Annotated in this window: 62 protein-coding genes, 1 pseudogene and 1 riboswitch (2 of these 64 running past the window's edge); of the genes and pseudogenes, 16 read left to right on the plus strand and 47 right to left on the minus strand. The window is 49.4% G+C overall.

Annotation, left to right across the window (positions count from 1 at the left end; all coding sequences use genetic code 11):
• Together ACAN56_RS01385 and ACAN56_RS01390 are read right to left on the minus strand one after the other, a co-directional pair.
• Positions 1-616, minus strand: the 5' portion of a protein-coding gene (locus ACAN56_RS01385) for a M99 family carboxypeptidase catalytic domain-containing protein (RefSeq protein WP_379139943.1). The gene continues 71 nt to the left of window position 1, outside the view; only the first 616 of its 687 coding nucleotides appear in the window; its start codon is at positions 614-616; its stop codon lies off the left edge, out of view.
• 173 nt (positions 617-789) lie between these two features.
• Positions 790-2,088 (minus strand): alpha-glucosidase/alpha-galactosidase, encoded by a 1,299-nt coding sequence (locus ACAN56_RS01390; RefSeq protein WP_379139945.1) that lies wholly within the window; start codon positions 2,086-2,088, stop codon positions 790-792.
• 273 nt (positions 2,089-2,361) lie between these two features.
• Here ACAN56_RS01390 and ACAN56_RS01395 point away from each other — a divergent pair, with 273 nt between their 5' ends.
• Positions 2,362-3,222: an AraC family transcriptional regulator gene (locus tag ACAN56_RS01395; RefSeq protein ID WP_081965845.1), complete on the plus strand. Its 861-nt coding sequence runs from the start codon at positions 2,362-2,364 to the stop codon at positions 3,220-3,222.
• Between the two features lie 115 nt (positions 3,223-3,337).
• Here ACAN56_RS01395 and ACAN56_RS01400 read toward each other — a convergent pair whose 3' ends face one another.
• On the minus strand, positions 3,338-3,598 hold the full coding sequence (locus ACAN56_RS01400; protein ID WP_038592588.1) for a hypothetical protein: 261 nt from the start codon (positions 3,596-3,598) through the stop codon (positions 3,338-3,340).
• Between the two features lie 368 nt (positions 3,599-3,966).
• Between ACAN56_RS01400 and ACAN56_RS01405 the strand changes: the two genes are divergently transcribed.
• On the plus strand, positions 3,967-4,188 hold the full coding sequence (locus ACAN56_RS01405; protein ID WP_038592591.1) for a hypothetical protein: 222 nt from the start codon (positions 3,967-3,969) through the stop codon (positions 4,186-4,188).
• Between the two features lie 78 nt (positions 4,189-4,266).
• Here ACAN56_RS01405 and ACAN56_RS01410 read toward each other — a convergent pair whose 3' ends face one another.
• Both ACAN56_RS01410 and ACAN56_RS01415 read right to left on the minus strand, forming a co-directional pair.
• Positions 4,267-4,590 (minus strand): YolD-like family protein, encoded by a 324-nt coding sequence (locus ACAN56_RS01410; RefSeq protein WP_076111115.1) that lies wholly within the window; start codon positions 4,588-4,590, stop codon positions 4,267-4,269.
• A 189-nt stretch (positions 4,591-4,779) separates the two neighbouring features.
• On the minus strand, positions 4,780-5,178 hold the full coding sequence (locus tag ACAN56_RS01415; RefSeq protein WP_341093551.1) for a hypothetical protein: 399 nt from the start codon (positions 5,176-5,178) through the stop codon (positions 4,780-4,782).
• Between the two features lie 235 nt (positions 5,179-5,413).
• On the opposite strand from ACAN56_RS01415, the gene ACAN56_RS01420 reads away from it, so the two are divergent.
• Positions 5,414-5,605: a hypothetical protein gene (locus ACAN56_RS01420; RefSeq protein WP_341093553.1), complete on the plus strand. Its 192-nt coding sequence runs from the start codon at positions 5,414-5,416 to the stop codon at positions 5,603-5,605.
• Between the two features lie 314 nt (positions 5,606-5,919).
• A complete protein-coding gene (locus ACAN56_RS01425) occupies positions 5,920-7,050 on the plus strand; it encodes a C45 family autoproteolytic acyltransferase/hydrolase (RefSeq protein ID WP_379139950.1) in 1,131 nt (376 codons plus the stop codon).
• Positions 7,051-7,137: 87 nt separating this feature from the next.
• On the opposite strand, the gene ACAN56_RS01430 is transcribed toward ACAN56_RS01425, so the two are convergent.
• Positions 7,138-7,665, minus strand: a complete 528-nt coding sequence (locus ACAN56_RS01430) for a GrpB family protein (RefSeq protein WP_379139952.1) — start codon at positions 7,663-7,665, stop codon at positions 7,138-7,140.
• Positions 7,666-7,832: 167 nt separating this feature from the next.
• Here ACAN56_RS01430 and ACAN56_RS01435 point away from each other — a divergent pair, with 167 nt between their 5' ends.
• The 5 genes from ACAN56_RS01435 to ACAN56_RS01455 all read left to right on the plus strand — a co-directional run bounded on the left by ACAN56_RS01435 (position 7,833) and on the right by ACAN56_RS01455 (position 11,657).
• Positions 7,833-8,003 (plus strand): hypothetical protein, encoded by a 171-nt coding sequence (locus ACAN56_RS01435; protein ID WP_179091754.1) that lies wholly within the window; start codon positions 7,833-7,835, stop codon positions 8,001-8,003.
• Between the two features lie 161 nt (positions 8,004-8,164).
• Positions 8,165-9,100: a LacI family DNA-binding transcriptional regulator gene (locus ACAN56_RS01440; RefSeq protein WP_379139954.1), complete on the plus strand. Its 936-nt coding sequence runs from the start codon at positions 8,165-8,167 to the stop codon at positions 9,098-9,100.
• A 55-nt stretch (positions 9,101-9,155) separates the two neighbouring features.
• On the plus strand, positions 9,156-10,418 hold the full coding sequence (locus ACAN56_RS01445) for an MFS transporter (protein WP_231578280.1): 1,263 nt from the start codon (positions 9,156-9,158) through the stop codon (positions 10,416-10,418).
• Positions 10,419-10,436: 18 nt separating this feature from the next.
• Positions 10,437-11,222 carry a GNAT family N-acetyltransferase gene (locus ACAN56_RS01450; protein WP_379139957.1) on the plus strand — a complete coding sequence of 262 codons (786 nt, stop codon included), beginning with the start codon at positions 10,437-10,439 and terminating at the stop codon, positions 11,220-11,222.
• A gap of 87 nt (positions 11,223-11,309) precedes the next feature.
• Entirely contained in the window at positions 11,310-11,657 is a 348-nt protein-coding gene (locus tag ACAN56_RS01455) for a DUF4190 domain-containing protein (RefSeq protein ID WP_379139959.1), read from the plus strand.
• Positions 11,658-11,743: 86 nt separating this feature from the next.
• On the opposite strand, the gene ACAN56_RS01460 is transcribed toward ACAN56_RS01455, so the two are convergent.
• The 10 genes from ACAN56_RS01460 to ACAN56_RS01505 all read right to left on the minus strand — a co-directional run bounded on the left by ACAN56_RS01460 (position 11,744) and on the right by ACAN56_RS01505 (position 25,647).
• The gene (locus tag ACAN56_RS01460) at positions 11,744-12,952 is read right to left on the minus strand and encodes a response regulator (protein WP_038592601.1); all 1,209 of its coding nucleotides are present in this window, start codon (positions 12,950-12,952) and stop codon (positions 11,744-11,746) included.
• Positions 12,949-14,715, minus strand: coding sequence for a cache domain-containing sensor histidine kinase (locus ACAN56_RS01465; RefSeq protein WP_379139961.1), 1,767 nt, complete (start codon positions 14,713-14,715; stop codon positions 12,949-12,951). Before ACAN56_RS01465 ends, ACAN56_RS01460 begins: the two co-directional genes overlap by 4 nt.
• Before the next feature lie 77 nt (positions 14,716-14,792).
• Positions 14,793-15,617: a carbohydrate ABC transporter permease gene (locus ACAN56_RS01470; RefSeq protein ID WP_038592607.1), complete on the minus strand. Its 825-nt coding sequence runs from the start codon at positions 15,615-15,617 to the stop codon at positions 14,793-14,795.
• 17 nt (positions 15,618-15,634) lie between these two features.
• Complete coding sequence (locus ACAN56_RS01475) at positions 15,635-16,525, minus strand: carbohydrate ABC transporter permease (protein ID WP_038592609.1); 891 nt, start codon at positions 16,523-16,525, stop codon at positions 15,635-15,637.
• A gap of 116 nt (positions 16,526-16,641) precedes the next feature.
• The gene (locus ACAN56_RS01480) at positions 16,642-18,012 is read right to left on the minus strand and encodes a sugar ABC transporter substrate-binding protein (protein ID WP_052092116.1); all 1,371 of its coding nucleotides are present in this window, start codon (positions 18,010-18,012) and stop codon (positions 16,642-16,644) included.
• 266 nt (positions 18,013-18,278) lie between these two features.
• On the minus strand, positions 18,279-20,477 hold the full coding sequence (locus ACAN56_RS01485) for a DEAD/DEAH box helicase (protein WP_379139965.1): 2,199 nt from the start codon (positions 20,475-20,477) through the stop codon (positions 18,279-18,281).
• A complete protein-coding gene (locus tag ACAN56_RS01490) occupies positions 20,474-21,793 on the minus strand; it encodes an ATP-binding protein (protein ID WP_342435610.1) in 1,320 nt (439 codons plus the stop codon). Before ACAN56_RS01490 ends, ACAN56_RS01485 begins: the two co-directional genes overlap by 4 nt.
• 8 nt (positions 21,794-21,801) lie before the next feature.
• A complete protein-coding gene (locus tag ACAN56_RS01495) occupies positions 21,802-23,391 on the minus strand; it encodes a TerB N-terminal domain-containing protein (protein ID WP_379139968.1) in 1,590 nt (529 codons plus the stop codon).
• A 195-nt stretch (positions 23,392-23,586) separates the two neighbouring features.
• Complete coding sequence (locus tag ACAN56_RS01500; protein ID WP_379140408.1) at positions 23,587-24,789, minus strand: MFS transporter; 1,203 nt, start codon at positions 24,787-24,789, stop codon at positions 23,587-23,589.
• A gap of 90 nt (positions 24,790-24,879) precedes the next feature.
• Positions 24,880-25,647, minus strand: coding sequence for a DUF1836 domain-containing protein (locus ACAN56_RS01505; RefSeq protein ID WP_379139970.1), 768 nt, complete (start codon positions 25,645-25,647; stop codon positions 24,880-24,882).
• 115 nt (positions 25,648-25,762) lie between these two features.
• Here ACAN56_RS01505 and ACAN56_RS01510 point away from each other — a divergent pair, with 115 nt between their 5' ends.
• Positions 25,763-27,085, plus strand: coding sequence for a hemolysin family protein (locus ACAN56_RS01510; protein ID WP_038592621.1), 1,323 nt, complete (start codon positions 25,763-25,765; stop codon positions 27,083-27,085).
• Positions 27,086-27,151: 66 nt separating this feature from the next.
• On the opposite strand, the gene ACAN56_RS01515 is transcribed toward ACAN56_RS01510, so the two are convergent.
• The 3 genes from ACAN56_RS01515 to ACAN56_RS01525 form a co-directional block, all read right to left on the minus strand.
• Positions 27,152-27,574: a GNAT family N-acetyltransferase gene (locus tag ACAN56_RS01515; protein WP_379139972.1), complete on the minus strand. Its 423-nt coding sequence runs from the start codon at positions 27,572-27,574 to the stop codon at positions 27,152-27,154.
• A gap of 121 nt (positions 27,575-27,695) precedes the next feature.
• Positions 27,696-28,130 (minus strand): GNAT family N-acetyltransferase, encoded by a 435-nt coding sequence (locus ACAN56_RS01520; RefSeq protein ID WP_379139974.1) that lies wholly within the window; start codon positions 28,128-28,130, stop codon positions 27,696-27,698.
• Between the two features lie 46 nt (positions 28,131-28,176).
• Entirely contained in the window at positions 28,177-28,530 is a 354-nt protein-coding gene (locus tag ACAN56_RS01525; RefSeq protein ID WP_076111130.1) for a VOC family protein, read from the minus strand.
• A 145-nt stretch (positions 28,531-28,675) separates the two neighbouring features.
• On the opposite strand from ACAN56_RS01525, the gene ACAN56_RS01530 reads away from it, so the two are divergent.
• Positions 28,676-30,028, plus strand: a complete 1,353-nt coding sequence (locus ACAN56_RS01530; protein ID WP_038592626.1) for a TrkH family potassium uptake protein — start codon at positions 28,676-28,678, stop codon at positions 30,026-30,028.
• A 78-nt stretch (positions 30,029-30,106) separates the two neighbouring features.
• Here the strand turns inward: ACAN56_RS01530 and ACAN56_RS01535 are convergent, their stop codons facing one another.
• On the minus strand, positions 30,107-30,385 hold the full coding sequence (locus tag ACAN56_RS01535) for a hypothetical protein (RefSeq protein ID WP_038592629.1): 279 nt from the start codon (positions 30,383-30,385) through the stop codon (positions 30,107-30,109).
• A gap of 163 nt (positions 30,386-30,548) precedes the next feature.
• On the opposite strand from ACAN56_RS01535, the gene ACAN56_RS01540 reads away from it, so the two are divergent.
• The 3 genes from ACAN56_RS01540 (at position 30,549) to ACAN56_RS01550 (ending at position 33,502) form a co-directional block, all read left to right on the plus strand.
• Positions 30,549-31,781, plus strand: a complete 1,233-nt coding sequence (locus tag ACAN56_RS01540; RefSeq protein WP_379139977.1) for an aminopeptidase — start codon at positions 30,549-30,551, stop codon at positions 31,779-31,781.
• 32 nt (positions 31,782-31,813) lie between these two features.
• On the plus strand, positions 31,814-33,043 hold the full coding sequence (locus ACAN56_RS01545; RefSeq protein ID WP_379139979.1) for an aminopeptidase: 1,230 nt from the start codon (positions 31,814-31,816) through the stop codon (positions 33,041-33,043).
• 285 nt (positions 33,044-33,328) lie between these two features.
• Entirely contained in the window at positions 33,329-33,502 is a 174-nt protein-coding gene (locus ACAN56_RS01550) for a hypothetical protein (protein WP_156130888.1), read from the plus strand.
• A gap of 224 nt (positions 33,503-33,726) precedes the next feature.
• On the opposite strand, the gene ACAN56_RS01555 is transcribed toward ACAN56_RS01550, so the two are convergent.
• The 10 genes from ACAN56_RS01555 to ACAN56_RS01600 form a co-directional block, all read right to left on the minus strand.
• Positions 33,727-34,416, minus strand: coding sequence for an AlkZ-related protein (locus tag ACAN56_RS01555; RefSeq protein ID WP_379139982.1), 690 nt, complete (start codon positions 34,414-34,416; stop codon positions 33,727-33,729).
• 58 nt (positions 34,417-34,474) lie between these two features.
• Positions 34,475-35,047 (minus strand): TetR/AcrR family transcriptional regulator, encoded by a 573-nt coding sequence (locus ACAN56_RS01560; protein WP_038592640.1) that lies wholly within the window; start codon positions 35,045-35,047, stop codon positions 34,475-34,477.
• Between the two features lies 1 nt (position 35,048).
• On the minus strand, positions 35,049-35,768 hold the full coding sequence (locus ACAN56_RS01565; RefSeq protein WP_379139984.1) for an MBL fold metallo-hydrolase: 720 nt from the start codon (positions 35,766-35,768) through the stop codon (positions 35,049-35,051).
• 92 nt (positions 35,769-35,860) lie between these two features.
• Entirely contained in the window at positions 35,861-36,325 is a 465-nt protein-coding gene (locus ACAN56_RS01570) for a DUF6773 family protein (RefSeq protein WP_379139986.1), read from the minus strand.
• 2 nt (positions 36,326-36,327) lie between these two features.
• The gene (locus ACAN56_RS01575; RefSeq protein WP_340898044.1) at positions 36,328-36,528 is read right to left on the minus strand and encodes a helix-turn-helix transcriptional regulator; all 201 of its coding nucleotides are present in this window, start codon (positions 36,526-36,528) and stop codon (positions 36,328-36,330) included.
• Positions 36,529-36,697: 169 nt separating this feature from the next.
• Positions 36,698-37,300, minus strand: a complete 603-nt coding sequence (locus ACAN56_RS01580; protein ID WP_379139989.1) for a nitroreductase family protein — start codon at positions 37,298-37,300, stop codon at positions 36,698-36,700.
• A 187-nt stretch (positions 37,301-37,487) separates the two neighbouring features.
• Positions 37,488-38,264 carry a phosphate ABC transporter ATP-binding protein PstB gene (pstB, locus tag ACAN56_RS01585; RefSeq protein WP_038592650.1) on the minus strand — a complete coding sequence of 259 codons (777 nt, stop codon included), beginning with the start codon at positions 38,262-38,264 and terminating at the stop codon, positions 37,488-37,490.
• A gap of 37 nt (positions 38,265-38,301) precedes the next feature.
• Complete coding sequence (gene pstA / locus ACAN56_RS01590) at positions 38,302-39,198, minus strand: phosphate ABC transporter permease PstA (protein WP_038592653.1); 897 nt, start codon at positions 39,196-39,198, stop codon at positions 38,302-38,304.
• A complete protein-coding gene (pstC, locus tag ACAN56_RS01595; protein ID WP_038592656.1) occupies positions 39,195-40,097 on the minus strand; it encodes a phosphate ABC transporter permease subunit PstC in 903 nt (300 codons plus the stop codon). Before pstC ends, pstA begins: the two co-directional genes overlap by 4 nt.
• Positions 40,098-40,198: 101 nt before the next feature.
• Positions 40,199-41,152, minus strand: a complete 954-nt coding sequence (locus tag ACAN56_RS01600) for a phosphate ABC transporter substrate-binding protein PstS family protein (RefSeq protein ID WP_379139992.1) — start codon at positions 41,150-41,152, stop codon at positions 40,199-40,201.
• 256 nt (positions 41,153-41,408) lie between these two features.
• On the opposite strand from ACAN56_RS01600, the gene ACAN56_RS01605 reads away from it, so the two are divergent.
• Entirely contained in the window at positions 41,409-42,305 is an 897-nt protein-coding gene (locus ACAN56_RS01605; protein ID WP_379139994.1) for a LysR family transcriptional regulator, read from the plus strand.
• Between the two features lie 225 nt (positions 42,306-42,530).
• Here ACAN56_RS01605 and ACAN56_RS01610 read toward each other — a convergent pair whose 3' ends face one another.
• The 12 genes and pseudogenes from ACAN56_RS01610 to ACAN56_RS01665 form a co-directional block, all read right to left on the minus strand.
• Positions 42,531-43,364, minus strand: a complete 834-nt coding sequence (locus ACAN56_RS01610; protein ID WP_038592660.1) for a class I SAM-dependent methyltransferase — start codon at positions 43,362-43,364, stop codon at positions 42,531-42,533.
• A 50-nt stretch (positions 43,365-43,414) separates the two neighbouring features.
• Positions 43,415-44,329 carry a DMT family transporter gene (locus ACAN56_RS01615; RefSeq protein WP_379139996.1) on the minus strand — a complete coding sequence of 305 codons (915 nt, stop codon included), beginning with the start codon at positions 44,327-44,329 and terminating at the stop codon, positions 43,415-43,417.
• 197 nt (positions 44,330-44,526) lie between these two features.
• Positions 44,527-45,663 (minus strand): annotated as a pseudogene (locus tag ACAN56_RS01620) (zinc-dependent alcohol dehydrogenase).
• Positions 45,664-45,784: 121 nt separating this feature from the next.
• Positions 45,785-45,970 carry a hypothetical protein gene (locus tag ACAN56_RS01625; RefSeq protein ID WP_038592661.1) on the minus strand — a complete coding sequence of 62 codons (186 nt, stop codon included), beginning with the start codon at positions 45,968-45,970 and terminating at the stop codon, positions 45,785-45,787.
• Between the two features lie 7 nt (positions 45,971-45,977).
• Entirely contained in the window at positions 45,978-46,817 is an 840-nt protein-coding gene (locus ACAN56_RS01630; RefSeq protein ID WP_379139999.1) for a VanW family protein, read from the minus strand.
• On the minus strand, positions 46,814-47,332 hold the full coding sequence (locus ACAN56_RS01635; RefSeq protein WP_379140001.1) for a cysteine hydrolase family protein: 519 nt from the start codon (positions 47,330-47,332) through the stop codon (positions 46,814-46,816). The genes ACAN56_RS01630 and ACAN56_RS01635 overlap by 4 nt, the downstream gene beginning before the upstream one ends.
• 114 nt (positions 47,333-47,446) lie before the next feature.
• Positions 47,447-48,169 (minus strand): 7-carboxy-7-deazaguanine synthase QueE, encoded by a 723-nt coding sequence (queE, locus tag ACAN56_RS01640; protein WP_379140003.1) that lies wholly within the window; start codon positions 48,167-48,169, stop codon positions 47,447-47,449.
• On the minus strand, positions 48,162-48,644 hold the full coding sequence (locus ACAN56_RS01645; RefSeq protein WP_379140005.1) for a 6-pyruvoyl trahydropterin synthase family protein: 483 nt from the start codon (positions 48,642-48,644) through the stop codon (positions 48,162-48,164). The genes queE and ACAN56_RS01645 overlap by 8 nt, the downstream gene beginning before the upstream one ends.
• A complete protein-coding gene (gene queC, locus ACAN56_RS01650; protein ID WP_379140007.1) occupies positions 48,644-49,306 on the minus strand; it encodes a 7-cyano-7-deazaguanine synthase QueC in 663 nt (220 codons plus the stop codon). The genes ACAN56_RS01645 and queC overlap by 1 nt, the downstream gene beginning before the upstream one ends.
• 30 nt (positions 49,307-49,336) lie before the next feature.
• On the minus strand, positions 49,337-49,837 hold the full coding sequence (gene queF / locus ACAN56_RS01655) for a preQ(1) synthase (RefSeq protein ID WP_038592676.1): 501 nt from the start codon (positions 49,835-49,837) through the stop codon (positions 49,337-49,339).
• A 172-nt stretch (positions 49,838-50,009) separates the two neighbouring features.
• A riboswitch (PreQ1 riboswitch) is annotated at positions 50,010-50,053 on the minus strand.
• 114 nt (positions 50,054-50,167) lie between these two features.
• Positions 50,168-50,842, minus strand: a complete 675-nt coding sequence (locus tag ACAN56_RS01660; RefSeq protein WP_379140410.1) for an ABC transporter permease — start codon at positions 50,840-50,842, stop codon at positions 50,168-50,170.
• Between the two features lie 5 nt (positions 50,843-50,847).
• Complete coding sequence (locus ACAN56_RS01665; RefSeq protein WP_379140010.1) at positions 50,848-51,696, minus strand: ABC transporter ATP-binding protein; 849 nt, start codon at positions 51,694-51,696, stop codon at positions 50,848-50,850.
• Positions 51,697-51,851: 155 nt separating this feature from the next.
• Here ACAN56_RS01665 and ymzB point away from each other — a divergent pair, with 155 nt between their 5' ends.
• Positions 51,852-52,187, plus strand: a complete 336-nt coding sequence (gene ymzB, locus ACAN56_RS01670) for a protein YmzB (RefSeq protein WP_379140012.1) — start codon at positions 51,852-51,854, stop codon at positions 52,185-52,187.
• An 81-nt stretch (positions 52,188-52,268) separates the two neighbouring features.
• On the opposite strand, the gene murB is transcribed toward ymzB, so the two are convergent.
• From murB to ACAN56_RS01695, 5 genes are all read right to left on the minus strand, one after another.
• Positions 52,269-53,180, minus strand: coding sequence for a UDP-N-acetylmuramate dehydrogenase (gene murB, locus ACAN56_RS01675; protein WP_340898026.1), 912 nt, complete (start codon positions 53,178-53,180; stop codon positions 52,269-52,271).
• 185 nt (positions 53,181-53,365) lie between these two features.
• Positions 53,366-54,175: a (2Fe-2S)-binding protein gene (locus ACAN56_RS01680; protein WP_379140015.1), complete on the minus strand. Its 810-nt coding sequence runs from the start codon at positions 54,173-54,175 to the stop codon at positions 53,366-53,368.
• A gap of 44 nt (positions 54,176-54,219) precedes the next feature.
• Positions 54,220-55,026, minus strand: a complete 807-nt coding sequence (locus tag ACAN56_RS01685) for an ABC transporter ATP-binding protein (RefSeq protein WP_038592689.1) — start codon at positions 55,024-55,026, stop codon at positions 54,220-54,222.
• A gap of 117 nt (positions 55,027-55,143) precedes the next feature.
• Positions 55,144-56,178, minus strand: a complete 1,035-nt coding sequence (locus ACAN56_RS01690) for a FecCD family ABC transporter permease (RefSeq protein ID WP_038592692.1) — start codon at positions 56,176-56,178, stop codon at positions 55,144-55,146.
• On the minus strand, positions 56,175-56,610 hold the 3' portion of the coding sequence (locus tag ACAN56_RS01695) for a FecCD family ABC transporter permease (RefSeq protein ID WP_052092121.1). 626 nt of this gene lie beyond the right edge of the window; 436 of the gene's 1,062 nt are visible here — the last part of the coding sequence; the start codon falls outside the window, past its right edge; it ends in the stop codon at positions 56,175-56,177. Before ACAN56_RS01695 ends, ACAN56_RS01690 begins: the two co-directional genes overlap by 4 nt.

Consider the following 56,610-nt stretch of genomic DNA (forward strand, 5'->3'; position numbering starts at 1 on the left):
AAGAGAAGTCCAGACTCCAGCAGGTCTCAACGGTGACCGCCTTCGTACCGAGAATTTCCTGAACCGCCTTCCGCGAGGTTCCGTTTCGCTCACGCCGCCGGATATTGAAATGATAGGAAGACTGAGTTATGGACCGGTTCATTCGTTTAACGATTTGTTTGGCCACTCTAGCTGTGCGGCTTCCTGGACTAATAATCAAAGTCTGGCCAACCCGTTTGGGATTTTTTTGTGATAGTCCATTCGCTTCATGCAGATCCAGATACCACGAAGGGCCATGGTGCTGCGCCAGCTGAAATAAGGCTCCTGCCAGCGAATGGCTGGCCTTCGATTTACCACGGTAAGGAAAGGTCCGGTTTAAATCCGGCTTGCCTCTGATCTTCTTACGGTAAGCCTTTTTATTCACCAGAGGGACTATAATAAGTCTGCCTTTTAGGAGGATCAGCTCTCTGCGGGTGAACATTCCCGCCAGATTTTGCGCTGCACGGATGCTGGCTGGTTCATTCCCGTGTATTCCAGACACCAACATAAAGACCGGGCCGGGACGTAGGCCGCTAACGATATAATAGGGAGTTGCATAAGACGTATCTGGCGCAAGCATACTTTTCTCGACGAACACCGAATCTCACCTCCGGAGCGGTTCCGTAAATGAATATCTATATATAAGATATTCGTACTGCTGCTTACGGTTTGGACACTCCGGGAAAAACATCGTCCATTAGCCTCAGCAGGCTCCCTGTTTAGACAGACAAAAAGCCCGGTTTCCCGGGCTCTGTTAGTCATACTTATATGCTATTGATACTGCGGCAGCCAGTCGCCGTGGGCAGCTATCAATTCATCACACATGTTCACAATATCATCCATCGACAGTTCTGCCGCCGTATGCGGATCTAGCAGGGCCGCATGATAGATATGCTCTTTTTTGCCGGTGATTGCCGCCTCTATGGTCAGCAGCTGTGTACCAATGTTCGTGCGGTTCAGAGCGGCACATTGCGGAGGCAGATCCCCCACAAAGGTAGGTGTAACCCCGCTGCTGTCCACAAGACACGGAACTTCGACACAGGCCTCCCGTGGCAAGTTGGTGATCAGCCCTGTATTCATCACGTTGCCGCCGATCTTGAACGGGACATTCGTCTCGATCGCTTCCAGAATATAAGAGGCATATTCATGCGAGCGTTCATGCTGAAGCTCGTGGTTACCGACGAGTTCCTCGCGCAGCTGCTGCCAGCGGCCAATCTGCTCCACACAGCGGCGCGGATATTCGTCGAGCGGAATCTGGAAGCGTTCGATCAGCTCCGGGTAGTTCCTTTTTATAAAATAAGGATGGTACTCCGCGTTATGCTCAGACGATTCTGTAATGTAGTAACCGAACTTCAGCATCATTTCATAACGTACCATATCTGTGTGAGGCTCCAGCTGTTTCTCTGCCGCACGGCGCTTAATCTCCGGATAAAGATCCTTCCCGTCCTTCGTGACCTCCAGCAGCCAAGCCATGTGGTTGATTCCGGCGATTTTCGCCTGCACTCCCGTCTGGTCGATTCCAAGGTGGTCAAATAATCCGGGGATACACTGCTGCACACTATGACACAGTCCTACTGTCTGCACACCGCCATAGGTGTTCATTACATTCGTCAGAACAGCCATTGGATTGGTATAGTTCAGGAACAGCGCATCCGGGCAGACCTCGCGTACATCCGCAGCAAAATCCAGCATCACCGGGATGGTGCGCAGATTGCGGAAAATGCCGCCGATGCCCACCGTATCCGCAATCGTCTGCCGCAAACCGTATTTCTTCGGAATTTCAAAATCGGTTATGGTGCAGGGATCGTAACCTCCGACTTGAATCGCGTTAATGACATACTTGGCGCCGCGCAGCGCTTCTTTGCGGTCGGAGTAAGCGTTAATCCTGCATGTGCTGCCGCTGCTATTCTTAATGGAGTTAAGCATGTTCTCTGAGTCCTTTAGCCGCTGATGATCAATGTCGAACAAGGCAAGCTCGAAACCCTGCAGCGCCGCTGTCGCCATGCAGTCACCCAGAACGTTTTTGGCAAAAACAGTGCTTCCTGCACCGATAAATGTAATTTTGGACATGAACAATACGCCTCCTGTTGGTTGCGGTAAGAATGCCTGCTTTAAGCAAATAAGGAGTTTATGCAAGGATGAATAGGGCAGATGATTGCAGTAATTACAGTCATTATCCGCTGTTTTTTTGCTATATTCACTATAAAATAGAACGCCGGAAATGAGTATGGAGAAATACAAGTGAGATATGGATCTTTGTTGCATTTGGAATCGTGATGTAGTAGCCTGAGATTAAATGCAATATCAATATGACTCAGTCATTCATGTATGGGAGGCCCTTCAATGAATCTCGAACATTCGTACTTCACTGCCAGCTTTAATCTCGTACCAGAAGAGCAGGACATGGCCGTACTATTCAGCGGTGAAGGCAGACCCGTACCCGGACACAAGATCGGCCCCTCTGTGCATGATTACTTTTTGATCCATACCGTGCTGGATGGTGAGGGCTTCTTTCAAAGCGGGAATGTCTCGCGGCACTGCCGGACCGGAGACACGTTTGTTATTTATCCGGGGTCCCTATTCAGTTACCAGGCTGACAAGGACAGCCCCTGGCACTACGTATGGGTAGCCTTACAGGGGGAAGCTGTTACGGCACTGCTCTCCGATGCCGGGATTACCAAGGAACGTCCGTTGCTGCATTCCGGGAACACCCGCGAGCTGCACAGCCTATACGAACATATTCGCTTGGCCTTCCAGCAATCCCCTTATCCCCGGCTGGAAAGCCTGGAGGCCTCCGGCTGGACCCGGCTGCTCCTCCACCAGTTCGGGCTGGCCAACCTCAGTGTCCTGCCAGCCCGACCCAAAGAAATGCCCGAGGTCATTGACCGCCAGATTGACCAGGCGATCCGTTGGATCTCGCTGCAGTTCCACCAGCAGATCAGCATCGACCACATGGCGGCGACGTTGGGCTATCACCGGGTGCATCTGTCCAAGGCATTCAAACAGAAGACCGGTTTGTCTCCCAAGCAGTATCTGCTGAAGATGCGAATGGACAAAGCCAGGGAACTGCTGGGGGGGACACTCACCATCGATCAGGTGGCCTCATCCGTCGGATTCAACGATGCCCTCTACTTCTCCAAGCAGTTCCGCAAATACACTGGCATGCCGCCGAGCGAGTATCGCGCCGTTCTCCGTGAGAGTTAAGGCGAAATGCTGAACAACCCTGACGGAGTTCACCGGCAGGGTTGTTTTAAAACCTATTAGTCACTATATATGTTCTTGCGTACCTTTAATCTAAAAGGCCCGTCTAAGCGCAGCTTTATTTTCTGTCCGCCTTGTCAACATATTGACCTGTCAATGGATCATAGTGCGGACGTTCCCCGGCGATCTTAAGCTCAATCCGTTGCACCGAATACAGCAGCTCCCCGAAACCGATAAAAAACACACCAATCAGGCAGGACCAGATGAACAGATAGATACCGGCAGATAATGTGCCCATGTTCATGGCTACAGGAATCGAAGCAATCAATCCAAGAACAATTACACCGCCGCCTAAATATTTTAAATGTTCGCCTTTCATTGACTTCCTCCTATCTGCAGAACAGACTCATTATAAATTGTTGAAATTCATCCCGATTACACCTGCAACAAGACTAACCAGCAAGTAGACAATGATCATCCCAAGCAAAACTTTAAACAGGTTAACCGACCTTTTCATTGTTTGCTTCACCTCCTGTTAGCCCGCCTAATGGGTTTCTTATTTATCCGATGGAAGAAATGAAATCCTAAATTATTCCAACGGCTACTCGTGCTAATTGTAGTGTTTCAATACCTTCCCGTCAATGTTGCTCCTTGCAGCGTATTAGTTAATTGATGCAATTGGGGTGATGCGGTATACTGCTGTGTAGACTTTATACTAGTACAGAAATGATTAAGGAGGTTGTCCAATTGAAGGAGATTCGAATGCAATCAAAAGACCGCGCCGTAAGCTTCAGACTCATTGAAGAGTCCGGAGAATTTATAGTGTTTGACATGTCATTGTCTGGCCCTGCGCGGGATAGAACAAGCTACAGCGGAACAAGTTTTGAAGCGGCCTGGAAAGCTGTCGAGGCTATAATAGGGGTAACAGCTATACCGGACGAATTCAAACCATATGCAACAGCATTGTAGTAACAAGCAGAATGCAAAATCTTTTATGACATGAACATATAAATTTTAAAGAAAGGGTCCCAGGATTGGGACCCTTGTTTATGTAGTCGCTTGAATAACATCGTCAATCTTAATCCAATCATATTCATACTCAATCTGTAATTTGACCTGTCGCAGTTGCAGGTCCACCGACATGACAACGCCCCTGATCTTATGGTCTTGTTCTGGATCGAACAGCGTGATCGTAATCTGTTCGTTGTAACGCTTGGAATAAGCAAGCACTTGATCAATCAGCTCCCATTCCTGAGCATCGAGCACGGGTTTGCTTCGCAGGCACTGTTTTTCTTCATCCTGGATGATTCGGCGTTTGTGCTCCGGAGTCATCATCCGGCTGCAGTCGAATATGCTGTCAAATTTCTTCATGTTGTCAGACCTCCTCAGCCCCTATAAATAGGAACACTTGTTTGTATTATAACCATCTTAAAGAAATTAAAGCAACGGAAAAATCCGCCAGTTGAACACTGGCGGACTGAGAGCTAAACGTTATTTGATTGAATATTACACCAAAAAAGCTATGCCCGATTCACCGCGACGACCAGGTTATGGGGACAATTATTTCATGTTCTCCACCGGCAGATTCATTACGAAGTACTGAATAGCCAATTCTTTTTCAATCGTCTTCAATACATCTTCTTTCGTACTCTCGTACACAAACGTTTCCTGCTTTAAATACGTTAATACAATATTGCAGCTATGGTCAAAACTGGCGAGAGCTTTGCTGTCTTTCTCTTCCAACTCCAAGCGCATTTGGGTAACTAGTATTAAGTATTCTTCAATCAAAGCCATCCGGTACGCATCTTTCAGTACGTCAGCTTGTCCCCAAGCATACATGCCCCCCTCTATTACTTCAGAAGAGTGCTCCACATACTCAAGACTTGAGTTCAATAGCAGCAATTCGATCCGTTCAAGGATTTCATGATAAATCCCCTTGATAACATTCCTTGTATCCACAGCCATTCACCTCTCCGACTCCATTTTTCTGAGAAAATCAACCTATCCGTCCTAACCTGGAGGGTGCTTGGGTCTAGATTCACTGTAAACAGTTACTTTAAGAATAACCCGGTTTCTAGCCAATGTATATAATAATAATACAATATTGTAACCATTAAGTCTGTTAAATTCTTCAAATCCTGTTTAATGATAAGTAGAGATCATAATGCCACAGTTTTAAAAGGAAGTGAAATGAATGAGAAAAATAGAAATACAGTCGGCCTTGGAGCAAAGTATGAAGCAGCGTGTTCATCTTGTGAGCGGTGAAACTTTTACCGGCCTTTGTGAAATTGATCATCCTTCGGATTCCTTAAGCATTTCAACAAATAAAGGTATCCTTACGGTACCTTTTTGGACCATAAAACGTTTTGTTCACAGCAGAACATAGTCAAACCAGCCTGGCTTTTTTCAAAAAAATCAACCCGCCAACATACGGACTGGCGGATTGATTAATGTACACATTTCATGCAATTATTAGCTGAATTTGAATCCCAAACTTATATCTATAATTTACCATCCAAATGCCATGAATACAAGAAATTTCAACTTTAGCCAAGCATTTTGCACATAAAGGCCGGGAAATAACTTCACCTTGGAACCACAGCGTTCGATTCAGCATTGTCACGGCTTTGCCGCCGTAGCGGTAACAGTTTTATAATGGAGCTACTCTGCGCAGAGAGTAAACGTAGAAGGAGCTTTACAATGGACCTCAAAACATCCATTTACCAGCATATTGTTACGGAAGGAACACATTATGAAGTCGGGCGCGCACTAGGGGCATTTTATAAACACGACACTGCTTTTATGTCCTTTATGTCCTCGCCGTTTATGGGCAGTCCGCCGCTCCATCCGGCTGCCGCTGATAAGGCAATGAATATGTTCGAGAAATATTGTCCCGGGGTCAATCAGGAAATCAAAGGTTTCGCCGATGAAACCGGCATCCGGGAAGAAGCGGTCGTCTTTTACTTCTCTTATTTCCAGTCAGCCGGCCATTGCAGCCAGGCAGCCTTGCGAACCGGTCCTATAGACAAAAGCCGTACATATCATATGCGGACGTATGATTTTGGCTGGGAGGATGCTCCCTATAATCAGCTTTTGCTGAGCACCACCCGTGTGACGGGCAAGCCCGCCCACATCGGATTTTCACTTCAGCTCTTCGGCCGGTATGACGGCATGAATGACGAAGGTCTCAGCGTGACCACGACTTCCGGCAGAATCCGGCCAGAAATGACAGGTGAGGGCTTTGTGTTCCCGGGAGTGGTTCGGGCCCTGCTCGATGGCTGTACTACAACCAGAGAAGCTGTTACCCTGCTGCGCAGCATGCCGATCTCCGATTACAGGAACTTTCTAGTGACCGACAGGCACGGTTCAATGGCATTGATCGAAGCAGCTGGGGCACATAAGGAAATTGAGGTTTATGATGCCAGGACAGCGAGCCTTTCCCAGCTTGTCGTTTCCACCAATCACTATACGCTGCCAGCCATGAAGCAACATAACCTTCAGCTGATGCATAACTCGCAAGCGAGGCAAGAGGCGATGTACTCGACTCTCTGGAACAGAGGAACGGACTATAATCCGCTGGAAGCAATGAAACAACTGGCAGGTCAGCACCTGCCAGAAGGCGTCTGCTGCCATCACTACGGCGAAGGCTTCGGGACGTTATGGTCGATCGTTTGTGACAATGCCTTACGGGAGGCGCATGTATGCTTCGGTTCACCCATGATTAACCCTTGGAGAAGCTTTGGGTTCAGTGATCCGCCCGGCATAAACGAATATACCGCCACTTTGCCTAACGAACAGTCCGACGCACAGTTTTGGAGCAATATACTTTAAGAACCTTTCATGTTAAAAAAAGAGCGGCAACCGGCTGACCTGTTATTCAGGGTCCGGTTGCCGCTCTATTCATACTTTTTTCTCCGCTCACTGTATGGCTTTGTTTAGAATTGAATGCACAAAAGCTGTCTTGCCCTCCGTATAGGCTTCTCTGTCATTGCGGTATTGTTCTGCCAGGGCCAGCTTTACTTCCTCATACGCCCGAACCGCAGCGGGATGACTCCGCAGATAGTCCCGGAATGCGATATGCTCCAGATAACCTTTACCGTCCTTAGGACATACATAAAGATGATAATGCATCAAACCGTCATCCTTCTCGCACTCGAATACCTCTCTGCCCTCGATCCCAAGATTTCCAAGATGCACATAACCAAATTCCCGGAACCTCTCGACAATATCAGGCAGTGCCTCATAGCTCTCCATCACAAGATCCAGGTCTATAATCGGTTTGGCCGCCAAACCTTCAATAGAAGTACTGCCCACATGCTCGACAGCAATGACAAGATCTCCGAGGATCTCAAGCATCCGCTCTTTGATTCTGCTGAATTCGGCCTTCCAAACGGGATTATAAGGAACAACTTCAATAGGAACAGGGCTTACAGTGATGACCGTCACCTTCTTTACTGGGTTTGTTAGTGTTCTGTCAGCTTACTGTAAACCTTCGCTCTTTGTAAATGATCCGGTGCACACTACAGAGTGGCTGCGCACCCCCGATTTCAGATGGCTGGGATAAAATGCAAACCAGTTTCTCATACTATTTGTTAGCAGATGGAGGTGAAATCATGCCCAAAAATAGTGCCGATCCCAAACACGACCGTGCAAATAATAAAGCAGATAAGAAAAACAACCAGCAAAACCATGCACATCTTACTGAAGAACCCCAGATGTTAAACGCCAATAAGGCTGAAGATTATGTTCCCAGTTTGAATGGTGTCACCAAAAATGAAACTTAAGCTGTAAAATTGTACAGCAAACAGGTTGCTCCCCGTCGCTGAATGACGGGGAGCAGCCTCTTCTTGTCTCCAAGTAAATATTTTTAGTTTTCCATTCAGTTGACTTGTCCCGTGGCTGAATGATAGGCTTTTCTTCTAAGCCTTGTTAAGGAGAATGCCCGATGAAAAAAGCGACAATGAAGGATATTGCCCGCCAGGCGAACGTTTCAGTAGCCACGGTCAGCTATGTGCTGAACAATGTGAAGAACCAGACGATCCCTGACCCGACCCGGCAGAGTATACTGCAAATTGCCCGGGAGCTGAACTATGTCCCGAATCTCGCAGCGCGTTCCCTGGTCAAACAACGGACCGGACTGGTCGGCATTCTGATTAACCGGACATCCGCATTGCCCTATTGGAAACGCCAAAATTACATGTCGCTGGTGGAAAGCCTGGAAGCGATGCTAACAGAAGCCGGTTATCATACACTGCTTGTCCGTTTGAATCCCCTTAATCCTGCGATGGACGTAATCCGTGAACGTAAGCTGGATGCTGTCTTTGTGCTAGATGTTATGGATGAGATGTTCTACCGGATATCCGCCAATTTTGTGGAAGGCGTTCCGCTGATTCTGATCGACAGCATCATTGATGACCGTCTATTTAACCAGGTTAATTATAACTATCCGCAAGCGCTGCAGGCCGCTGTATCCTCCTCCGCAGCTCCCTCCTGTCTGGTCATGGAGAGCTATTATAACAAGGCGTTATCGGAGTGGGTCATTGCTGAATCCGCCTTGCCGCAGGAGCATATTCATATCGTGAACAATTCGCAAGAGGCACAAAGTGAACTCGTGAGCTTTTTGGCCCTTAACCGGGATAAGCACGTCATCGTCATCAATGAATTTTTGGCAAAAGCTGTTGAAAAAACTGCCTTGGCCTCTTCTGTTACAGCGATTTGCACCTGCGGGGTACCGGAAATCCTGCTGGACAGCACGACAATCATTCAGTTTCAGAACGATAGAGCACTGACCGCCTATGAATTAATGACATCCGTTATCCGCGAACAGTACGATACCAGCCTGACAGGCAGCAATCAATTTTTGGTTGAAGTTCTCCAATAAATTCTCTATAATAACTTAAACGTTTAAGTTAAGTAATTATGAGGAGGTTTTATTGATGAATATTCCCAGCGCTGAGATGGTGAATGCCCCACCTGTGCCCCAAGTGAACTATCCGGTTTTACGCAAAAACAAAGTTTTCCTGCTGTTGTTCACAGCCAGTACGCTTACGATACTGGGAAATGCCTTTCACAGTCTCGCTCTTAGTCTATGGGTGCTGCAAGAGACTGGCAGTGCTAAAATGATGAGCATCATGACTGTCAGCAACCTTGTCATCTGTTCATTGCTAGGCAGCGTGGCCGGTACACTCGCCGATCGCGTCAACCGCAGAACGCTGATTGTATGTGCCTATCTGGTGCAGAGCATCACCGTACTGGGAATCGCTTACGCCCTTACCAGCCCTAATCTCTCCTTCGTCCTGATTGTTTGTCTTACCGGAATTGTAACCTCTGCCGGACAATTTCAGTCTCCTGCCTTTCAGGCTTCCCTGCTGACTGTCGTCGGCAAAGAGCATATCCAGCAGGCAGCAGGCTGGATGACCTTGTCAGAGAACATCTCCCGTACTGTTGGTTACGCTCTCGGCGGAATCTTTGTCGCTGCCTTCGGTGGTGCTTGGGCAATCTTTGTAGATGGGATGACCTTTCTATTGGCCTTCGTGCTGGTGCTAGCCTCAGGCTCATTCACTGGTGTTATAGCCGCACGTGGACCAAAAAAAACGTTCAAGCAAGATATTTTCAGCGGTTTCCGTTATATTTGGAGTAATCCATTTGCTAGAGCTGTTACCTTACTGCTTCCCGTACTCACACTATTTTTCCTCTCCTGCCTCATGCTGACACAAGTCATGGCCGTGCAGGTATGGAAGGCAAGTCCGTTTCAGTTCGGTCTGATGGAGAGCTGCATCCCGCTTGGGTACATGCTTGGATCGGGCTTGATATTGACTGCCGGGAACAGGATCAGGCACCGCGGTCTGCTGGTCGCTGCCAGTCTCCTGCTGCTGGGTCCGCTGTACGCCCTGCTGTCGGTTACTACCTCAATGATGCTGGCCATCCCGCTCATTCTGCTAATCGGCTTCACCTTCTCGTTCAGCACTTTACTGATTAATATCATCCTGAGACTCGAGGTACCTGAAGACTTGCAAGGGCGGATGTTCGGTGTACTGGGGTCCTTAATGAGTGTGGCTCCCCCTTTGGGACTTGCTGTCTTTTCTGCGGCAGCCGACCATTTTGGAGCCTCCGAAACCATGCTGGCTGCCGGTCTTATCCTTTTTCTGTTTGGCACCGGAGCTGCAGTCGGACTTAAAGTAATTCGTGAATATAAATAAGAACTGGAGTGAAGTTCATTGGGCCAGACTGAATTGATTATGAAGTATTTGCGTGAGAATCCGCTGAAAAATGTAACCCCGTTAAAGATGATGACCGCTTATCATCAAGTTATAGACAGCTATCTGGTCCACCAGCAGGAACACTGGGGCATTCTGTTGCTTCTGCCTGCGGACGCTTATTCCTTTGATCAGCGGATATACCCGAATGCCGAGAGAATAGTGCTCATGGATTACAGCAGCCCTGAGGTGCTGCCCGAGCTGCTAAAGCGATTGCCCGGAGAAACGAATCTGGTCTTCAAAATTCAGGAGCAGACACGAATTTCGATTGCCGATCAATTTCCGCTGCACAAAGTACGATGCTTTTATTCCTATAGTTCTACAGCAGAGCAACGTTTCGCTCCGGACGCCGAAGCTGTACTGAACGAACAGATGGATGAACGGCTGCTTCCATTATGGCGGGCGAATGATTACAGCAAGGAAGAAATTGAGCATTATTTTGCAGACGGCGCTTTTTCCATATCCATATTCCAGGGAGACACGCCACTCAGCACCTGCCTCGTCTTCCGCAACGAGGAGCGAATCTGGGAAATCGGGGCCGTGCGTACGGCCGAAGCCGCCAGAAGAAGCGGACTTGCACAGCGGGTCGTCCGCACTGCGGTATTCCATACGCTGCAGAGAGGTTATATTCCAAGATATCAGGTGGAGGATACAAATATCGCCTCTATTCGTTTGGCCGAATCCGTCGCCCTTACGCTAGCGGTGAAGCTGGAGCATTGGCTAAATTATTTAGAACAGCCGAAATGATCAAAAATTCATCACCGTAATATTCTAGAAATTGTTATATAATGCAAGGAGCAGCAATAACAATTTGTTAGATAAAGGAGTTCGTTCATGAGCTATCAACCGTTTGGGCATCAGGAGTATTATACGCCGCCACCCCCGCCGGCACAGACAAACGGCAAATCCATTGCCTCATTGGTGCTTGGGATTCTGTCCATTGTGTCACCATATATCGGTATTCTATTTGGGATTATTGCGATTATACTTTCCGCGATTTCCCTGAAAGAGATTCGTACCCGCTATGAAGAGGGAAGAGGTCTTGCCATCGCCGGTCTCATCTGCGGAATTGTCGGTACACTTATTTACACCTTACTTATTTTACTGTTTTTATTCGCCCTGTTTGCTTTTAATGAAATAGATTCCGGTAACATAATCCACTTCAGCACTAACAACATCTGATAGGCTGTAAGAAATGCAGGATTTTCGAGTAAATGGACAAAAAAGGAAGCTGAACCGGTTTCGATAATCGGCGTCAGCTTCCTTTTTTATTGCGGCGGGCAGCCTTTGGTCAGAAGAATATTGATGTTCTGCTGCTGGCGGTATTCAGTCGGAGTCAGTTGGAACTTTTTGCGGAACATCTGAGTGAAATGGCGCATGTCCTGATACCCCACACGTTCTGCGATTTCAGCCAGCTTCAGCTTGGGGTTCAGCAGCAGCAGCTTTGCTTGCTCCAGCCGCAGTGAGGTGACGTATTCTTTGTACCCCTGCCCTGTCTTTTGCTTGAACAACTGGCTGAAGTACGCCGGGTTCAGGAACACGACAGAGGCCATCTTCTCCAGCGATAGATCCTCGTAGTAATGCTCCCTGATAAAATGCAGCGCAACGTCAATGGCCTTCTCTCCGCTTCCCTTCAGCGGTTCCGCCTCAAACGCTTGTGAAGCGGATGCTTCCCTCATCCGTTTCACGACCTGCGGCACGGTATTGAAATCGTAACTCAAGCCGGAATGCAGGATTTGAAAAGGCATCTTCAGATAATGGTTGAGATGGTCACGGAGCTCCTCCTGGAACGGTTCAATCCGCTCGTTCTCCCTCAAGGTAACCAGGCCGAGTAAACTCTGCCGGTCGAAATTGACGACAAAACCGTTCCCATGCAGCTCGATCAGCTCGGAAAGTACATTCTCCACGATAAAATGCTCCAGGCGCGCGCTTTTTTCCCCCGGGTCCAGCTGTACCATCACCAAGTAAAAGTTGTGATAATCTTCGATGAACGGACCAATATCCAAATTGCCGATATCAAGGCCAGAGGCCAGCCGCTGGAATACACCTTCCCGCAGAAATCTGAGGCTTGCCTTCAGCCTTTCCCCCTGCCGTGAAATGTCGTTGTCCTTCTGGATCTCCAGCGTCAGATTATTGATGATCTCCTCCAGCTTGTTTTTGCCAATCGGCTTGAGCAGATAATCCCTCGCTCCAAGACGGATCGCCTCCTGTGCGTAGGAGAACTCACTATGAGCGGAGATCACGATCCATTTCACATAGGGATATCTGCGTTTGGAAATTTTCATAAACTCAAGGCCATTCATACCCGGCATTAGGATATCAGTCAACACGATGTGGATACGCTGTTCTTCCAGCACCTTGACAGCTTCCTCGGCCCTTGTAGCCACAAAAACCTGATACTCCGGGTACAGATGATTAATCGTGCGTTTGATGCCTTCGCGGATAACCCGTTCATCATCGGCTATGAGAATATTCACTTGTATGTGTCTCCCTCCACTCTAATCGGAAGCATGATGGCAACCTGTGTCCCTTCTCCGGGTAAACTTTGAATCTGCAGACCGTAACCATCTCCGAACATATACTGCAGCCTGCGGTGGAGATTCTGCAAGCCGATGCCGCCTTTGCCGCCTTCTTTCGGACTGTCTCCGTTTAGCGAATCCTGCAGCCGCTCCAGCTGTTCCGCATTCATGCCATTACCGTTATCTTCAACGAATAACTTCAGAACATTCCCTTCTTCACGGGTGTATACCTTCAGGATACCCTGACGGTTAAGCGATTCCAATCCATGCTTGACAGCATTCTCGATCACCGGCTGCACCGTCATCTTCGGAACGCGGATGTTCAGCCAGCGCTCATCGACTTCAGCGACAATATGCAGCCTGCCTTCAAGACGGATGGCAATGATCTTTAGATAATGGCCGATCTGCTCCATCTCTTCCTCAAGGGTAACTTCCGCGCCGTCTTCCCACTGGCTGCTGTAACGGAACATGGAGGACAATGAGAGTACAAGCTCGCCCAGCTGCTCATTTCCCTCCTCATCAAGCATCCAGTAAATCATATCCAGTGTGTTGTAGAGAAAATGCGGGTTCACCTGGGACTGCAGCGCATGCAGCTCAGCGTTCTTCTCACTGACGGAAGAGAGCTTGACCCGTTCGATCAATTCCTCAATCCGCCGGACCATCCGGTTGAAAGACGCGACGAGAATATTGATTTCCTGATAGGAAGACACATTAACCACGCCCCGGAAGTTTCCAATTTCCACCTGCTTCATCTCCCGGATCACTTTCTTGAGCGGTGAGGATATGGTCTGCGACACAATGGAAGCAATCAGGGTGGATACGAAAATCAGAATGGAAATTACAATCAGCAGGTATCGCTTCATTTCGTTCAATTCCACATTGAGATCTTCGTCCGGAGTGATGCTCATTACCCACCAGCCGGAGAAAGACAGCTTGGAGGCCACTATTAAGCGGTCGCTTTCCTGCTGCACAATGACATCCTTATCCCCCTGCAGGGACGGCAAATTCTCCACGACTGGTGACGGGTCCGTAGCCGAGGATACAAAACGCCCATCCTGAGACATCAGATAAACCTGGCTGTGCGCTCCCAGCTTCAGATTATCCAGCGCATCAAGAACAGGCTGCGGGTTTGTTTCGTACAGAACGATGCCTATCGGTTTGTGTTCATTGAGATCATAGATTTGCCGCCCGAAAGCGAATACAGGACTGTCCTCGACCTCATCAATGAGCGAATGTTCGTATACGCCGAGCCAGACCATTTTCCCCGTAGAGGCCTTAAGCTCATGGTACCAGTCCTCGGTGTGATACTCCGGGTCGACCACGTTCATGTAGTTGCCGTAATTATAAATTTTGCCTTTGTCCATGATGACATGGATGCCTACCAGATCGTCCCGCGAATAAAAAATCGACCCAATGATATTCGTGATGGTCTGTTCATTGATAAAAGCCACTGCCGGTTCATCGGTTGTTTCATTGAGCAGGCGAACCATCTCAAAGTTATTGCTGAGTGATTTGGACAGGGAATCATACCCCTTGTAGAGCAGGGTAAACAGCCCGGCCGTTTGAGCGACGTTCTTCTGCGACAGATCACTGATCTTTTCATGCAGCTGAACAGTAGTCCGGTTATAGTACAGCAGGCTGACAATCAGCAGAATACTGGACATGCAAAAAAGAAACAGCAGAAACAACCGATGGTGGATGGAATGAAAGCCATTTCGCATAGGACTCTCCTCCTTTCAACATCCTGTGTCTGCCGTTCCCTATTATAAATCCAATACAAATTTAAATGCAACGCCCATTAACCCTTAACGGCTCCTGCCACCATGCCTTTTGTAATCCGGTTGGACAGGAAGAAGTAGATCAGGATGACCGGCAGCGCGCCCATGACGAGGAATGCGCCGATATTTCCATAGTTGACTGAATACTGGCTGACAAAAGTGTAGACCCCGAATGGCAAAGTCTTCAGTTTCTCGGAAGAAATGAAGGTTGCCGCCAGAATATATTCGTTCCAGATGTTGATGAAGGTCAGGATGCACACCGTCATTACCGGCGGAATCGAAACCGGAAGAATAATGCTGCGGAAGATGCGGTATACACTGGCTCCATCGATAAATGCAGATTCCTCAATTTCATGCGGAATGTCTCTCATGAACCCGGAGAGGATAAACACGGCAATTGGCGTGGAGAATGCAATGTAAGGCAGAATCAGTGATAAATGTGTGTTCAGGATATGCACATTTTTGAAAATGATCATCAGCGGCAGCAGAGTTGCCTGCATAGGGATCATCATTCCCATCAGAAAGACCATCATTACAATGTTTCCATATTTCCAGCGGAACCGTGAAATCGCATAGGCAACCATAGAGGCCAGCACAATGACGAAAATCATCGTAACAGCCGTAACAAATACACTGTTAGATAAGTATTTCAGATAACTCCCTGACGTATACGCTTCGCTGTAGTTATGCCATTGAAACGATTTAGGGAAGGAAAAGAAGCTGCCATCCATAATTTCTTCATTGGTCTTCAGGGAATACAGCAACAGCCATAACAAGGGATACAGCTGGGTCACTACAGGAATGGCGAAAAGAAGATACACGATTCCTTTTTTGAATTTTCGCATGATCGCGCACTCCTTTTCTAATTGAATTTCCGCTCGATTTTATTGAATACGGTATTAATGAATCCGGTAAAGACCAGACAGACCACAACCAGGAAGGTGGCAATCGCACTGCCGTATCCATACTTGAAGGACATAAAGGAACTGTTATACATATGGGTAGAGATTACATCAGTAGCATGTGCCGGGCCCCCCGCCGTCATGACCATGACCAGATCGAAGGCCTGCAGTGAACCGATAAACGCCAGTACAATTGATATTTTAAAGATCGGAACGATCAGCGGCAGGGTGATGTAGCGGTCCGCCTTAAATCCATCTGCTCCGTCAATTTTAGCCGCTTCATAAAGCTCATCCGGAATATTGGACACCCCGGTATACTGAATCAGCAGATGGTAGCCGAAGAACTGCCAAAGCGATACGAAATAGAGTGCGAACATGGCAATCTTGGGTTCAGTGAGCCAGTTATGTGTCCAGCTGTCCAGTCCTAAAGAGATCAGAACCCCGTTCAGCATACCTCCTGCGGAAGCCGGATTGTAGACTGTTTTCCACAATTGGCCGATAATGACGACGGAGAGAATAACCGGTGTGAAATAGATCGAAACCAGTGTATTAGCTCTTTTCAAATAACGGTTAAGTAGAATAGCCATAAACAGGCACAGTGGAATTTCCAGCATGGAAGCCACCGCATACAGCAGTGTTCTTCTTACTGATGGCCAAAAGACAGGATCATTAAAAAACATATCTTTAAAATTGCCGAAACCGATAAACTCTGCAGAAGTGAGACCGTCCCACTTCAATAAGCCTGTATACAATGAAACCAGTATGGGAACAAACACAAGGCACACATACAAGAGCAGACCTGGCAATACGAAGACGGCTATTGTTCGTCCTGGCACCTTTAGTACTTTCATCTTTCCCGCCTCCTAAACAAGCAGATTCTTTTTCTATGTCCATCATAGATCGATGCGAAGAAGCTCTGGTCAGCTCGCTTCGCATCGATAGATAATGGGAATGTTTCTATTGCTTCTTATTTATTAGCTTCGAATGCGGTTTGATGTTCCTTGCCTACTGCGGCGGAATCCACTTTTTGTACAAACAGGTTTTGAATGCTGCTCAAGTGAACTTGCGCGGTTGCCGGGTTCATCGTATTGTCAAACGCCAGGTCGCCGCCTTTGACTTCATTGAACAGGCCTGCAATGTTGATCGCAAGATCGGAGTAACCGGCAGCTTTCAAATCGCCATCTACTTTTTGGCCCAGACCTACGGCATTTTTCAGTTCAAATTGCTTCTTAGGATAGTTGGATGCGAAGAAGTTGAGGAAATCCTTGGTTTCCTGCAAATGCTCGCTGTTTGCGGAAATGGCAAATGCACTGCCTGGTGCAAGCATAAATTCATTAGGGTCGCCTTTACCGTTAACTGTAGGGAATTGGAAAGCTCCTACTTTGCCGGCTACAGATGAAGCATCAATAGCTCCGGTTTCCCATGAACCGATTGACCACATTGCCGCTTTACCGGTTTTGAAGATATTGCCGCCTGCATTGGCATCAATGGATGTTGCACCATCAGGGAATGCGCCGGCTTGGACCAGCTGCTGGAAGGCGTCTACTGCTTCTACGAATGCTGGATCTTCGAACGTTTTCTTGCCGTCAAGCACCTCTTGCAGGAAACCCGGGCCGCCGTTGGTACGGAGCAGAATGTTCATGAACAGGAATGAGCCTGTCCAGGAGTCCTTTTCACCGATCGCAAGGGGTGTGATGCCTTTCTCTTTGAGGATCTTTACATCCTTAAGCATTTCTTCGAATGTGGTTGGCGGGTTCGCAATTCCGGCTTGCTCAAACAGCTCCTTGTTGTAATACACAACCTCGATATTGTTGCCGTCAGGCAGTGCGTATACATTATTATTGAAGCTGTAGTAATCGAGCAGTCCGGTTTGATACGTATCCTTCAGTCCGTTCTGCTCCAGCATATCGTTCAGTGGAGCGAACAGTCCGGCATCTACAAACGGTTTCATTTGTGCAGCAGGGTTAACAATGGTGATGTCTGGCACTTCTTTGGAGGCCGCTTGTGTTTTGAGCTTTACTTTTTGCTGGTCTGTGTTCAAAGTATCCAGTTCAATATGAATGTTCGGGTTTTCTTTTTCATATTCCCCCACCAATTCGCGGATCATTTTGTAGGCGGGTGTTGCAGGGTCAGGATAGATGTTCTGGAAAGTAATCGTTACTTTTTTGCCGCTGTCTTTGGTAGCTTCCGCAGCGCTGTTGGTGCTCTTCGGAGCTGCGTTGTTCCCCCCGCTGTTATTGTTATTGTTGTTGTTGGAGTTGCCGCATGCCGCCAAGGTTAATGCCATAGCAGCAGTTAGACCAATGGAGAATGTCTTTTGCATTTTTCTGTTGACCATTTGTTTGTTGCCCCCTGTCTTCGTGATATGTTCATTATCTTTCGATTAAGCGCTTCCAACAAGGTGGGAACTGCAGAATAAAGGTTTGTTTTTTCTATATATAAAATAAAGCATGCATATTGCGATATCTCTTTCCAATATTAGCTTGCCATTGCAGAAAAATAGCAGCAGCCCGGGATATGATCATCCGTGGCTGCTGCCGCATCATTAAGGCTATGAAGTTTAGATTTCATAGTACTTCCGTGTTACAGATTGTAGTAGACGCTCTAGTTCTCCACCCGCCACTGCTTAATCACATTCAGCAGCCCAGGCACATCCAGCCCATCCAGTGAAAAGGCTTTGCGCAGCAGCTCATGGGGGATGAATTCATCATACTTGCCGAGATATGGCGCTTCATCCTTGCTGAGCAAGGAAAGCGGGTCCGCCGCAGCGGTTGTTTCAGCCATGATCTCTTCCTCCAGCGTATCTGCATCCACACTGCCGGCGACTACCATATAATAAGGCTCCATCGGTGTGATGGAACGAAGCCCCAGCCGGCCCTTCAGGTTATTCTTCAGCAGCCGTTCCAAAGTCCGGAACTGCCTGCTTCCCGCCCACGGCAGGATGAACATGGAATCGCCGCCTGCCGGCAGGACGGAGCGCGTGAGCAGACTGCTCTCCTTGGCCAGGCGTCGGGCCCGTTCCAACCGGGCTGCCGCGCTTGGCGCCAGATACGGATACAGCGCCGTCGCTCCCAATACCTCACGGATTTTGGCCATGATCCGGGTATGCACATCACCGCCAGCACCAAGCCAGAGAGTATCAACCTTGCCGCGCGAGCCTTTGACATAGACGGCCTTATGGCGGTTGTCTACCTCCTCCACCTTCCACAGCTTGCCCGCCAGCGTGAAGCAGTAACCCGGTGGGGGCACGGTGGTAATGGAGCCGATTTCCTCGGTGCCATTATAGACGACATGCTCCTCATCGTCTTTGAATACAGCAAGAAAACGGAAATTGTTGACGATCTTCTCACCGGCCAGCCCGATTAGCAGCCCGCCTTCCTCCAGTGTCTCAATATGGCCCATGCCCACCATGTACTCCATGAAGGTATCGTAATCCGCCGGGTCAATTCCCCGGAAGGACGGCAGGCTCAGAACAGCTGCCTTCAAATCCTCCGGCTCGGCTTCCCCCATGCTCTTAAGAATGCTCATCGTCTGATGGTACAGGAGCCCAACCGGCAGCTGGCGCACATTTAGCGGCTCTACCCATTTCTCCCGCACATACAGCTCAATGACCGCAATCGCCCGCAGCAGCGTCCAAGGCATCCGCGCGGGCAGCTGCGCCTCCTCATCCTCCTCCTCCGGGGTGACGAAGATCATCTCCGAAGCGGAGTCACCGCGTCTGCCGGAGCGTCCCAGCCGCTGGACGAAGCTGGCGCAGCTGTAAGGTGCGCCGAGCTGCAGCACCCGCTCCAGCTCGCCAAGATCTATCCCCAGCTCCAGGGTAAGCGTAGCTGCGGCTACCGCCGGGCCGGGACCTTGCCGGAGCGCGGCTTCCGTCTCTTCGCGCAGCATCGCGGAGATGCTTCCATGATGCACATGGAACACATCCCGCTCGCCGCGTTTGGCTGCCATGCGCCGCATCTCCAGAATCGCCTCCTCGGCGTCCGTACGGCTGTTGGTGAAGATCAACGCCTTCTTCAGATGCGTGTGATCGTAAATGAACCCGTAATAGGCCTGGCGGGCCCGCTCCAGGTGTTCAGCCTGCACCTCATCCCGCGCATCCGGGAAGGAGAAATGCTCCACACTCAGCCGCAGCTTGCGCCCCCCTTGCGGAGCGGATACCTCCACGCTCTCCCGCGTACCGGCGGCCAGCCACTCGGTCACGGATGCATAATCGCTCAGCGTGGCCGAAAGGCCGATCCGCCGGGGATGGCAGCCGGCCATCCGCGAGATCCGGGCCAATTGGCTGAGCACCTGGATGCCGCGGTCCGCCCCCATAAAGGCATGCACTTCATCAACAATAATGAAGCGCAGATCATGGAACAAGGCGGGGATCGCATTCGGGCGGTTCATGAGCAGCCCCTCCAGCGATTCAGGGGTAATCTGCAGCACTCCTGAAGGATTCTGCATCAGCTTCGTCTTATCTGCTTGCGGCACATCGCCATGCCAATGCCAGACCGGGATATTGCCTTCCCGCAGCAAATCATTTAACCGTGTGAATTGATCATTGATCAGCGCTTTGAGCGGCGCAATATAGAGAATCCCCACTGAATCGGACGGGCGCTCATAGAGCTCAGTTAATGCGGGAAAGAATGCCGCCTCCGTCTTGCCTGAGGCCGTACCGGAGGCAATCAGCAGGTGATGCGGGGTATCAAACAACACGCGGCAAGCATCTACCTGAGCCTCGCGAAGCGTCTCCCACCGGTTCTTGTAAATAAACTCCTTGATGAAAGGAGCCAGCCTGTAGAACGGATTGTCGCTCATAGGTCAAACTCCGCAAGAAATCCGTCCAGTTCGTTTTGCTCAGTCTCCGCCGGTTTTGCGGTGCGCTCGCCCACCAGCTTCTCGAACGAAATCTCCGGATGCTGGTGAAGGGTGTGTAGCAGATCCATGAAATCACGCACGACCTCGCGCGGGGTCAGCAGTTCGTCAGCGCCCAGTCTGCCCACGGCTTCTTCCATGAAATGCACCAGCTGCTCTTGGGTAAGTCTCGCTTCATAGCCGTAATGCAGAGCGTGGATATCCCGCAGCTTCTGAAGCAGCACCAGAATTTCCTCATGGGACAGCATGTCCAGCGCAATAATCGGTCCGGTGAAATTATTCAGCTCGGCTGAGCCGTAACGGCCCGCCACCAGCCGTGAACGCAAAGCCTCGTAGCTGAACAATCCGCGCCGCCCGTCTTCAACGAACTGCGGGGTACCTCCAATAAAGATGCCCAGCCGTTCCGCTTTGCCCTGCATCGTATCGTTGAACATTGTCAGCAGCTTTTCGTAGTTGCTCTGGCGGGAGATGCTGTTGGTAATCTTGTAGAGGTTAACACCCTCATCTATAAAGAGCAGCAGACCTTTATAGCCGATGGCACCTGTGAATTCCGCCCATAGCTTCATATAATCGTACCAGTTGTCATCATCAATTATTACGCCTACGCCAAGTGCTTTGCGCGCCTCGGTGCGGGTGGCGAATTCACCGCGGAGCCAGCGCAGCGCATCTTGCTTCAGCTCATCATCGGCAAGCTTATGACCGTTCCAGTAAGCCGCCAGCACTTTGGCAAAGTCAAAGCCATGCACAAGACCGCGCATCTCAGAGGCTACTGTATAAATTCGCTGCTCCACCTCTTCGCCAAGCTGCAGAGAGTCAGGTCCATACCCCTTCTCCTGCATCACCGCCTGCTGAAGTGTCATAATCCACTTCTGCAGCATGATTTCGAGTGCTCCACCGTCTGGACGGGTCCGGGTCGACAGGTGGCTCATCAGCTCCCGGTAGGTTGCCAGGCCTTGTCCTTTCGTTCCTACCAGCCGCCGTTCCGGCGAAAGATCGGCATCCGCGACCACAAAGTCCCGGTCCATGGCGTAGTTACGGATAATTTGCAGCAGAAAGCTTTTGCCGCTGCCGAATTTACCGGTAATCAGCTTGAAAGCTGCTCCGCCCTCAGCAATATTGTCCATATCCCTGAGGATGGCTTCCACCTCCGGCCGCCGGCCGACAGCAATATGTTCCAGTCCGATTCGCGGCACTACACCCGCCGTGAGCGAGTTTACGAGTGCGGTTGTCATCCGTTTCGGTATTTTCAGTTCATTCATCTAGGGATTCACCTCTTCAAATATTGCAGCACGGGCATAAATTCCTCAGTCAATTCCTCACCGTCGATCAGCAGATCGCCGAGCATGTCCATGGCAAGTTCGTTAATTTCGTCAAACAGCAGCTCCGGCATCGTTCCCCCGGCAGCGGCCAGCTTCTGCACAGCCTTCATTCCATCCTCATCCGCGAGCGCGGACACTGCTTGCCGCTGCAGAGGTGTCAATACGGAAGCAAATGCCTCCCACTCATTGTCTGTGCTGCCCGCAGCAGCGGGCGATACTGGAACACTTATGGTCTCGGGAACAGCATAAATCTCTTCTATAGGATCCTCTTCTATAAAGGAAGGGACAGCATAATCAAGCTCCGAATCCCCGGAATTCTCTGAATCCTCCAACTCCGCTGAATCCTCAGATTCCTCTATGGTGAGCAGCGTACGGACAATCTCGGAATCGCTCTCCAGCCGTTGAAGCTTCTTCTTGTCAATAACGACCGCCGGACCTTTCCCGGCTTGCTCTGCCTTGCGGAATTCCCGTTTCAGAAAACGGGTCACCAGGTCGTCCATATCCGCATCGACCTTAACGTCTTTCAGCCGTCCGCGGAAGCCCATCAGCTCGCGCAGCTTGTTCTCGGTGAGCCGGAAAAGCCGCGTAATCAGACTGCGCAGCGGCGGCGATTTACTAATCCTTACAACAGGCACAAGCACGGAGTAGCCGTAGAGCGATATATCATAAACTGCGCTGCGGAACAGGTAACGCTCCCGCAGTACCGGCGGGCCGGGCGGGAACATTTCCACCAGCTTGGAGCCATGTTTGCGGGCTACGTAGGCGTCTATTAATGCAACCACTTGAGGAATATAACGCTCAGCCGCTGCTTTGCCTTCACCGGTGTAGAACTTGGATTTGCCAATGTCATAATCCGACATGACCGTCAGCACGGCAAAGGTCAGCTGTTCCGGTGCAGCAGTCAGGCACCTCATCAGCTCCAGCTCTGCCAGATCTCCGGCAAGTCCGCGTGAACGGGCAACGATGCCTGACAGCGGCACGTCCAGTTTATGCACGAAGGCAAAATCGGCAATCCAGCCGCCAAGATATTGATCGAGCCGCTTGTATTGATCCCGGTAAGCTTCCCATAGCAAGGACAGCTGTCTGTACCCTTCCTGCGGCTCTTCCCAGCCTACTCCGTTAATCAGCTCATAGACATGCAGAAAGATATAGGAGAGATCAGTCTTCGGATATCTGCCATGTCTGACTTCATCCCGCCAGAAGAAATACCATCTGTATTGCGCTCCCGTCATATGCCCGTATGTAGGCCAATAACTCTTAAATGGAACAAACAGTGTTGCGGCTTCCCTTTGTTCCACCAGCTCACGTGCCCGGTGCACAAATTGGCTTTCCGTAGTAGTTACCGGTTCCTGCTTCTCTTCCATATCCCAGAGCTGAAGCTGTACCGTCTCCTTCGGCGGCTCTTTCTTCTTCACCTTGGCGGCGGCTGACTGCGGCTGCACATTCCCGGCGGCTTCCCGTGGTGGAATCGGCACATTACTCTCCGTGCTTTCCCAGACCAGCTCTGTAAAGTGCGGCAGCTTCCCTTCATTATTCATTCTTCCATCGCTCCAATCCTGAAACGTAATCCGAGAAGACCCTGCTCCTGCTCTTATGAAAAAACGGTCCTGTTCACATGGTGTGAAGGAACCGTTTTGTTCTTCTCGAATTATCCGAACCCGCTGTACATTTCACATCTAATATTAGCATTGTTGCAGGATTAACATCAAGTAGATCCGGCAAGGAATACTCTCTTAGAGCAGCTCAGTTCCTTTCGTTTCCTTACCCAGAAACAACACTGCCAGTGCACCGACAATAATGGTTACGAAGAACAGCATAAAGATTGAGCTGATGCCGACCTTATCGCCTACCAGAAAACCTACCAGCAGCGGTGCGATCACACCGCCGATCCGGCCAAAGGAGGTGGCCAGCCCTGCACCCGTCGAGCGGATTGCAGTCGGATACAATTCAGGGGTATAAGCATACATGCCGCCCCATGCGCCAAGATTAAAGAACGAGAGGCAGATTCCGGCAGCCATCAGCATGCCCTCCGTTGTCGCATTTCCGAACCAGGCAGCGCTGACTGCTGTGAGCAGCAGGTAGATTACCAGTACAAACTTGCGCCCGAACTTTTCAATGAAATAAGCAGCGGTGAAGTACCCGGGCAGTTGGGCCAGCGTCATAATCAGTACATACTCAAAACTCTTAACAAGGCTGAAGCCCTTAATCACCATTACCGTAGGCAGCCACAGGAACATGCCGTAATAGGAGAACACCACCGTGAACCATAGAATCCACAGCATGATCGTCGATTTGCGGTACTCCGGCGACCAGACGATAGCAACGCGTTTACTCAGCGAAACCGGGGCCTTCTTAATTTCCGCAAACCGCGGGGAATCATCGATGGCACGCCGCAAATACAGCGCATAAAGTGCCGGTACGGCACCTATGCCGAAGGCGATACGCCAGCCGTAATCCGGAATGACAAAATAGGCAATCAAAGCGGACAAGATCCAGCCTACCGCCCAAAAGCTCTCCAGCAGCACAACCGCCCGGCCTCTCTCTTTTGCAGGCATGCTTTCCGACACCAGCGTTGAAGCAACAGGCAGCTCTCCGCCCAGCCCGAACCCGGCTACAAAACGCAGTACACATAATATCCCGAAGCCTGTAGCAAAAGCCGACAAGCCGCTGGCCGCTGAGAAAATCAACAAGGTCCACAGCAATACTGACTTGCGTCCGAAACGGTCGGCCAAAATCCCCGCCGCTGCCGCCCCTGCTGCCATGCCCACCGAATTAATACTGGTCAAAAATCCAATCTGCTCCGGTTCAAGCGACCACTCCTTGGCGAGCGCTGCAACCACAAAAGAAATCATTCCGACATCCATCGCGTCAAACATCCAGCTTAATCCCGCACTGAACAGCAGTTTCCTTTGCTTCGGATTTCGCAGCAGCGTCATTTGATTCAAGTTCAAGCACCCTCTTCCCTTACTCCGACTATTCTACCCTGATATTGCTAGTTTCTCTTACACATTCTAAGAGTGCCGCTTCTAAAAATCAAGGAATAAAGCAGCATTAAAGTATTGCCGGGCCAGTGCTTGAAAATAACAGGTTTGTACAGAAATTGCCGAGATCATCAGCATATTTTGCACAGCATCCCTTTGCGGTCTTGTCAGATGATTCAGCCGGTTCATCAATTTATCCATTGCACTTCTTAGCGAGCTGTCCGTTTTCCAGGAATAATCTTTGTTTGCGCTGCGTTCAGCTATCCCTTGAGCCTGCAGCGCAGGGCTGCGCTTAATCTCTTCGAACAGTTCCGCATACCCGTGATACAGCTGCGCCGGTTCAACCAAATCATCATCATCCCGTTCCGGTTTCAGGAAAAGCAGGCGGAAGAGCTGACGTATACTCTCGAAATCAAGCGCTGCTTTAAGGTCATCAATGATAAATAGCAGCGCTGCCTGATTAACCGAATACTTTTTTCCTTCCCTCGGTGAGCCGAGATATTCCTTGAAGTCTCGCTTCACCCAATTTTGCATAGCGGTGGCACTCAGTGTGGAATACTCTATGAGCTGTCCAAGAGCAGCAATGTCCGAGAGCGAGAACCCTTTGACGTTCCCTCTTTTGATGATCTTTTGCAGGATCGGCGGGATTTCCGTAGAGAGGAACGCAGGCAGGGACATCCCCTGTCTCACCTCTTCGTGATGAAATTTCGTCCAGACCTCCTGAAGAATATGCAGCGGTTTTTGCTCTGAACTTCCGGTCAGCGAGAGCAGCAATCCAGACATTTCTTTTCGGCTTAAAGTAAAAGCTTCCATAGATGGCACCCCTTCGCCATTTGATATTTTAATGAAAAGTTCGTACAATAGGTTCAAGTGAACTCATAATATGAGTATAACCTATTTTAATAACGAGAGGGATGGTAAAGATTTTATGGGTATAGGACTTAGTTTGACGTTGGTGGCCATTTTGATTATTTTAACCGCTTTTTTTGTAGCCACGGAATTTGCAGTAGTAAGATTGAGAGGCAGCCAAGTAAGTCAAATGGTTCTCGAGGGAAAGAAGAACGCTTTAGCTGTACAAAGAGTTGCAGCGAACCTTGACGGTTACTTGTCTGCTTGTCAACTTGGGATCACAATCACTGCCCTCGGTATCGGGGCGTTGGCAGAACCTGCATTTGAGCAGCTGCTGATTCCTTTATTCGATTTGGCTGATATCAGTCACAGTGTGAGCGAACCTATTGCTTTTGCATTGGCATTTATTATTGCCACATTCCTGCATGTCGTAGTCGGAGAACTTGCACCGAAGACGGCCGCTATCAACATTCCGGAGAAAATCGGTCAAATTACAGCCCCGCTGATTATTTGGTTCTACAAAATATTGTACCCTCTGATCTGGCTCATGAATGGTTCCGCCAATCTGCTTGTCAGCTTGTTCGGAATGAAGCCAGCCAGCGAGCACGGCGATGCGCACAGTGAAGATGAGATTCGTCTGATTCTGTCCGAAAGCTATGAAAGCGGCAAAATCAACAAAGCCGAATATGGCTACGTGAACCGGATCTTTAATTTTGACGAGATGCTGGCCAAAGAAATCATGGTGCCGCGGACAGATATGGTGTGCTTATTCACCGACCACTCGCTGGCGGAGAATTTCAACATCATCCGTAAAGAGCAGTACACCCGATTCCCTGTCGCTGACGGCAGCAAAGATAATATTATCGGGATGATCAATACGAAACAGCTGTACCTGCAGTATGACAACAACCCGGATTTCGATTTTAAAAGCCTGATATTGCCGCTTCTGACTGTGTCTGAGGTAACCCCGGTGAAGAACTTGTTAACCCGTATGCAGGTAGAACGTGTGCATATCGCCCTTCTGCTTGATGAATACGGCGGAACTTCCGGTCTGATCACGATTGAAGATATTCTCGAGGAGATTGTCGGGGAGATCCGTGACGAATTTGACGGGGATGAACGAAAAAACATCGAGAAGCTCAGCGACGTCAATTACTTGTTCGACGGCAAGGTTTCTCTCCTGGAGATCAAGCAGCTGACAGGTCTTGACTTCCACGATGATGAAGTAACAACCATTGGCGGCTGGTTATACAGTCACCTGAACGAGCCCACTATCGGCAAAAGCATGAATTACGAACATGTTACGCTTACAGTCCGTGAGATGAACAAAAACCGCATCCGCAAGGTTGAGGTGCTTATCGGGGAAAAGGACTCCCTGGAATCTGGGCAACAAACGGAATAATAGCTGAATATATATCAATAAAGGCAAAGGCGCTCCTTGACGGAGCGCCTTTTGTTGTAGAGGAACTTAGTTAGATAAAATCTTGCTCATATAATATTCGTCCACCCAATTCCCGCTGACCTTCAGTGATTTCTTCTTGATCCCTTCAATTTCAAAACCGCGCTTGGTGTATAATGACACTGCTCGATCATTATGCGTCATAACGGTCAGCTCCAGGCGCACAATGCCAACGCCGGTTGCCCAGCTCTCCATCTCCCGGAATAAGCCGCTGCCGATACCCATTCCCTGATAATCCGCCAAGATGCCTATCACAATATACGCACTATGCTTAATACGTCTTAGGCTTCCTCCACTGACGGATAAGTAACCCGCCAGCCTGCCATCTGCCACGGCACCGATCAGAATCGAAGTTTCGGCCTTGGCGAAGCTCTCAATCATCTCTGTTACTTGCTGCAGTCCGGTCTGCCTCTCTTCCGGCTCCAGCAGCATAAATTAAGACTCCTCATCCAGACGATGCTGCAGACTCAGAAGTTCAGCAGCATCCCCGGTTACCAGCTCTTTCAACGTTATATTCATCATTTCCTCCTGCCCGATCTTGCTCGGCATAACACTAATTGCCGATGTACTTCTTGAACAGCATACTCCCGCTCCCGTCATACCCGAGCGCCTCATAGAATCGGTGGGCGGCTTCTCTGCTTGAATTGCTGGAGAGCATCACTTTAAGCGCACCTCTGGCAGCCGCAGCTTCTTCGGCAAATCTCATAAGCGCGGCGCCGTAACCCTTACCTCTCAACTGTGGGGCGATGATCACCCGTTCGATGACTGCGAATGGAAGGTCCCCACTCAGCGCATCCATGCAAAAATGCAGATGGACTGTACCAACAACCTGCCCATTATCTTCATACACATAAAGAAAACTGTCCGGATTGCCGCCAATCTGTTCTATCCTCCGTGGGGATACATTAACACCCGGATGCTCCGGCAAAAGAATGCGGTATAGCGTTTCTATCGCGGAAGCATCCTGGGGCAATGCTTCTCTAATCATGTCGGAGTTCTCCTTATCATCCATCTGATATAGATGTTAATCTCCTTTAACAACGGCAAATCATCAATACATTTCCGTCAGGATCCTTGAAGTTAAACCAGTGATCATTCTCAATGTCAGTCAGGATCTCCGCACCGCTGGCTTTGACAAAATCATAAGCAGCATCGATGTCCTCCGTATTTAAATGAAAGGACGGCACATTCAAAACCGACTCGGCTGTGAAAATTCTGCTGTCCAGTACAATACCCGGCCCTTGCATCGGCACCACATACAGATGACCGAACAATACCTCACCATCAAGCGGAAGCCCCAGCAAGCTGCAATACCAGTTCTTTGATCTTTCAATATCACTGACCGGAATGAATACGGCGCCAATCTGATTCAGAATCGGACTTGTCACAGCAAGTACAGCCTCCTCTATGCTTTCTCAGAATAGGTATTACTTTTTAGTAATTCGATAAAATATGCCAATTTCCTTCCCCCGCAAGTTGATCGATTGGAACTTATGATATAATCTGGACAGATGATATCAAGACGTCAGGAGAATGAATTTGGCTAATCTATCCCTCGGGCACCTAAGGCTGACGCCACCCAAAATACTATCGCTCGGATTCATGCTGCTGATTACGGCAGGAACAGTACTCTTATGCCTCCCGGCAGCTTCGACCGGAGACCGGATCTCCTTTATCGACGCCCTCTTTATGGCGACTTCAGCGACCTGTGTCACCGGGCTCGCTGTCATCGACACCGGAACACAGCTGACGGTGTTTGGACAAATTGTCCTCCTGGTGCTGTTCCAGTTTGGCGGTCTCGGATTTGTGACTATGGCCACGCTGATTACACTTGTACTTAACAAACGGATCTCACTCAAAGAAAGGCTGCTGCTGCAGGAATCCATGAACCAGAACTCCATGCAGGGCATCGTCAAGCTGATCCGCCGGGTACTGATCTATTCCCTGGTCATACAGCTTACCGGAGCAGCCCTGCTTGCCGTAAGGTTCATGCTGGATATGCCTTTTGGAAAAGCGATATATTACGGTTTGTTTCATAGCATTTCTATCTTTAACAATGCCGGATTTGATCTCTTCGGAGATGTGCACGGGCCATTCAGCGGTCTTACCCGCTACGTGGAGGATCCAATTATAAACATCACTTCCATGCTGCTCATTTTCCTTGGCGGAATTGGGTTTATCGTGTTATCCGACGTAATCGACTTCCCCAAACGCAAACGTCTGACCTTGCATTCCAAGGTGGTTCTCTCCACTTCAGCTATCTTGATTCTGGTCGGGGCGGCAATTTTTTTCTGGCTTGAACTGAACACCACGCTAAAACCGCTGCATGCCGGCGGCAAAATAATGGCCTCTTTCCTGCAGGCGATTACCCCCCGCTCAGGCGGGGTGACAACCATTGAGATTCCGCTCTTGCGAGAATCCACTCAATTTCTGATGATTCTGCTGATGTTCATTGGTGCGGCGCCTGGATCTACCGGCGGTGGGATTAAGATTACTACCTTTGCCATACTGGTAAGTACAGCATATGCCAAACTGCGCGGGAAGGAAGACATCGTCATGTTCCGCCACCGGATCTCCAAAGAAAACGTGTACCGGGCCATCACGATGACACTGCTCTCACTGATGCTGGTAGTCATTGCGACCATGCTGTTGTCCGTGACGGAGAGTGCAGATTTCCTGACCGTATTGTTTGAGGCGGTGTCCGCTTTTGGGACCTCGGGCATTACAATGGGGCTGACTACGGAGCTGACGACCATCGGGAAGGTTATGGTGATCATACTGATGTTTGTCGGACGTACCGGACCGCTGACACTTGCATATGCGCTTAAACCGAAGAACAGCAAGGAACTCTACCGTTATCCTGAAGGCAATATTACGATCGGGTAGAGCTTTCGAACCTATACCTATATAAAATGCGACCGTTCGCCGGCAGTGAATGCCTTCATCGGTCGCATTTTTGCGATGCTATTCTTCTTCCTGAATGTCCTGGGTATCCAGTGCGGCATCCAGCAGCTGATTAAACAGATCGTCATCATTCTCCAGCAGCGTGTCAATCTCCAGGAACTGCTCTTCGCTCCCCGGTTCGCCGGCAAAGCTGAAACTGTAATCCCATTCGCTTCCCCGTTTGCTGAAGAACGTAATTTCATACGGAGACTTATGATTGTCGAGCGTGAACACCGTCCTCCCGACATAGCTCTTATCTTCTTCGCGTTTCAATTCCGCCTTTATAATTTGTACGTTCATGCGCTTTCCTTCCTTTCATCTGATCGTCCACACTCTCCCAGTATAGCATTGAAATGAAAGCAAATCCCTCTCTTTCCGCTGCAATTGACTTTTTTCATCCGGCGGTTAATAATTTAATACAATGCTCATACAGCACTAAAATATAGTAAATGGAGGAAACCCAATGCTCAATTTAGAAGCGAAGCTTAGCAAATATGCAGATCTGGCAGTCGAAATCGGCGTCAACGTTCAACCGGGTCAAATACTGGTCGTGAACGCCCCCGTTTCAGCAGTAGAATTCGTACGGCTTATTACAGCCAAAGCTTATGCCATAGGGGCAAGTCTGGTCAAAGTAAACTGGAGTGACGAGAGCATTACCCGCCAGCAGTTTGAACATGCCGCACCGGAAGTCTTCACGAAGGCTCCAACGTGGTACGCGGGAGAAATGACCGAATTCGCCGAGAATGGAGCCGCTATTCTGACTGTAATCGCCGAAGATCCCGACGCACTGAAAGGCATTGATCCGGAACGTATCGCCAGTTATCAAAAGACACGCGGTGCTGCGCTTACGAAATACCGTGATTACCAAATGTCCGATAAAATCAGCTGGAGTATTGTCGCCATCCCTACACAAGCTTGGGCCGACAAAGTGTTCCCTGATGTTCCGGCCGAAGAACGTGTGGATAAACTATGGGAAGCTATCTTCCACACTGTCCGTCTTGACCGCGAAGATCCGGTTGCCGCCTGGCAGGAGCATCTTGATACACTAGAACAGAAGGCTGATGTGCTTAATGCCAAGAAGTATAAAAGCCTGCATTACATAGCACCCGGCACAGACCTGACTATCGAACTGCCAGAAGGTCACATTTGGGCGCAAGGAGACAGCATCAATTCCAAAGGCCACACTTTTGTTGCCAATATGCCAACAGAGGAAGTGTTCACAGCACCGCTTAAAACAGGTGTTAACGGCACAGTCAGAAGCACCAAGCCGCTCAGCTACGGCGGCAACATTATTGATGATTTCTCCATCACCTTCGAGAACGGACGAATCATCAGTGTAAGCGCCGGTAAAGGCCAGGATTCTCTGGAGTATCTGATCAGTCTGGATGAAGGCGCCAAATATCTCGGCGAGGTTGCTCTTGTGCCTCACCAGTCCCCGATCTCCGAATCGAATATTTTGTATTTCAATACCTTGTTTGACGAGAATGCTTCCAACCACCTGGCCATCGGCACAGCTTATGCCTTCTGCCTAGAGGGCGGTAAAGAGATGACCCAGGATGAGCTGATCGCCCATGGCCTGAATACCAGTGTCACCCATGTCGATTTCATGATCGGCTCACCTGACATGGATATTTACGGAATTACAGCTGATGGTACACGGGAACCGGTATTCAAAAGCGGAAACTGGGCGTTTTAAACACAGATTACAGATAGCGGAGGAGCAAAATCATGTTGAGTTTCAAGCAAAAGCTGGAGAATTACGCACTGCTGGCTGTAAAGATCGGAGTCAATATACAGCCCGGGCAAACGCTCGTACTCAATGCAGACATCGTTGCCGCAGAGCTTGTCCGCCTGATTGTGCGGAAAGCTTATGAGGCCGGTGCTAAGCTGGTCAAGGTCAATTATACCGACGAGTTCGTCACACGGACCCGCTACGATCTGGCCCCGGCGTTAAGCTTTCTTGAACCGCCGAAATGGCAGGCGGATGAGCTGGAGGATCTGGCACGCAACGGTGCGGCCATCCTGACAGTAATCTCTGCCAATCCGGATCTCCTGAATGGTGTAGAAGCCAGCCGGATATCCGATCATCAGCGTACCGCAGGCCAGGCTATGGCCCCGTACCGTGAAATGATGATGAACAATTACATCAGCTGGAGCGGTATCGCTTTTCCGTCGCCATCGTGGGCCGCCAAGGTATTTCCCGATGCACCGCCGGAAGAACAGGTTGGCCTGCTGTGGGATGCTATCTTCAAGGCGGTACGTGCAGACCAAGAGAACCCCGTTGAAGCTTGGAGCCTGCATCTGGGCGGCTTAAAGCAGCGCTGTGACCTTTTGAACGCCAGAAAATACCGCAAGCTGCATTATACCGCTCCCGGAACGGATTTGACCATCGAATTGCCCGAAGGGCATATCTGGTGTCAGGCCGGAGCCGTGAATGGACGCGGAGTCTCTTTCCTCGCCAATATTCCGACAGAAGAAGTATTCACTGCCCCGCTGAAGACTGGCGCTAACGGCAAAGTCAGCAGCACGAAGCCGCTCAGCTATGGCGGCAACATCATCGACCGGTTTACGCTTACCCTGGAGAATGGCAAGGTCACAGACTTTACGGCAGAAGTCGGCCAGGAAGCATTGGCTTCCCTGCTGGCTATGGATGAAGGAGCCGCATACTTCGGTGAAGTAGCGCTGGTCCCTTACCACTCTCCAATCTCGGAAAGCGGCATTCTCTATTACACTACACTGTATGATGAGAATGCTTCATGCCATCTGGCACTTGGAGCCGCTTATGCATTTACCTTGCAGGAGGGCATTTCTATGACCAAGGAGCAGCTTGCTGACAAAGGGATGAATCAAAGTCTGACCCATGTGGACTTCATGATGGGTTCCCCGGAAATGAATATAGACGGAATTACAGACGATGGAACTGCTGAACCCATCTTCCGCGCAGGGAACTGGGCTTAAGCAAAGTTTCTGAGCTATTGTGTCTGTTCGATTAATCCCTTATAGCCAGACCCCGTTGCTCTCTGAATAGAGGGTAACGGGGTCTTTTGGTTTGGCAGAAGATAGTTAAAGGCATAATTAACCCAAAATTAAAATTATATTCAAAGAATATTCACAATATTGTTGAAATTAGTTCACAAATATGTCACAATACAATTAAGGATTGTATTTCCAATCCGGTTTAGGTGTTGGATGAAGCCAATCAGTGCTGAACGATACTCACAAAACTTTTAGGAGGTCATCCTGATGAAAGAGTCGATATCCCAAGAGCTGGAACGGCCGGAGCATGAACGTCCAAGTGTTCAAGCCCCTACAGACTCAAGCATTATCGCATCCAATGCAATCAAATACACAGCTTACATCATGCTACTATTCGGTTTCTTATACTTTCTGATTGCATACCTGGCTCCTATGCTATGAGGTTGCTTCATTATATAGCTTTAATAGAAAGCGCTTACGGCTTTTGAGCTCCTGCTGGAGTCCATTAGCCGTTTTTATTTTCTTGCGTTGTTTCTTCCTAATGTTATCCACAAATGGGAGCACGCAAAAAAAAGGTTTTGCCTTCCTCAACGGACGGCAGAACCTTTTTTTCTGCAAATAGCTTCACCGTACTTGCCAGAACTTTGAAACCATTATTTAGGTGATTACCAGGACAATGCTTTGCTGATCCAGGCTATGGCAGCAGGCGACCAGGTGGCATCCATTCTGGAGCGCAGCCAAGCTATAGCTTCCTCCCGGGAACCTTCATAAGGTGTAAGGCCATGAATTCCCATCCAATGCCCTACGGTCTCAAACGAAGTGCTGCTCCAACCATTTACTTCTCCCAAGTCATTTTGGCGTGCCTGAACTCCGGAGATTACAATATCAAGAGTGCCTTGCAGCTCTGTGACGGCATTGTCAAAGGCAGTCTTCTTTTCCTTTGCTTTCATATCACCCAAAGAACGCAGCTGGCGGGTATCAATGCCCTCGTTGGCACGGATAACCTGCAGCAATGTCAATGCTTCTCTGCTGGCAAGGCCGTTATTGTACCGTTCTTCCAGTTCTTTAGAGCTACCCACGGCTTTTACAAATGCCGGAAACCAGTCCCGTGAGACGAGAATTGCCTTTTTCTTAATAAACTTGCCGTACCCGGCCAGTCCCTCACCGGGAAACTGTGCACGCCATCCCCATGGATCCAGCTCTGAACCGGTATGCCAGTTCTCGGCTTTGGTCAGCCCATTTAATGACGGATGCTCCGGAATCAGTGAAGCAAGGGGGACAACCCCCAGCTTGGCAATGACCTCAGCCATCTCCTTATAAGTTGTTACACCGCCCTGCACTTCCACGTTTCCCATCTCACTTTCCCCCTTAACGGAATGGTTAAATCACTTAATCATGGTTGTTCTGGACTGCTTACACTGTCTTCATGCAGCTGATTCCTGCAATAAATGTATCAATCAGCCGGGATAAGGAGATTCCCAAATCGAGCGGCAGGCCAAAGCCTCCCTTGTTCTCCAGTGCAGCAAATCCGTGCAGTATACTCCGCAGTCCCCGAACAGCATGCAGTTCTCCCTCTTCTCCAAGCCCGTAACCAGACAGCACATGCAGGATAAAGGATAAAATCTGCTCACCTGCCTCTTCCAGCGCTGTGTTCCCTTGATCAGGTGCTTGCAGTGTTGTTTCGTATAGACCCGGATGCTGCCTTGCAAAGTTCATGTAAGCCTGCCCCATAGCGTGAACAGCTGCATCTCCGGCTAAACCCTCAGAAGCCTTTGTCATCGCTGTGTGGAGCTGTTCCAGGCCGTGTACAGCCAGCAGAGTCCGCAGCCCGGCTAGTCCGTTAACATGATTATACAACGACGGAGAGCGTACGCCCAGCTTGGCCGCGAGTGAAGCCAGCGTGACTTCTCCCATCCCCTGCTCATCCGCTAATTCTGCCGCAGCCAATACCAGCGTACGTGTATCCAGTCCAACCCTAGGTGACATCTTATCTTCCTTCCTTTCCTAGCTGCAATTGAGCTTTGCTCACAGCCTGTTTCATGGCTTCTCCAGGCGCCTTCAGCAGGTTGCCGTGTCCAACAGCAAGCACCGCTGCAGACGTTCCTGCAAGCTTAATTGCACTGGCCACAGCCTGCTCCTTATTCCAGGTAGCCAATGCCGGAAATGGAAACCATGGCACAACCGTCCCGGCCACCGCAGTTCTCTTAAATGTCTGAAAAGCATCCCCCGCTATCAGAGCTCCGCTCCGCTGATCCAGAAAAGACATCGAGCCTGGGGTATGGCCGGGAGTACTAATTGCGCTTAAAGAGCCGACAGTATCTCCGTCATGGAGCAGAATGTCCGGTTTGGTGGAAATTTTGGTAGGTACGCTCCCTTTAATCGGAGTCTGCGGTTCACCTTGTCTAAGCGAACGGTCTCCGCGCAGCAAAGCTGCATCACGCTCAGAGATATATACAACAGCTTCAGGAAGCCGTTTCTTCAGTTCATCCAGTGCTCCAACATGATCTCCATGAGCATGGGTCAGCACGATTCGGGTAATAGGCAGGTTCAATTTAGCCGCTGTACGGAGGATCCCTTGGACACTAAAAGACATTGCCGCATCAATCAATGTTAATTCCTGATCTTCTACAACAAGATAGCAATTGACCGGAAACCATCCGGGCATCCACGTAAGCTGCAGCAATTTTCCTTCTTGAGTAATTCTCATAAATACACCCCTTAAAAACTAATGATATTAGTTATAATATAAACTAATGGCATTAGTTTTGCAAGAGGCCCATTCCAAAGCAGTACATCCGTCTATTCCAGATGCTTATCCGCATTTTGATTGGAGCGTTTAATCATGAACCATTGCATCCAGGTAATCCCGAAGAAAAAGATCACGGAGCCAACCAATGTGCTCATTACACTCGCAACTACATCAACTTCCTCCTTACCCAGCAGGTCATAACTGATCATCAATATTGCCCATATCAGAGCACCTGCAGCTCCACTGATCAGATTGGTTTTCTTGAGCCGCTTTACTTCCCCGGCCTTGCTCGGCAGGAGGAATAGCCCACCACGCATGCTCCGGAGCGTAACATAGAAACAAGCTGCCATCAGGATGAGGAAGCTGTCCAGCCAATACTTCAGATCCAAGTGCAGAACAAATACTTTAACAAAAACACTGGCCGCAATGCCCACAAACACAATCGTAAAGCCGTGCGACATCAACTTATGTACTTCACCTTGAATCCGCTCATCCTTGATCCCCTTACCTTTCATAACTACTCCTCCCAAAATATATCGTTCAAAGTTGTTCCCAGTTCCTTGCAGATAGCAATACATAACCGGATCGTCGGGTTGTAATTCCCCGCTTCAATCAGTCCTATCGTCTGTCTCGTCACGCCCACCGCTTCCGCCAGCTGTTCCTGGGACAGGTCCTTCTGAATCCGCGCCAGTTTCAGCTTGATGTTCTTCTCACTCACCAGAGCCCTCCCGGAGAATAATTTCACTTATAGCTCCATTGTAATCTATAACCGTCATTATGTACAATATATATTGCATTATAATTTCAATCCCATAGAAAAAAAGCATCCCGCAGGATGCTTCAATAAGAGTTAGCCCAGTTTTTGTTCCTAACAGCGGCTTAGGTGTTTATTCCACAACTCCACTCTCCGGATAGCTGTCTACAACTGTAAGCAGCTGAGCGGCTTCCTTGCGTGGACGGCTGGCGGGAATGATCTCCGGATAACCGGCATGGATCATCGCAATCACCTTCTCTCCCGGCTTCACGCCAATCTTGCTGCGGAACTCCGGAGCGTAAATATAAGGATCCGTCTTCCAAATCGTGCCTACTCCCCGTTCCCATGCCGCCAGCTGGAAGTTCTGCACAAGTGCGGATGCAGCGGCAAAATCCTCATCCCACTCTCTTTGACGCGGGTCCTCAGGGATCACGACGATTACGGTTAAAGGAATCGATGAAAGATATTCTTTGCGTTTGATTGCAAATTCCGGATCAGCTGCCCCGCGCTTTAAGAATGTATAAGCAGCATCCCCGAGGAATTCCGCCCCTTCCCCCTGAAAAGCAATAAATCTCCACGGCTGCCGCAGTCCGTGATTTGGCGCCCATACCGCGATATCCAGCAGTTCCTCTAGCAGGCCTTCAGGCAGGGGTTCAGGCTTAAACTGTTTAATGGAGCGGCGCTCCTTGATCACTTCGGCAATGCTGCCGTAAGCTGCAGACTGGTTCTGATTCATAAGGATTCCCTCCATCAGTAAGTTATGATAACCATTCTCAGTGATTGTACATGATTCCAATCGCTTTTTCAAACTGGGGAATGTCCTGATCATACTCGCCAAGCCTATCCTGTATCTTGGAGGTGAATGCGCTTGTTACAGCCAAAAAAGCACCGCCCGAACGGGCAGTGCCTGTAGAACTCTTCGATCAGCCGAAACGGCCCATGATATATTCCTGGGTCATTTGATTCTCCGGATTGCTGAAGACTTTCTCTGTCTTGTCGTATTCCACAAGTGAACCGAGGTAAAAGTATGCGGTAAAATCCGAAATCCGCGCCGCTTGCTGCATATTATGCGTAACAATAACGATGCGAAGCTCTTCCTTGAGTTCCTTGATCAGCTCTTCCACTTTACCGGTCGATACAGGGTCGAGTGCCGATGCCGGTTCATCCAGCAGCAGGATCTGCGGATTAACTGACAATGCACGGGCGATGCATAACCGCTGCTGCTGTCCGCCGGACAACGCCAACGCTGAATCCTTCAGGCGGTCCTTAACCTCGTCCCATAATGCCGCACGCCGCAGACTGCTTTCCACAATTTCGTCCAGTGCCTGCTTACCTTTAATGCCGTGGTATTTTGGACCAAAAGCAATATTGTCATAAATCGACTTATAGAACGGATTAGGTTTCTGCCAGACCATGCCGATCTTTTGCCGCAGCTTGATCACATCCGTACCGTGAGCATTGATGTCCACGCCGTCAATCCAGATGCTCCCTTTCGTTGTCGAACCGGAGATGTCGTCATTCATACGGTTAAGTGAACGAAGGAAAGTTGATTTACCACAGCCCGACGGGCCAATAAGTGCAGTAACAGTATTCTGGCCAAAAGGAAGACTAATTCCTTTCACTGCTTCATATGTGCCGTAAAATATGCTCAGGTCCTCTGTTTGAAATGATTCACGCACCACAGGTTCCGCTATTCCCATCTCTTACTCCTCCTAAAATGTTTCTATAATCAAAGTTTTAGTTCATTCTTTTGGAAGCAGTCAGCTTGCGGTAAATATATCTGCCGAAATACCGTGCGGCCAGATTGAAGATCAAGACTGTAATAACGAGCACGGCCGAAGCTCCGGCTGCGATTTGTACGGCATCAGGCGCCAGACCTTCGCTGTTGACTTTCCAGATGTGAACGGCCAGGGTTTCAGCCGGACGGAAAGGATTAAGCGGTGAAGTTTGACTAAGCGGATTCCAGTTGGTGAAATCCAGTCGCGGGCTGCTCATGCCCGCCGTGAACATCAGAGCGGCAGCTTCACCGAAGACACGGCCAGCGGAGAGGATCGTACCGGTGATAATCGTCGGCAGCGCCACGGGTAACAGTACAGAGGTAACAATCTTCCACTTGGATAATCCAAGGGCAAATCCTGCCTCTTTCTGCTGCTTAGGCACTGTACGGAACGCCTGCTCGGTAATACGCACCATCAGCGGCAGATTAAATACGGTAAGTGCGAGAGCACCGGATATTAAGGAGAACCCCAGATTGAAGGTGTTTACGATCAATAACAGACCGAACAAACCTACGACAATGGAAGGGAAGGAAGACAGTACTTCTACGATCAGGCGGATAAAGTTCGTAAGTTTACCTGGACGTGCATACTCTGCCATAAAGATCCCCGCTCCAAGACCCAGCGGTACAGTTATGATCAGCGTCAGCACCAGCAGGAACAGTGAGTTGAACAACTGTGGACCCACACCTCCGCCTGCGCGGATTTTTTGCGGTGCGGAAGTCAGGAAATCCCAACTGATATGGTTTAAGCCACGGATCAGAATATATCCAAGCAATCCAACCAGAATGGCTACAATAAGTAATGCGAAAAAGACGATAACGGTAGTGGCAACCTTGTCTGCTGTTCTCGGCTTCAAATTTTATTTCTCCTTTCGAGCATTCTTACGATGAGGACAAAAGCAAAGGTCATCAGCATAAGAACCAGCGCCATACTCCACAGCGCATTATTGTGCGTTGAACCCATCGTTGTGTTCCCCATACCAAGCGTAATTACGCTGGTCAAGGTTGAAGCCGATTCGAAAAGTGACCGCGGCACGAAAGGTGCATTACCGATTACCATCTGTACTGCAAGGGCTTCACCGAAAGCACGGGCCATCCCCAGCACTACCCCCGTCATAATTGCAGGGAATGTAGTCGGAAGAATCACCCGGGAGATCGTCTGCCACCGTGTAGCACCGAGCGCAAAGGAGGATTCTTTTAAGTTTTGCGGCAAAGAAGCCAGCGCGTCTGCAGCCACGCTTGTAATCGTCGGCAAAATCATTACCGATAGGACAAGCGCGCCTGCAGCAACCCCGATGCCCTGACCTGGCAAGGTATTACGCAGAAACGGCACAATGACGCTTAAACCCACAAAGCCGTAAACGACTGATGGGATACCTGACAGCAGTTCGATAACCGGCTGCAGCAGCCTTTTACCCCAGCCTGGCACAATCTCGGTCATGAACAGAGCAGCGCAGATACTGAGCGGACTTGCGATAAGCGCCGCAAGCAGCGTAACCAGAAATGAGCCGGTAATAAAAGGCAATGCTCCGTAGGAGGGAGTGTCTCCTTCCGGGGACCATTTTTTGCCGAACAAGAAATCAGAAAGCTTAATTTCACCGCTGGTAAAGTTAGCAATCCCTTTGGACGCCACAAAATACACCATCGATACAATGATTACTATCAATAGGAGTACACAGAAGGACATATAAGAACGCCCGATAAAATCTTCGATATGATGTTTTTCAATTTTGGATTTCTTAGGTTTTACACTCAAGCTGCTCCCTCTTTCTAAAGTGAAAAGAGAGGCAGAAGGATTCCGCCTCTAATCACATGAAGTTCTAATGAATGAAGTCTGTAAAGCTTGTCAGCCAGGAATTACTTGGTTGATACTTTGCCTTCTACATCACGGGAAACCTGCATTTTCGAAGCCGGGATATATCCAAGCTCTACTACATCGCCATTCTGCACTTCATCTGTCATGATGTAGTCAAGGAATGCTTTGACATGTTCAGCAGGCTCACCATTTGTGTACATGTGCTCGTAAGCCCACACCGGATATTTACCGGAGATAACATTGTCTACAGAAGGCTCAACACCTTCATAGTTCAGCGTTTTTACAGTTTCATCAAGGTAAGACAATGCCAGATATCCGATAGCCCCTGGAGTTTCGCCGATCATTTTCTTAACAGTACCGGAAGAGTCTTCTTGAATCGATCCTTCTTGGTCTTCTGTTTTAGTTCCAAGTGCGAAGTTTTCAAAGGTTGCTCGTGTACCCGAGCTTGCTGGACGGTTGATGATTTGAATCGCTTGATCCGCTCCGCCAACTTCACTCCAGTTCTTAATTTTACCCGTGAAGATGTCAACCAGCTGCTGTTTAGTCAGGCTGTCTACTCCAGCTTTCGGGTTGCTTACTGCTGCAATCGCTACAACCGCAACTTGATGGTCAACGAGTGATTTTGCTTTTTCTGCATCTGCATCCTTCAGCTTCTCTTCTGCGAACACATCGGAGTTACCGATATCTACTTGCTTCTCAGCAACCTGAGTCAAGCCCGTGCCGCTTCCTCCGCCTTGTACTTGAATATCAACGCCTGCGTTTGCATCCATAAAGCCTTCAGCTGCCATTTCAACAAGTGGCTGAAGCGCTGTGGAGCCCGAAGCCAGAATCGATCCGCTTAATTTTGCGCCGCTGCTTTCTGTAGGTGTATTTGTCGCAGCTGCATTAGTTCCCCCATTATTAGTTGCCGCATTATTTCCTCCGTTACCGCATGCCGAAAGTGCTACTACACTGGTTAAAGCCAAAGCCATGATCCACGATTTTCTGAATTGCATTGTTGTTTGTTCCTCCTAAAGGTTTTGTGTGTGTCTGACCCATTGAATCTGCTTCTTACAAAACTCACTTTGGAAGCATTCCTCTGTGTGTATCTCTTATGACTCTTCCTATTCTAGAGCTCGTTCGTTAGAGAAAAAGCTTATGTTTGTAAAACGAAAGATAAAAATTCTAATAGAAAATGTATAACAGTATAGATATAATCTATATTAAGAAGATGTTTTATTAACTTATTGCCATCCAGACCGGAGGAAATCCATGAATATTGTGAAGCTGCAAATTGTAGTCCTGATTGAAAAATATAAAAAAGTAACGGATGTCGCTGCCGAAATGGGCCTAAAACAGCCTACCGTTTCCTTTCATATGAAAAGCCTTGAGAATGAGCTTGGAGCTTCCCTCTTTCAATACCGCAGCGGGCGTGTGCTGTTAACCGATGCCGGACGGGCGCTTTTTCAATATGCAGTTCGTATTGTTTCCCTCGCTGCAGAAGCGGAGCGGAGCGTCAAACAGTTCTCCTCCCTCACATCGGGAAGCCTTACGCTTGAGGCCGGGTACATGCCTGGTACTTACTTTGTTCCTAATATAATGTCGCAATTTATCAATCTTCATCCGGGGATAGATGTGTCGCTTACGATACAATCGGATCACCTTGTGCGCGAACGGCTGAGGGGGCGGGAGATCCAACTGGGGATACTGCAAGATAATGATGGCGGAGATGACTCCTTTCATACCCAGGTAGTTGCCCGGGATGAGGTTGTTCTTATATTTGCGCCCGGTCATTCGTTTGCTCAAATTAAAGTGCTGTCCCCGGAGCTGGTGGCGCAGGAGCCATGGATTCAGCATGATCCCGCTTCCAGCCTGAGAGGAACAGCCGACCAATGGGCACAGCTGAACAATGTCCGTGTATGGAATAATACTGTTGTTAATTCGCCGGAGGCCTTTAAAAGGATGATTAGTGAAGGCGGAAATGTGGGACTATTCTCCAAAGCAGGGGTTGCAGACGAGGCGGCCTTGGGCCGTTTAAGTTATGCTCCGCTCCCGGGGATTTCGCCTGGGCTTGCTACTTATGTACTGGCTTGGCGAAAGGATTATACCTTAACTCCCTTGCAGCAGGCGTTTGTGGAAATGGCTGCTGCTGAGAGCGTGTTGGTATGATAACAGTTAATTGTATTTATTTAATGCCGTTAACTATATGTATTAATTAATGATGTGAATTAAATAAACCGCTGCTCCACTCAGGCTGATTGATACAGCTCAAAGCAGACCACCGGTTCTATGTTGAAATACATTTTTTATTTATTCATGCCGTTAACTATCTTTCGATTCTCCGCAGAAACGGCCAGCGTCCTAAAAAGGACACCAAAGCTATTCATCGTAAAGTCAACGTTTCTCTGCTACCAGTGTAAACGTCTTGGGAATTCCTTTGTCGTAAACCTCAGACGACAGGTTGGGCTCCTCCACCAGTTCTCGGATGACTAGACCACTAGCGGCGGCTGCCGTAACGATCTCCCCCAAAGTCCAGCGCCGCCAATAAACAACACTATGTTTCTCACCCGTCTGACTGCCTGAAGCAGGCAAATACTTCGAGTAAGACACCTTTTTCTCTTCCAGCGCTGTATCGAAATAATCGCCGCTTACCTTGTGCTTCCGTACTTTAGCAGTAGATCCTTTGGAAGAAATCAGCTTGGTCGTTACCGGATGAAAGTCGCGCAGCACGAAGGTTCCCCCCTGAGCCAGCAGACGGCAGACAGTATCCATAAACGGGGTCAGGTCAGTGAAATAATGGACAATCCCCATTTCAGCGAAAACGATATCATACGTGCTGTCCAGCACCTCGTCCGGCAGCTTCAGCACATCCGAGACGATATAGGACAGCCCGACTCCGGCTTCCTGCGCCAATTCCGCTGCGTACCGGGCGTTGGCTTCCGAGAAATCGGCAACAGTCATTTCAGCTCCCAGCAGCCCAAGGGCTACCGCCTTCATGCCGTTCGAGCCCATCAGATTCATCATCTTCTTCCCGCGGACCTCTCCGAAATAAGCGTTTAACGGGAACAGCCGGGATGCTGGATCTTTGGACAACTTTGCTGCTGCCTCTGACGGAGTGCCGAATCTGCTCGTCCATGCGGCATAGGTATCCTCATTCCAGAGTTCTTCACTGGAAGGCGCAGCTCCCGGATTGTCTTGCGGTTCTTGTTCTAAGTCTTGATCATTCATACTGTGAAATACCCCTTTATGTTGATAAGTTGTCTGTTAGAATGTGTACTTTAGGAGATGCTGGGCAGAGCTTCTCTTCTCTTCGCCGCTTTCCTGCGTCCTGCATACAAATAGACTGCAAGCCCTCCCATTACCAATACACCGCCGGCCCATTGGAGGATTGTCAACTGTTCGCCAAGCAGCAGGAAGGCCAGAATACTTGCACCAACCGGCTCTCCCAGAATATTCATCGAAACGGTAGTCGCCGAAGCGTACTGCAGCAGCCAGTTAAACAAAATGTGACCAAATACGGTCGGGACAATTGCCAGCAATACGAAGATTCCCCACTCCCTTGGCGGATAATCAAAGAACGGAATGCCCGCCAGCAGATTATATACCGCAAAAACAAACGCCGCTGCGATAAATACAATCAGGCTATACAAATACGATGGCATGCGGGCAACCAGCTTCTGTCCGATCAGCAAATGAGCGGCAACTGCTGCTGTTCCGCCAATGGACAGCAAATCACCTTTTAAATTGTCGGAGGACAGGCCGATATCTCCCCAGCCAATAAATACAACACCAAAGATCGCAATGGCAAGCCCCGCTATGGCGGACATGCTGCTTTTTTCTTTATACAGCAAATAGGCTCCCAGCATAATAAACACCGGCTCCAGTGCCATAATCATCGTCGAGCTGGCTACAGAGGTGAATTTCAGTGAACCCATCCACAGTAAAAAATGCAGGGCCAGCATCGCCCCGGACACAAGCAGCAGCAGCCAGTCTTTGCGGCGCAGGGCAAAAGCGGCTCCGCTGTAAGGCCGGGCAAAGGGCAGCATCAATAGCGAGGTGAACAGCAGCCGGTACATCCCCTGAACCGATACCGGAGCGGATGACCATTTTATAAAAATAGAAGAAAAAGAAATAGCCACAATTCCAATCAGCATCAATAGCGGAATGGGAACAGGCGGTTTTTTTGAAGTCACAGCAGGCATCCTTTCGGCTCAGATAAAAGTCACTTATGTAAATTTACCGCAGAATCCGGAAAAATGCAGCTTTTTTCATGAAAATTCGCAACAAAGGCTGCAGCTTCCTGAAAAACATCAAAGGCATGGCCTCCCGGCCTGCGGCGGAAACCCATGCCTTCGTATGTTGATCCGGTAACCGATGAACTCCCGTAACATTAAGGCTTAAGCACAACCTTAGATACAATCCTCTTCCTTGTCTCCGAACACCTGGTAGCCATGCTCCGCTCTGCTGATCGGCAGCCGGTGAGTAATGATGTCTGTCGGATCGAATTTGTTCTCCTTAATCATCTTATAGAGCATCGGCATGTAATGAATAACTGGAGCCTGACCCATCTTGAGCGTAATATTGCGTTCAAACAATTGCCCCAGCGGGAACATATTATAATTGAGCCCATACACGCCGACGAGCTGGATCGTTCCGAATTTGCGAACCACCTGAGCGGCCATCCGGAACGCACTGAGCGATCCGCCTTGCAGCATCAGCGTTGTTTCGATTTTTTCCACCACAGACATCTTCGCATCTAGTCCGACACAATCAATCACCACATCCGCCCCGCCGCAGGTAATCTCCTTCAGATGCACCTCTAAGTTCTTTATCTTAGCAAAATTAAAAATCTCGACGTTATTCTTCTGCTTGGCATGTTGCAAACGGTATGGGATATGATCTACCGCAATAACCCGCGAGGCTCCCTTCATCCAGGCGAATTTCTGCGTCAGCAGTCCAACAGGCCCGCAGCCTAGTACAATGACCGTGTCTCCAGGCTTTACCCCGGCACTTTCCACGCCCCACCAGGCTGTTGGCACAATGTCCGAAAGGAACAGAAGTTTCTCATCCTCCATCTCTGCATCCTCAGGAATAACAAAAGGACCAAAATTACCGTAAGGAACACGCAGCAGCTCCGCTTGTCCGCCGGCAAAGCCGCCGTACGAATCGGAAAAGCCGAGATAACCTCCGGTATCCTTGGCCTCGTTGGCATGGTCACACTGGCTCTCCATTTCATGCTGGCAGAAATAACATTGTCCACAGGCTACGTTAAAAGGAATGATGACGCGGTCGCCTTTTTTGACTCTGGTAACATCCGGTCCGACATCTTCGACGATCCCCATCGGCTCATGTCCAATAATATAGTCGTCGTGCATGCCGGGGATTTCCCCGTTATAGATGTGAAGGTCCGAACCGCAAATGGCTGTCGAGGTGATGCGCACAATGATGTCGTCCTTCTTTCCAGCTTGGCGTCGGCTACTTCTTTAACTTCAACTTTCTTCTTCCCTTGATAGGTTACTGCCTTCATGTTGAGAAACACTCCTTCGGAAGTAGAGTTAAGAACTTAGCAAGGCTAAATTTGTTAGCAACATACTATGTTATAACCCCAAAGTCCCGGTGTTTATCCGTTATTCCCCGAAGTCTCTCTCCTAGATGCCTAAGTATTCTAAGAAATCGAATATTCCTTGTAGTACCAGCCAGCCTGCAAGCACAGCAGCTGCTAATACAACAGTAAGTAACACAGTCCATACCCTAATATTGCGTTTCAGTCTGCTTGAGCGTCCCATTCCCACTTCATCATCTGACTTCCAGTACCAATCACCGTCAAGATTCATCAGTTCATCACCCTTCCGCTAATTCAGTGGGCGGATGCAGCAGCGGAGAGTACATCATCAGGGCATGATTTTCGGCTACCGCTTCATCCCCTGCAAGCTCGCCGCTCCGCGTAAATACTCTGCGGCGGATGCTGTTGCTGCGGACATAACCGCCCCATGGCTCCAGACGGATAACATGATCAGCCTCGTATACCTCATAACGATAAAGCTGCTTGTCATCGCATCGCCATTCGCCGTACAGATGAGTATCATCCAGGTGCAGCTTCAACTGATATGTCCGGTCTGTATTGTTCTGAAGCTGCAGATCCAAATAATTATATGCACAAGTAGCCCCGCTGCCGAAAGGTTGTGTCCGCTGTTCGTCGGGAAATACATCATAGCTGTGGCGGTGCCGCTCGGTCACGGTCAGCGGGGTGTGCAGCGTCATCCAGTAGATCAGATTGGACAGCTGGCATAATCCGCCTCCTGTGCCGGAACGAAAACCACCGTAATATAGAACCATTCCGTCCAAGTAACCTTTGCGCCGGGTTGGCTTGCCGATCGTTTGCCAATACGAGAAGGTCTCTCCCGGCGAGATCACCAGACCATCCAGCCTGGCGACGGCCAGACGCAGATTTGCAATCTTATTGTACTGTAGCTGCATGTCCACATTTCGCAGTCTGCGCAGGAGCGGGGTTGAATGCCCGGCTGCCTTATAGGGCAGTGCCTCAGACCGATGTTTTGTTGCCTTGTTCCCGCGCTGAATAAACCATGTCCAGTATCTTTTCCAGGTGAAATATCGCTTGCCGGCGAACAATCTCAACCTGGACCGGCGCACTGGCTTCATCGCAGATTTCCCTGCATTCATTGGAATTCTACCTCACGCTCCGGCCGAAGCACAGCGAATCTCCCGCCCAGCACTGAATTATGATGCCTGACAATCTCTTCACCGCTAAAATCGGCGTTGCCGAAAGTGCTATGCGCATCCTGGACCAGTACGCTGGAATACCCCATGCTGTAGGCCCGTCTAGTGGTTGTATCGACACAGAATTCGCTTTGCATCCCGCATATGATAAGATCGGTCACACCCAAACGCTGCAGCTCCTCATGCAGCCGGGTACGGTGAAAAGCATCCCAAGTCGGCTTCTCGACGATGGAGTCTTTCTCCTTCGGTGTAATTCGGCTGCTGATCTGCCAGGTGGGCAAACCCTTCGTATATTCCTCATCCTCGGTATGCTGGATATAAACAACCGGAGCCCCTGCGGAGCGGGCTTTATTCAATAGCGATATAATCCGGTCCATCACGCCTCCTTCATCATGCAGCTTCACATCATAAGAGAACATGGCTTCTTGGACATCGATAATTAATAAGGCAGTTGTCATGTATGATCCCTCGCTATTCCCTGGTTTTCCAATAATTATACCAGAAGACTACGTGAAGAATCCCCCTTGAGATTTTACAAATTCATCTCAAACATTATGAAATTGTCATCCTTTTTATTTCCCGCGCTTATTATGCCAGATGAGTGCATGAAGCTGAGGGAGCACCCGTGCCCGGTTCATCTCCGGATCGACGATCACCTGATTAAACAGCCATTCCAGTCTACCCAGCAGACGTACGGAAATGTCACCTTCCTCCGTGACATCCTCATTGCCCGGCTGCAGGAACAGTGGCACCCCAGGGTATCGTTTATGCACTGCTTTGGCATATTCATAATCGCCTTCGTTAAAGACAACAACCTTCAGGCTATGGGCAGCTTTGCCTTTATCATGCAGCTTCCCCATAATGCCATCAAGGGTCTCCCAATCCGTCGTCATACCTGAGCTTGGCGGCTTGGGGCTGATTGTCAGCACATCCACATCGTTGAACCATTCCTGCCAGCGGCTGCCCTGCGTTTCGATTGCTGCTTGAATGCCCCGCTCGTGCAACCCCATGATGAAGGTACCCATCGCCTCGCCAATTAGTGCAGGGTTGCCACCGGAGATGGTTACACAGTCAAAATTATTTCCGGCTAGTGAGAGCAGCTCGGCCATAATCTCCTCTGGTGTAAGCATCCGCACCTTATCCTTGGCCGAACCATCCCATGTGAATGCGGAATCGCACCAGCTGCAGCGATAGTCACAGCCATAAGTACGGACGAACATGGTTTTCACTCCGATAACTGCGCCTTCCCCCTGAATGGTTGGGCCGAACATTTCTATGACCGGAATCTTACTCACAGTCACAACCCCCATGCATACGGTAGGAGGGTCCATCCTCCGGAATATCCTCAGCCAGCACCTCCGCCCAGGAAGTGGGCGTCTCCCACAGCTTAACGGAATATAGCGGCAACGCCACTTGCTTCAGCTTGTAGGCTATATAACACGCCATGTTCTCCACCGTCGTGCGGAAGGAGAGCAGCGCTACCTTCGATCCCGTATTTGTCAATGTATCCAGCACAGGCTCGTTGCCCATCGCCAGAAAAGCGTGATCCAGCCGGTCGACCAGACTCTGCTGTACCGTGCTTTTAATATCGCTGAAATCAATCACGAAGCCTTCGTCCGAATGCCCCTCCTCCACGGAAGGTTTGCCCTTCAGGACCACTTCAAGCTTGTAGGTGTGGCCGTGGAGATTACTGCATTTTCCCTTATGTCCAATCAGCTGATGTGCAGCGTCAAAAGTGAATATTTTACAAACCGATACTTCGCCTAGCATTATAAGCCGACCTTCTTTCTCTCAGCCACATATTGCTCAAGGCCACGCTTGCGAAGCAAACATGCCGGGCAGGTGCCGCAGCCGCTGCCAATGATACCGTTGTAGCAAGTCAGAGTGTGCTGACGGATGTAATCAAACTGGCCCAGCTCGTCGGCCATCTTCCAGGTTTCTTTTTTATCCAGCCACATTAGCGGTGTATGAATGACAAACTCATAATCCATGGACAGATTGAGGGTAACATTCAATGATTTCACAAACACATCGCGGCAGTCTGGATACCCGCTGAAATCGGTCTGGCATACGCCGGTGACGATATTGGCATATCCTATCTGCTTCGCCAGAATTGCCGCAAAGGACAGGAACAGCAGGTTCCGGCCATCTACAAAGGTGCTGGGCAATTCATCCCCTTCACCGGATACAATTTCTATATCATCACGGGTCAAAGCATTGGGTGCCAGCTGATTCAGCAATCCCAAATCAAGAATATGCTGCTTCACATTGAACTTGGCGGCAATTTCCTTGGCAACCTCAATTTCAGCGGCATGGCGCTGGTTATAGTTAAAAGTAACGACCTGAACTTCCTCGAAGTGCTGAATAGCCCACACGAGGCAGGTTGTACTGTCTTGTCCGCCGCTGAATACGACGAGCGCTTTTTTATTCATTTCACACTCTCTCCTCTCCACGATCTGGGATCATCGGTTATCCACTTTTTCTGGATATAGGTCATGATTAATCAGCCGGTGTTCGGCCATCGCCTCATACTTGGTTCCCGGACGCCCCCAGTTGCAGTAAGGATCAATGGATATTCCGCCGCGCGGGGTGAATTTGCCCCATACTTCGATGTAACGCGGCTCCATGAGCGAGATCAAGTCATTCATAATAATGTTGACACAGTCTTCATGAAAGTCACCGTGATTGCGGAAGCTGAACAGATAGAGCTTCAGGGACTTGGACTCGACCATCTTTTGCTCCGGAACGTACGAAATGTACATCACGCCGAAATCCGGCTGTCCGGTTACGGGGCACAGGCTGGTGAACTCGGGGCAATTAAACTTCACAAAATAATCGCGGCCGGGATGTTTGTTGTCAAACACCTCGAGAATTTCCGGATCATAGCCGAATTTGTACTGCGTCCCTTGATTGCCCAGCAGGGTGACCTCTTGCATTTCCTCTTTCAATCTGCCTTCTGACATGACAAAAAACCCCTCTCTTTTCCCGCGGCTTACTGCCGGAACTGGAAAGAAGAACGAGATTTCGAAAACATGGCCCTACTAAGAAATTACGCAGCATAGCAGGAAATAAGTATAGGCATCTCCCTATACTCCCTTAAGCCCCCTTCAACCGGAGACTTTACCTATGCATCAAGATGTCTTAGTTTTTTATAGAGGGAGTTTGCGAACCTCTCCTGCGATGTACACGCAGACTTCTTCTTAAGCTTATTATTAACGTCTTGAACTATAACATGATTGGCAGAAGATTGACAACCATAAAGAATTTGCCTGCTAACAGACTTATTGCCATCACTACTCTTTGCCGGTTCTCCAGATCCATAGTGCCAGAACGGTCATCCACAGCGGGAGCAGCAGACTCTCGAAAAGTAGCGGGCCGTCGCCGTTTAGAATACGATTTAAATTTTCCACGATTTCAATGCTTGGCAAAGCGGCGAAGAACGGATAAGTCCAGTCCGGCAGTGCCTGATATACGGAAGCAAGCAGGAAAAAGACAACCATGACCGCAGAGCTGACAGCAGAACCATTCTTAGAAGAGTCGAGCTTCAATCCGATGATCATTCCAACCTCCACAAAAAGGATCCCTCCAGCCAGCATATACGGAAAGACCGACAGCAATTCTGAGGCAAACCCCTGATTGAGCAGAAATACTACCGTTTGTGAGAAGACAGAAAACAGCAGAACTGTTAAACCTTTGGCCACGAGAATCTGTCCTCTGCCAAGCGGTGATATAAGCAGCGCATCAAAGGTTTTACTTTCCCGTTCTTCAATGAGACCCGGACCGGTCATCATAATCCCTATCATAACCTGGGCGAACAAAATCCACGTTGACAGCAGCATAAAGTTAATCCCGTTTTTGTCCATGACCGAGATGATGATTTTGGACATAAAAATCGGCAGCATCACGAGAATAATTATAGAAGGATTGCGGAGCAAATCCTTGCATTCATGACGGATCAGCTTCGTCACTTGACTCAACTCAGCTCACTTCCCGTCAGGGCGGCGAATACGTCTGCCAAAGAAGCTTCTTTGCTATGCAGGCTGATAAGCTTCCCGCTCGCCATAAGCTGATAAATGTGGTCTTTCGTCATCTCGTCCGCCAATGGCCAGGATGTGCTCATCACTTTATCCTCTTGCCAGTATTCGGTTTCAATCTCTGCCTTTCCATAAGCCTTTTTCAAGCTCTGCGGGTTATCCAGTGCGACCAATCGTCCAGCATGCATAATGCCTACACGGTCGCTTAACTCCTCCGCCTCATGCATATCATGGGTGGTGATGACAATCGTAGTTCCTTCAGCCTTAATCCTCATTATGTATTTCCTGATAAGCGCCGCCGAGTTGGGATCCAATCCGCTTGTCGGTTCATCCATAAACAGTACTTTGGGCCTGTGCAGCAGGCTTCTGGCGATTAACACACGCTGCTTCCAGCCTTTGGACAAGCTGCCAACCTTGGATTTCTGTCGTTCCTCCAGTTGCAGGCTGCCAATCACTTCATCCACCCGCCCCTTGGCCACACCGTACAAATCGGCAAAAAGTTCAAGGTTATCGCGGATCGAACTGCGTACATATAGATTTGGCAGCTCAAAGACAACCCCGATCTGAGCGTGAACCTTCTTTTTATGTTGTGAAATATTCATGCCATTAATCATTATTTGTCCTTCACTGGGCTGAAGCAGGCCGGTCATCATGCGAATGGTTGTTGTTTTCCCCGCCCCGTTGGGACCTAGAAAGCCAAACACTTCCCCTTCCCCCACTGAAAAAGACAGCCGGTCTACCGCCCGCTTCTCCTGAAACGATTTCGATACCTCCGTAAGCTGAATCAATGGCCTACCCGCCTTTGCCTAAAGTTTGCTTTCCTTCAAGCTTATTCGTAGAAATTGAGAATATCCCAAGGAACTGTTTCAGAAATATGGATTCAATTTCAACGAAAGGGGTAACTTAGAATTTATAATCTCTTAAATAAGGATGGGATCAACTTATGGATCAAACGGTACAGAAGCTTATAGATTGGCTCGATGCTCACGCAACCACAACCATTGTAATCAAAAAGCAGGAGCTTGAAGATCTCGATACAGTCCACTTTCAATTGGAAACCGTAGAGTACCGCACAGCTGAGGATACGGTCGATGATTATCTGGATGATGCGCTTATCTTAAGAGGTTCAGGCAATACCCTGAATGCGGATGGTGAACTTGTGCCGCTTCCACAGCATAGTTATGAAATTGACGTCAGCGGACTACGTTTGGATAATCTTGGTGAAGATAACGCGGAACTCCAGACAGATAGAGCCAAGTATGCTCTCTCCATAAGCTAATCGGAATACTAAGAGCCCACTGCACATGTCTCTATGCAAAGAAAGGCCGCGGTATTTACTCCCGCGGCCAACGATATAAAGTTATTCTTCTCCGATAATTTCCACTTCAGTCTCCAGCTCGACTCCGAATTTATCCTTCACTGCAGCCCGCACATGCTGAATAAGTCCGATATAATCGCTCGCAGTGGCATTATCTGCGTTGACAATAAATCCGGCATGTTTACGCGAGACTTCCGCACCGCCAATCCGGGTCCCTTGAAGCCCGCTTTCCTGAATCAGCTGTCCGGCATAACGGCCCGGCGGCCGCTTAAAGACACTGCCGCATGACGGGTATTCCAACGGTTGCTTGGATTCACGCAGATAGGTCAATTCATCCATGGAAGCTTTAATTAAAGCAGGATTTCCCGGATTTAGCGCGAATCTGGCTTCCAGCACGATATATTCACCGCTAGCAAAAACACTTTGTCTATATCCCCATTGAAACTCATCCCCTTGCAGGGTGACCAGCTGCCCCGCCTTATTGATCGCAAGTGCACTTTGCAGCACATCCTTAACTTCGCCTCCATAAGCGCCAGCATTCATGTAGAGAGCACCGCCAACTGTTCCGGGGATACCGCAGGCAAACTCAAGACCTGCCAGTTCCTGCTCCAGGGCATACCTGGATACATCAATGATCTTAGCACCGCACTGGGCGTACAGAAGATCTCCTTGAATCCCCATACTGTTAAGGCCTGAGGTCTGCAGGACGATCCCGCGGATCCCACCGTCACGGATAATTACATTTGAACCATTTCCCAGTACTGTGAGAGGAATATCATTCTTCCGGGCATATGTAACAATATTTTGAATTTCCTCATAAGTGGCAGGTTCAGCCAGTATATCTGCACGGCCGCCCATTTGGGTGAATACATAATCCTTAAGCACTTCATGGCTTTTTACCGTACCGGCTGGAGCCAGTTGCTGCAGATCCTCTTGAATTTTGCTGATATTCATCCTTCATGCTCCTTTTACGCTATGAAAATAATAAATCTTACCTTCTATACTGTTATGTTGATCCAGCTTTACTTTGAACTATGGCAACCACAACTTTAACAACGAACAGGCTCCCTTGTCAATGACGGGAGCCTGCTGCGGTATGCCTGCTATTTTTAGTATGAAACAATTTTTACAGTTATACCCTAAACCTGCGGCGATGCAGCTTGAATGCGGTATTCGGCTCTACGTGTGGCCCGTTCCTCTTCTTTCAGACGGGGGCAGGTATAGCAGACACTTCCGCCTTCAGTCCGATAATACAGACAGCAGCGGTTACGCATGTGTACCCTCTGCTCTGGATCAGCAAGCGATTCGATCTTGCGCACCTCAACATCAAATGGATTTCTGGGAAGCTGGAACACTTCCGCAGCCAGGCCTTTCCTCAGATAACTGTAGTCGTCCTGCACGTGAATAAGAAATTCCTTATTGCTGTCGCCTGCTGCAAGCATTTCAATGTAGTAGTTGAACTTAGACGGGAGCTGTCCCCAGATCTCCCCCAGTCTCAATCCGCTGGCGGCAGACATTGTACGCAGCAGCGGGCTTGCTGTGTTCCTGTAGAACTCAGTGAACACTTTATTACGCCAAGTAACCCGACCCTGTTCGTCAGCAGGCGCTGGCTCCATCACCCAGGAATTCAAAGAGAAGGCAACGCGGCAATACCCGCTCGCCGGAATGAGATGAATGCGCAAATTAGATAAGCTGATCACCGGCACATTGGAATATAACGAGACCGAATATTGTACTGCTAGCGCCAAGCTGGAGAACCAGCCGCCGAAGTATGCAGCCACAGCCTTATCGTCCAGTGCCTTCATCAGCGGTCCGTAGCAGTCCACAAATGCTCTTATACCCTCTACATTAATCAGATCCTGCGCTGTAAATGAATACCTCGCCTCCTCTGGGGGAGATGGATAAAGATCAAATTTGCTGCCTATGTCTTTTATCTGTGCCTCATTCATTCCGTTTCCTCCTTAATTCCCCTAGCTAATCCTTCACTTGTCAATTACATTCCGACAGCTTTATAAGCAGCAAGCTCGTAAGGAAGGCATAAAGGTACACCTGTACGCGGATCGGGAACGATATCACATTCGATTCCGAATACCTTGCGAAGAACATCTGGTGTCATAACCTCCATCGGGTTCCCTTCGCTGATGACGGTGCCTGACTTGATCGCTACCATATGCTGCGCGTAGCGGGAGGCATGGTTCAAATCATGCACCACCATAATGATCGTGCGGCCCTCTTCCTGGTTCAGCTTCTGCAGCAGCTGCAGTACTTCCAGCTGGTGAGCCATGTCAAGGAACGTGGTCGGCTCGTCAAGGAACAGGATATCTGTCTGTTGTGCTAGAGCCATGGCAATCCAGGCACGCTGGCGCTGTCCACCGGAGAGGCGGTCGATTGGACGATCATGGAACTCTTCCATCCCGGTAACGGAAATCGCATTGGCGATAATCGCACGGTCTTCAGGAGTCATGGTGCCGAAGCCCTTCTGATGCGGGTAACGCCCGTATCCAACCAGTTCGGATACAGTCAGTCCGTCCGGAGCCGTCGGGTTTTGCGGCAGGATGGCCAGTTGACGAGCCACTTCTTTAGTAGATAGGGTATGAATTGATTTGCCGTCGAGCATGACATTGCCGCTCTTAGGTTTCATAATCCGCGCCATCGTCTTGAGAATCGTGGATTTCCCGGAGCCGTTCGCTCCTACCAGCGCTGTGATCTTCCCTGTTGGGAGAGACAGGTTCAACCCTTTAACAATCGTAGCCTCCGCATAACCAATACTCAGCTGTTCTGTATTCAAACGTTCCGACATGATCTTCACTCCTTAAAAGTTTTATGGAGCATGCGCTCCTTTAAGATTAACGACGCAATAAAACTGACTTTGTAAGCATTCGCTTAGTTTTATGGAGCATTTTGCTCCTTTAGTTAATCAGGCCTTTGATTTGGCCAGTAAATATAGGAAATAGGGAGCGCCGATCAGCGCAACTACAATACCTGTCGGTATTTCAGCCGGCTGCAGAATCCAGCGGCCGATAGTATCCGCAGTAAGCAGCAGCAGCGCGCCGATTAAGGCACAGGCAGGCAGCAGCACCTGATGCTTCGGTCCAACGAGCCTGCGGGCGAGATGGGGCGCAATCAGCCCCACAAAGCCTATGCCGCCGCTTACGGCGACACAGGAGCCGGACAGCGCGACTGCGGCGGCCAGCAGCAGAATGCGTTCCTTCTCCACCGGCATGCCCAGCCCGGCCGAGGTTTGGTCCCCGAGGTTAAGTACATTCAGCACCCGGGCTTTGTAGAACGCAAATGGCAGCAAAATAGCTATCCAAGGTGTCAGCGCAAGCACAAATCTCCAGTCGCCGCCCCAGATTTTACCTGCCATCCAGATCGCCACAAACTGATAATTCTGCGGATCCAGCCTTAACGACAGGATCAATTGGAAAGCATAGATGCCTGCACCTACAGCGATCCCGATAAGTATCATTCTTGTCGGCGAGAGGCCATCCTCACGCCGGAAAGACAGGAAATAAATAAGTGCAGCTGTAAGACTTGCTCCGGCCAGCGCCAGCAGCGGAAGAACAAAGATTGGAGCTGCCGAGGTTGCCGGAACAAATGAGATAAAGATAATCACCGCAAACCCGGCACCGGCATTAATCCCCAGTGTAGAAGGCTCTGCCAGCGCATTGCGCGATAAGCTTTGCAGAATGCAGCCGGAAACCGCAAACCCTGCGCCGACAAGCAGCGAGATCACTATGCGCGGTAGCCGGAAATCAAAAAGAATCAGCTTTTGCTGCTGCGTTCCCTCTCCAAGGACTGTGTGTAGGACATCCAGCGGTGATAATCGCATTAACCCGGTGTTCATACTGACAATAAAGATGACCACGATAAGAACCGCAAGTGAAGTCAATATAGCTGCTTCCCGGGTACGGCGTTGTTTCCCGGTGGGTGAGCGCAGAGCTTTGCTCATGACAGCTCCCCCTTCCGTTTACTCGCCAAGTAAATAAAGAACGGCACGCCGATCACTGCGATTAAAGCGCCTAGCGGTGTTTCATAAGGCGCGTTAATCATTCTGGCCGCAATATCAGCAAATACAATTAGTAAGCTGCCGAGTACTGCAGAGCAGGGAATAATCCAGCGGTAATCGACACCAACCAGATAACGGGTAATATGGGGGATAATCAGCCCCACAAAAGCAATCGGTCCAACCGTCGAAACCGCGGAGCCGGCGAGAATCACTACAATAATAATCCCGGCTGTTTGCACTAGCCTGGTCCGCTGTCCAAGCCCCGCCGCTACATCGCGTCCGAGACTAAGGAGTGTAATGGATCGGGAGATCAGCAGAGATCCTATCAGAGCTGCCGCAATCCAGGGAAACAAAATACGAAGCTGTGTCCAATTC

Origin of the sequence: Paenibacillus paludis, assembly GCF_042610515.1 — a bacterium.
Taxonomy (GTDB): Bacteria; Bacillota; Bacilli; order Paenibacillales; family Paenibacillaceae; genus Paenibacillus_AQ.

What these genes read in the sequence shown, in the direction of transcription:
- ACAN56_RS01390 (WP_379139945.1), bottom strand. Translation starts at nt 2,088, where the DNA reads ATGTCCAAAATTACATTTATCGGTGCAGGAAGCACTGTTTTTGCCAAA.
- ACAN56_RS01395 (WP_081965845.1), top strand. Translation starts at nt 2,362, where the DNA reads ATGAATCTCGAACATTCGTACTTCACTGCCAGCTTTAATCTCGTACCA.
- ACAN56_RS01400 (WP_038592588.1), bottom strand. Translation starts at nt 3,598, where the DNA reads ATGAAAGGCGAACATTTAAAATATTTAGGCGGCGGTGTAATTGTTCTT.
- ACAN56_RS01410 (WP_076111115.1), bottom strand. Translation starts at nt 4,590, where the DNA reads ATGAAGAAATTTGACAGCATATTCGACTGCAGCCGGATGATGACTCCG.
- ACAN56_RS01420 (WP_341093553.1), top strand. Translation starts at nt 5,414, where the DNA reads ATGAGAAAAATAGAAATACAGTCGGCCTTGGAGCAAAGTATGAAGCAG.
- ACAN56_RS01425 (WP_379139950.1), top strand. Translation starts at nt 5,920, where the DNA reads ATGGACCTCAAAACATCCATTTACCAGCATATTGTTACGGAAGGAACA.
- ACAN56_RS01435 (WP_179091754.1), top strand. Translation starts at nt 7,833, where the DNA reads ATGCCCAAAAATAGTGCCGATCCCAAACACGACCGTGCAAATAATAAA.
- ACAN56_RS01440 (WP_379139954.1), top strand. Translation starts at nt 8,165, where the DNA reads ATGAAAAAAGCGACAATGAAGGATATTGCCCGCCAGGCGAACGTTTCA.
- ACAN56_RS01445 (WP_231578280.1), top strand. Translation starts at nt 9,156, where the DNA reads ATGAATATTCCCAGCGCTGAGATGGTGAATGCCCCACCTGTGCCCCAA.
- ACAN56_RS01455 (WP_379139959.1), top strand. Translation starts at nt 11,310, where the DNA reads ATGAGCTATCAACCGTTTGGGCATCAGGAGTATTATACGCCGCCACCC.
- ACAN56_RS01465 (WP_379139961.1), bottom strand. Translation starts at nt 14,715, where the DNA reads ATGCGAAATGGCTTTCATTCCATCCACCATCGGTTGTTTCTGCTGTTT.
- ACAN56_RS01470 (WP_038592607.1), bottom strand. Translation starts at nt 15,617, where the DNA reads ATGCGAAAATTCAAAAAAGGAATCGTGTATCTTCTTTTCGCCATTCCT.
- ACAN56_RS01475 (WP_038592609.1), bottom strand. Translation starts at nt 16,525, where the DNA reads ATGAAAGTACTAAAGGTGCCAGGACGAACAATAGCCGTCTTCGTATTG.
- ACAN56_RS01480 (WP_052092116.1), bottom strand. Translation starts at nt 18,012, where the DNA reads ATGGTCAACAGAAAAATGCAAAAGACATTCTCCATTGGTCTAACTGCT.
- ACAN56_RS01485 (WP_379139965.1), bottom strand. Translation starts at nt 20,477, where the DNA reads ATGAGCGACAATCCGTTCTACAGGCTGGCTCCTTTCATCAAGGAGTTT.
- ACAN56_RS01490 (WP_342435610.1), bottom strand. Translation starts at nt 21,793, where the DNA reads ATGAATGAACTGAAAATACCGAAACGGATGACAACCGCACTCGTAAAC.
- ACAN56_RS01495 (WP_379139968.1), bottom strand. Translation starts at nt 23,391, where the DNA reads ATGAATAATGAAGGGAAGCTGCCGCACTTTACAGAGCTGGTCTGGGAA.
- ACAN56_RS01500 (WP_379140408.1), bottom strand. Translation starts at nt 24,789, where the DNA reads ATGACGCTGCTGCGAAATCCGAAGCAAAGGAAACTGCTGTTCAGTGCG.
- ACAN56_RS01505 (WP_379139970.1), bottom strand. Translation starts at nt 25,647, where the DNA reads ATGGAAGCTTTTACTTTAAGCCGAAAAGAAATGTCTGGATTGCTGCTC.
- ACAN56_RS01510 (WP_038592621.1), top strand. Translation starts at nt 25,763, where the DNA reads ATGGGTATAGGACTTAGTTTGACGTTGGTGGCCATTTTGATTATTTTA.
- ACAN56_RS01515 (WP_379139972.1), bottom strand. Translation starts at nt 27,574, where the DNA reads ATGCTGCTGGAGCCGGAAGAGAGGCAGACCGGACTGCAGCAAGTAACA.
- ACAN56_RS01520 (WP_379139974.1), bottom strand. Translation starts at nt 28,130, where the DNA reads ATGATTAGAGAAGCATTGCCCCAGGATGCTTCCGCGATAGAAACGCTA.
- ACAN56_RS01530 (WP_038592626.1), top strand. Translation starts at nt 28,676, where the DNA reads ATGAATTTGGCTAATCTATCCCTCGGGCACCTAAGGCTGACGCCACCC.
- ACAN56_RS01535 (WP_038592629.1), bottom strand. Translation starts at nt 30,385, where the DNA reads ATGAACGTACAAATTATAAAGGCGGAATTGAAACGCGAAGAAGATAAG.
- ACAN56_RS01540 (WP_379139977.1), top strand. Translation starts at nt 30,549, where the DNA reads ATGCTCAATTTAGAAGCGAAGCTTAGCAAATATGCAGATCTGGCAGTC.
- ACAN56_RS01545 (WP_379139979.1), top strand. Translation starts at nt 31,814, where the DNA reads ATGTTGAGTTTCAAGCAAAAGCTGGAGAATTACGCACTGCTGGCTGTA.
- ACAN56_RS01550 (WP_156130888.1), top strand. Translation starts at nt 33,329, where the DNA reads ATGAAAGAGTCGATATCCCAAGAGCTGGAACGGCCGGAGCATGAACGT.
- ACAN56_RS01555 (WP_379139982.1), bottom strand. Translation starts at nt 34,416, where the DNA reads ATGGGAAACGTGGAAGTGCAGGGCGGTGTAACAACTTATAAGGAGATG.
- ACAN56_RS01560 (WP_038592640.1), bottom strand. Translation starts at nt 35,047, where the DNA reads ATGTCACCTAGGGTTGGACTGGATACACGTACGCTGGTATTGGCTGCG.
- ACAN56_RS01565 (WP_379139984.1), bottom strand. Translation starts at nt 35,768, where the DNA reads ATGAGAATTACTCAAGAAGGAAAATTGCTGCAGCTTACGTGGATGCCC.
- ACAN56_RS01570 (WP_379139986.1), bottom strand. Translation starts at nt 36,325, where the DNA reads ATGAAAGGTAAGGGGATCAAGGATGAGCGGATTCAAGGTGAAGTACAT.
- ACAN56_RS01580 (WP_379139989.1), bottom strand. Translation starts at nt 37,300, where the DNA reads ATGAATCAGAACCAGTCTGCAGCTTACGGCAGCATTGCCGAAGTGATC.
- pstB (WP_038592650.1), bottom strand. Translation starts at nt 38,264, where the DNA reads ATGGGAATAGCGGAACCTGTGGTGCGTGAATCATTTCAAACAGAGGAC.
- ACAN56_RS01600 (WP_379139992.1), bottom strand. Translation starts at nt 41,152, where the DNA reads ATGCAATTCAGAAAATCGTGGATCATGGCTTTGGCTTTAACCAGTGTA.
- ACAN56_RS01605 (WP_379139994.1), top strand. Translation starts at nt 41,409, where the DNA reads ATGAATATTGTGAAGCTGCAAATTGTAGTCCTGATTGAAAAATATAAA.
- ACAN56_RS01610 (WP_038592660.1), bottom strand. Translation starts at nt 43,364, where the DNA reads ATGAATGATCAAGACTTAGAACAAGAACCGCAAGACAATCCGGGAGCT.
- ACAN56_RS01625 (WP_038592661.1), bottom strand. Translation starts at nt 45,970, where the DNA reads ATGAATCTTGACGGTGATTGGTACTGGAAGTCAGATGATGAAGTGGGA.
- ACAN56_RS01630 (WP_379139999.1), bottom strand. Translation starts at nt 46,817, where the DNA reads ATGAATGCAGGGAAATCTGCGATGAAGCCAGTGCGCCGGTCCAGGTTG.
- ACAN56_RS01635 (WP_379140001.1), bottom strand. Translation starts at nt 47,332, where the DNA reads ATGACAACTGCCTTATTAATTATCGATGTCCAAGAAGCCATGTTCTCT.
- ACAN56_RS01645 (WP_379140005.1), bottom strand. Translation starts at nt 48,644, where the DNA reads ATGCTAGGCGAAGTATCGGTTTGTAAAATATTCACTTTTGACGCTGCA.
- queC (WP_379140007.1), bottom strand. Translation starts at nt 49,306, where the DNA reads ATGAATAAAAAAGCGCTCGTCGTATTCAGCGGCGGACAAGACAGTACA.
- queF (WP_038592676.1), bottom strand. Translation starts at nt 49,837, where the DNA reads ATGTCAGAAGGCAGATTGAAAGAGGAAATGCAAGAGGTCACCCTGCTG.
- ymzB (WP_379140012.1), top strand. Translation starts at nt 51,852, where the DNA reads ATGGATCAAACGGTACAGAAGCTTATAGATTGGCTCGATGCTCACGCA.
- murB (WP_340898026.1), bottom strand. Translation starts at nt 53,180, where the DNA reads ATGAATATCAGCAAAATTCAAGAGGATCTGCAGCAACTGGCTCCAGCC.
- ACAN56_RS01680 (WP_379140015.1), bottom strand. Translation starts at nt 54,175, where the DNA reads ATGAATGAGGCACAGATAAAAGACATAGGCAGCAAATTTGATCTTTAT.
- ACAN56_RS01685 (WP_038592689.1), bottom strand. Translation starts at nt 55,026, where the DNA reads ATGTCGGAACGTTTGAATACAGAACAGCTGAGTATTGGTTATGCGGAG.
- ACAN56_RS01690 (WP_038592692.1), bottom strand. Translation starts at nt 56,178, where the DNA reads ATGAGCAAAGCTCTGCGCTCACCCACCGGGAAACAACGCCGTACCCGG.